This window comes from Streptomyces atratus, from assembly GCF_900119365.1.
Taxonomy (GTDB): Bacteria; Actinomycetota; Actinomycetes; order Streptomycetales; family Streptomycetaceae; genus Streptomyces; species Streptomyces atratus_B.
The window spans coordinates 230,687-286,057 of the sequence record NZ_FPJO01000005.1 but is presented as its reverse complement, the minus strand read 5'-3'; the positions used below and the strand labels follow the sequence as shown (position 1 = coordinate 286,057).

The following is a 55,371-nucleotide window of genomic DNA, read 5'->3' as shown; positions in this document are numbered from 1 at the left end:
GGGTTGCCCTTGAGGTCGGTCTTGACCAGCAGGTTGGTCATCGAGAAGTACATGAAGCCCTTGTGGCGGTCGATGGCCATGCCCTGGACGTGGCCGGACTGCCAGGCGCCGCCGTCGACCGACAGCGGCAGCCTGCCGGTATCGGCCGGGGCCGATATTGGTTCCGCGAGTGCCGTCGATGCCGTGGCGACAACTGCCGTACAGGCGAACGCTGCGACGATCGTGGCCAGCAGCCCGCCGAGGTGTCCCGTGTGCGTACGCATGATCCCTCCGCTGTCGTGGAGTCCGGATGATGCCGGTCGAGCGTGCACTGCGGACCAATGGCACATGAACTCACGAGTCCGGCAGCCGTCGACCGGAGTACCAGTTGACGACCGGTCAGCACAACGGGACACAACGGGAATACGGGCTGTATGCGGCGAGCGGGGAAGCGTGGGGCCGGCCCCCGCGTGTCAGCCGCTGACCGGGTGGCCGTCCTCCAGCTCCACCGCGCCACCACCGGATTCGAGCACGTCCAGCGCCGCCTTCACGCGCAGCGCGAGAGGTCCGAGCAGATAGCGGTCGATCTCCTCGGGTTCGACCAGCTTCCAGGACAGCAGCTCCTCCTCCTGGAGCCGGATTTCCTTCAACTGCGCCTCGTCCAGCACTCCGCCGTCGTACAGATACGCGGTGATCGGCGGTCGCTGCGGACCGCGTGCCCAGTCGACGGCGAGCAGTCGTCCGGGCCGCAGATCGAGACCGATCTCCTCGGCGGTCTCGCGTTGCGCGGCCTGCCGCGGGCCCTCGCCGTCGTCGGACTCGATCGTTCCGCCGGGCAGTGCCCAGCCCTTCCGGTAGTTCGGCTCGACGAGCAGCACCCGGCCCCGGTCGTCCCGGAACACGGTGGCCGCGGCGGCCAGCACCCGGGGGAGCCCGGCGATGTAGGAGGTGTAGTCAGTGGTGGTCACGCGGGCAGCGTAGTGGGAGGGGCGCAAGCGGAGCGACGACGGCTCTGGGCAGCGGGTATCCGCTGCGGATAGGGTCGGGGCGGCGCGACTGCCTGTTCGAAAGCAAGGGATACAAGGTGGCGGACGGAGCAGTGATGGAGACCGCACGCGTACTCGTCGCGGCGGACAAGTTCAAGGGCTCGCTCACGGCCGTACAGGTCGCGGAACGGGTGACGGCCGGGCTGCGGCGCGTCGTCCCCGACGTGCGGGTCGAGACCCTGCCCGTGGCGGACGGCGGCGACGGCACGGTGGCGGCGGCGGTGGCCGCCGGATTCGAGCGCCGCGAGGCGCGGGTGACCGGCCCGCTCGGGGACCCGGTGACCGCGGCGTACGCGGTGCGCGGCACCACGGCGGTGGTGGAGATGGCCGAGGCGTCGGGCCTCCAGCATCTGCCCGCAGGGGTGTTCGCCCCGCTCACGGCCACGACCTACGGCTCCGGTGAGCTGCTCGCCGCCGCGCTCGACGCGGGTGCCCGGACGATCGTGTTCGGCGTCGGCGGCAGCGCGACCACGGACGGCGGCGCGGGCATGCTGGCCGCGCTCGGTGCCCGCTTCCTGGACGCGGACGGCAAGCCCGTCGGTCCCGGTGGCGGCGGCCTCGCCGAGCTGGCGGAGGCGGACCTTTCCGGACTCGATCCGCGACTGGCCGAGGTGGACCTGATCCTCGCCAGCGACGTGGACAACCCGCTGACCGGCCCGAAGGGCGCCCCCGAGGTCTACGGCAGGCAGAAGGGCGCGACCGCGGACGACATCGCGACCCTCGACGCGGCGCTCGCCCACTACGCGTCCGTCCTCGGCCCGGAGCACGCCGCGCTGCCCGGAGCGGGAGCGGCGGGCGGCATCGGCTACGGGGCGCTGGTCGCCCTCGGTGCCCGCTTCCGCCCCGGCATCGAGGTCATGCTCGATGTCCTCGGCTTCGCCCCGGCGCTGGCGCGGGCCACCCTGGTGATCACCGGGGAGGGTTCGCTCGACGAGCAGACCCTCCACGGCAAGGCCCCGGCGGGAGTGGCGGCGGCGGCCCGCGCTGCGGGGATCGAGGTCGTGGCGGTCTGCGGCCGACTGGCCCTGCCGCCGGAGGCGCTGGCCGCGGCGGGCATCCGTCGCGCGTACGCCCTCGCGGAGCTGGAGCCGGACCCCGCGGTCTCGATGGCCCAGGCGGGACCGCTGCTGGAGCGGGCCTCCGAGGCGATCGCGCGCGACTTCCTGGTGTAGCCCGCGGTGCCTGGCCCATGGCGATCAGGCCTGTCCGGCGATCGAGGACACGACGGGGGCCGCGGGCGGGCCCCGGTTTCGGGAACGAGCGGGCAGGGGGCGGCTCCGCGCAGCGGAACCCACCCCTGCCCTACACCTCGGTCGTCCCGGTCAGCCAGGCCGGCCCACGGAGGGCGCCGCGTCCCGGCCGTCCCCTACGTCCCTCGCGTCACGTGCATCCCTCACGTCCCGGTCGTTGCCTGCATCCCCTGCATCCCCTGCATCCCCTGCATCCCGTGCATCCCGTGCATCCCGTGCATCCCGTGCATCCCGCGCATCCCGTGAGTCCCTCATGTCCCGGCGGTCACGCAGGGCACCCAGATCGACCGCATCCGCCTCCACGCCGCCCTCGCCGCTCAGCAGATCGGCCAGGCACCGGAGCTCCGAAGGCAGGTCCCGGCGCCAGGCCATCATCACGAACGGCGCGAGAATGATCATGCCGCCGTCCAGATGGGGCTTGACCGAAACGGTGACCGTCGTGCCCTTCCGGTTCGGGTTCAGCCGGAACTCCAGCTCCGGCGAGTGGCGGCCCAGTGGGGTCCACATGCCCGTACCGCGGAAGGCCAGGTACTCGACGGGGGTGCTCGCGGTGCACCGCAGGCGGTGCGCCCGCCGTCTGCCCGGGAACTTGCAGGTGTACTCGTCACCCAGTTCGGTGGCGATCGGGCCCTCTATCACCCGGTCTATGCTCGAGGACCACTCGGCCAGGTTCCGCGGATCCCGGAGGAACGAGAAGATCTCGTCGGCGGGGCGGGACACCTGGACATTCGCAGACACATGGGGCATGGCTCCACCTCTTACGGCGCCCATCCGCCGGAGTATCAGCGTCCGGTTGCCCTCGTCGCGGTGCCGTCGCCCATCAGCCTGCTTCGGATCGCCCGTCCGCGCACCCGTCGCACGACCGATGGAGTGATTCATGGGTCCTGTCGGGTCACCTTCTCGGAGAGCTGCGTACAGAGCCGCTTGATCTCGCGGTAGGTGCTGTTCCGCTCGGTGACGACCGCGGCCAGCAGCAGGGCGGTGAGCGCGGTGGAGCCGTTGAAGGCCTGGAGGGTGACCATGTTGGTGAGCAGGCCGTGTTGGGCGAAGGGACCCGCCATCCGTCCGGCGGCGAGGATCGTGAGCGTGGACACGCCCAGTGCGCAGCACGCGGCGCCTGCGCGCTCGAAGCGGAAGGCGGCCCAGATCAGGAACGGGAAGACGAGGAAGAGCAGCGAAGCTTCGGCGTCGGTCGCCAGCAGGGTGACGGCCAGGGTGCACACCCCCAGCGTGATGGCTTCCGCCCACCTGGCCGGGCCGATGCCCAACGGCCGGCGGAACCGGCGGACGACGAGCAGGAACGGTGTTACGACCATGACGCCCATGGCGTCGCCCGTCCACCAGACCGACCAGGTCGGCCAGAACTCCTCGGCGCGGATCGCGTCCGCGAGGACCAGGGTGCCGGTGCCCATGGTCGCGCTGATCAGCATGCCCGCCAGCGCCCCCAGGAAGACCAGCGCCAGCGCGTCACGCAGCCGGTCGAGCTCATTGCGGAAATCCGCGCGCCGCAGCAGCCAGTAGGAACAGAGCGGGGCGACCGTGTTTCCGGCGGCGATGACCAGCACGGGCAGTACGGAGGGCCCGATGGTGACGTTCGCCGCGAGGGCACCGAGCGCGATTCCGGGCCAGATCCGCAGCCCGAACACGAGCAGCGCCGCCACCGCGATCCCGGTCGGCGGCCACAGCGGGGTGACCTGACCGCGTACCAGCTGCTGGAGCAGCCCCAGACGGGCCGTCGCGTAATAGCAGACGGCCACCGCGAGGACCGTGAGGAGCTTGGCCGTCTGCTGCCGGAGCCGTGCGCTGTCCACCACCACAGCATCAGACACCACGCTGCCGCCCGTCGCCCGGGCGGGCGCGCCGACACCGCGCCGATGAAGACGGCGAACGGGGGTACGTCCCGGCCCCGCGCCACCGGCCGCACCGCACGGAACGCGTCAGGGCCTGCCCGGCGCACCGTCGTAGCGGACGACGAGCACGGCGGCGTCGTCGTCGTGACCGGTCAGGTCCGCCACCTCGATCACCCGCGCGGCCAGCTCGCCGGGATCGGCTCCGTCCGCCGCGCCGACCAGCTCCGACACCGCGGCGAGCCCCTCGTCGATCGGAAACGACGGCCCCTCCACGACCCCGTCGGTCAGCAGGACCAGGTACCCGGGCCGCCCCAGCCGCCGACGGGTCACGGGGTACCGCTGGCCGTGCAGTATGCCCAGAGGTACGCCACCGGCGTCGAGGGAGACGCCGGAGTCGCCGTCGTCCGTGCCCCACACGATCGGTACGTGTCCGGCCCGTGCCACGGCCAGCTCGCCGCTCTCCGGGACGACGCTCACCAGGCAGCAGGTCGTGAACAGGTCACCGCCCAGCGAGATCAGCAGATCGTTGGCGCAGGCCAGCACCTCGCCGGGGTCGACCGTGACACTGGCGAGCGCCCTGAGGCTGGCGCGGGCCTCACCCATGAAGGCGGCGGCCTCCACCCCGTGCCCCTGCACATCGCCGATGGCGATCCCGGCCACCCCGTCCCGCATCGTGAACGCGTCGTAGAAGTCACCGCCGACGGCCAGGCCGTCCTGCGAGGGGGCGTACCGGGCCTCGATCCGGAGGCCCGGGAAGTCGGGCAGCTCCGGGGGGAGCATGTGGCGCTGGAGGGCCAGGCCCAGCTCGGCCCGGGCGCGCTGGCGACTGATGTTCTCCAGGGCCTGATCGACAAGGCGCCCGAGGGTGAGGAGGAGTTCCTGGGCGTTGTCCTGTTCTCTGTGGTGTCGTTCTCTGTGGTGTCGGTGCATGGCGTCCCTGAGTGGTCCGGTGCGCCCCTTCTGAAACCTTAGCCTTCCGCCGCCGTCCGCAGGAGGGCCCGTGGCATGGGCACGGAGGCCCGTGCTGTGCGGTCGGGCGGTCTCCCAGCTCACCGAGCAGGGGCTCCTGGAGCGTCGTCAGGACACCGGCGACAAGCGGATCGCGCATTTGCACCCGACCCCCAGGGCCCGGCGTGAGCTGGCCGAGGTCCGGCACCTGGAGGGCGCGCACATCGCCCAGGCCCTCTGTTCCCTCACCGAGGGAGAGCTGGGCGCGCTCGGTGAGGCCGTCGGCGCGCTGACGTCGCTCACGCGCCATCTGCGCCCCGCACCCGCCGCCGAGCAGAGCCCGCGCTCCCCTCGTCCGGGATGCCCGCCGGGCTCAGGGCCGCGGTCGGTGCCCACACGGGCGGGCACCGACCACCGCACCGGGCCGCTACTGGATGAACCGGGGGAGCCACCTGGCCCGGTACCCGGGGTGGCCGGCGTGTTCAGCGGCCAGCTGCCGTACGGCGAACCCCAGCCCCACGGCCCGGCCGGACCCGAAGTCGTACTCGGGCCGGTCGGTGTCCAGATGGGCGATCTCCGCGTACTCGTTGAGGAGCACCCTGCTCGTCTCGATACGGCGCAGGGTGCGCGCGGGGTCCTGGAGGGCGATGTGCTGGTCGATACCGAGATTGCGCACGCTGAACGCGATGGCCCCCGAACGGTCGTGGACCTCGCCGGGTACATCGGCCGGACACCGCCAGCTGTCGCCGCCCGCCGCCTGCGCGATGCGTTCCTCCTCGGCGAGGCGTTCCCGAACGAAGCCGATCATGTCCGAGTTGTCTGTCATCGGGGTTCCGAGTCCTTCGTCATCATGGTCTCCGTCGGTCCAAAGCCGTTACGCGGTCGGCGAGTTGGCCACGAGCGGTGGACCCTGGTCCAGGTGCGGCAGCCTGTGCAACGATCCCCTCCTCGAAAGGGACCGGCGCACGGCCGGCCGGTCCGCGGCCGCCGGCCGGGAGCCGGCCGTGGACACGATCCAGGACGTGTCCGCAGACGGCGCTGTCTCATGGACCGGGCTCAAGAGCACCCAGTGTCGTGGACCGTACCGGAGCAGATCAAGCTCACGACGCCGCACCGGACGGAGATCGTGCGGGAGCCCGGAACCGGACACCTGCGCCCTGACCCGGTGGCCCGTTCCCTGATCGCGGCCGCCGTACGCGGAAGGACCCGGGTGCTGGGGAGCACCCGGGTCCTTCTCATGTGTCCTGCGTACCGCTACGGCAGCTGTGCCGTCCGTGCCTCGCGCCGGTTGTCGCGGAAGGTGTTCACCCGCCGGGCGGTCGCGAAGAGCGGGATGACCGCTCCCAGGACCACCTGAAGCGCACAGCCGGTCTGGAGGAGCAGCTGACCGCCGGGGGCGTCGAACGCCCACGCGGCGAGGAGTCCCATCGCGGCCACGATCCAGCTGAGCATCGCCACCGCGAGGACGCCCCGCGGCTTCGGGTACTCGACCCGGCTGACCATCAGCCACGCCACCCCGACGATCGCGAGCAGCGTCGGCACGAAGGGCAGCTCCAGGAGCACGATCGAGACGACCGTGAGCGCTCCGAAGGGGCTCGGCATGCCCTGGAACATGCCGTCCTTCATGGTCACGCACGAGAATCTCGCAAGCCTGAGCACCACCGCCAGCAGCACCACGATCGCCGCCAGCGCCGACACCCGCTGGTGCGCGTCGTCCGCGACCATGCCGTAGACCAGGACGAAGTACGCCGGGGCGAGCCCGAAGCTGATCAGGTCCGAGAGGTTGTCCAGCTCGGCACCCATCGGCGAGGAGCGCAGCTTGCGTGCCACGAGCCCGTCGAAGAGGTCGAAGACCGCCGCCAGGAGCATCAGGATCACGGCGGTGGCCGCGGAGTGCCGGGCCATGCCGCTCTCGTCGCTGCCCGTGAGGTGCGGGATGAGGATTCCGGTGGTGGTGAAGTACACCGCCATGAATCCGCACGTGGCGTTACCGAGAGTGAGGGTGTCCGCTATCGACAGCCGCAGAGAGAGCGGCATGTCCTCGCCGGTGTCCTCCTCGGACTCCGACTCGGGCACCCAGCCTGCTTGTGCATCAGGATCAATCACGGTCAATTCGAGTCACCCCCGCGGTGGTGGCCTGGCCGACCTCGACCGCGACATCGACACCTTCCGGAAGGTAGATGTCGACCCGCGAGCCGAAGCGGATCAGACCGATGCGCTCGCCCTGCTCCACCTTCGTGCCCTGCGGGATGTACGGGACGATGCGCCGGGCGACCGCACCCGCGATCTGCACCATCTCGATGTCGCCGAGCTCGGTGTCGAAGTGCCAGACAACGCGCTCGTTGTTCTCGCTCTCCTTGTTGAATGCCGGAACGAACCCACCGGGGATGTGCTCGACCGAGGTCACCGTGCCGGCCAGGGGCGCACGGTTGACGTGGACATTCAGCGGGCTCATGAAGATCGCGACGCGGGTGCGTCCGTCCTTCCACGGCATGATGCTCTGCACCACGCCGTCGGCCGGCGAAATGACCCGGCCCTGGGTGATCTCGCGCTCGGGGTCGCGGAAGAACCACAGCATGCCCGCCGCGAGCGCGGTGGTGGGCACGGCGACCGCGGCCCAGCGTCCGGACCTGCGGGCCCGGGTGAGGCTGAGCGCCGCGGTGGCGACGGTCGGGAGGAGCCACGGCGAAGCTCCGCGCGCAAGGCGGACCCCGCCGCGTGGTGCAGAGGTTTGGCTGTCGGGCATGGATGACCTTCGTAGCGGATGATGCCGCGCTGGCAACGGGGGACGGCGGCTTTTCCGGCGATGCTATCGGTTGCGAGCAACAACTGGGCAAGCCAGCAGTCGAGTCGGACGGCTTGAAGGCACCGGCCGAGGATGACAGGGTGTGATCTTCTTCGCGGCTAAATCGCCTCGAAAGGGACAATCACCCCTGGAACCGGTACTCCTCGAGGAGTCGGCGCCCGATGATCATTTTCTGGATCTCGGCGGTACCTTCGCCGATCAGCAGCATCGGGGCCTCCCGGTAGAGGCGCTCGATCTCGTACTCCTTGGAGAAGCCGTAACCGCCGTGGATGCGGAAGGCGTCCTCGACGACTTCCTTGCAGTATTCGGAGGCGAGGTACTTCGCCATCCCTGCCTCCAGGTCGTTTCGTTCCCCGGAGTCCTTTTTGCGTGCCGCATTTACCATCATCGCATGGGCGGCTTCGACCTTGGTGGCCATTTCGGCCAGCTTGAACTGGATCGCCTGGTGCTGGGCGATCGGCTTTCCGAAGGTCTGGCGCTGCTGGGCGTAGGAAACGCCCAGCTCGAATGCACGCTGTGCGACGCCGCAGCCACGCGCGGCCACATTTACCCGGCCGACCTCGACTCCGTCCATCATTTGGTAAAACCCTCGGCCGGTCGTGCCGCCCAGCACCCGATTGGCCGGAATTCGTAGTCCGTCCATGATGAGTTCGGTCGTATCGACGCCCTTGTAACCCATTTTGTCGATCTTGCCGGGAATGGTGAGACCGGGTCGGACCTCGCCGAAACCGGGCTCCTTCTCGACCAGGAATGTGGTCATCGACTTGTGCGGGGCGGTGCCCTCGGGGTGGCCTTCGTCACTCCGGCACAGAACGGCGACGAGCGAGGACGTGCCACCGTTCGTCAGCCACATCTTCTGGCCGTTGAGGACGTACTCCTCGCCGTCCCTGACGCCCTTGGAGGTGATCGCCGAGACGTCCGAGCCCAGCGCCGGCTCGGACATCGAGAACGCGCCCCGGACCTCGCCCAGCGCCATGCGCGGCAGGAACGTGTCCTTCTGCTCCTGGGTGCCGTGCTGCTTGAGCATGTACGCCACGATGAAGTGCGTATTGATGATTCCCGACACGCTCATCCAGCCGCGGGCGATTTCCTCCACGCACAGCGCGTATGTGAGAAGCGACTCACCCAGACCCCCGTACTCCTCGGGGATCATCAGCCCGAACAGGCCGAGCTCCTTGAGCCCCTCGACGATCTCGGTGGGGTACTCGTCACGGTGCTCCAGCTGGGTCGCGACCGGAATGATCTCCTTGTCGACGAAATCCCGGACCGTGGAGAGGATTTCCTGCTGGACGTCGTTGAGACCGGCGGTCTGGGCGAGTCGCGTCATGGCTACTTCTCCGCGTTCTTCTGGGAAGGCTGGTTCAGCTCGGGGCGGCCGGGCTGCTCGCCGCCGCGCTCCTTGATGTAGGTCTCGGTGGGGACCATCACCTTGCGGCGGAACACGCAGACCAGCGTGGAGTCCTGCTTGTACCCCCTGGTCTCCACATAAACGATTCCGCGGTCGTTCTTGGACTTTGACGGAGTCTTGTCCAGAACCGTCGTCTCGCCGTAGATCGTGTCGCCGTGGAAGGTCGGGGCGACATGCTTCAGCGACTCGACCTCCAGATTGGCGATCGCCTTTCCGGAGACGTCCGGGACGGACATTCCGAGCAGCAGCGAGTAGATGTAGTTGCCGACGACAACGTTCTTTCCGAAATCGGTCGTCCGCTCCGCATAGTTGCTGTCCATGTGCAACGGGTGATGATTCATGGTCAGCAGGCAGAAGAGGTGGTCGTCGTACTCGGTGACCGTCTTGCCGGGCCAGTGCTTGTAGACCGCACCGACCTCGAACTCCTCATATGTGCGTCCGAACTGCATGATCAGGCCTCCGGGGCTTCGAACTTGGAGGTGCGCTGCATGCCGGCCGCGCGGCCCTTGCCCGCGATGACGAGGGCCATCTTGCGGCTCGCTTCGTCGATCATCTCGTCGCCGAGCATCGCCGAGCCCTTCTTGCCGCCCTCCTCCGAGGTGCACCACTCGTACGCGTCGAGGATCAGCTCCGCGTGGTCGTAGTCCTCCTGCGAGGGCGAGAACACCTCATTGGCCGCGTCCACCTGGCCCGGGTGCAGCACCCACTTGCCGTCGAAGCCCAGCGCCGCCGCCCGGCCCGCGACCTCGCGGTACGCGTCCACGTCACGGATCTGCAGGAAGGGACCGTCGATCGCCTGGAGGTCGTGCGTACGGGCCGCCATCAGAATGCGCATCAGGATGTAGTGGTACGCGTCCGCGCCGTACCCGGGCGGCTGCTGACCGACGACCAGGGTCTTCATGTTGATCGACGCCATGAAGTCGGCCGGGCCGAAGATCAGAGTCTCCAGGCGGGGCGAGGCGGCGGCGATGTCGTCGATGTTCACCAGGCCCTTGGCGTTCTCGATCTGCGCCTCGATGCCGATCCTGCCGACCTCGAAGCCCATCGTCTTCTCGATCTGGGTGAGCAGCAGATCGAGGGCGACGACCTGCTGGGCGTCCTGGACCTTGGGCAGCATGATGCAGTCGAGGTTCTGGCCGGCGCCCTCGACGACCGTGATGACATCGCGGTACGTCCAGTGCGTGGTCCAGTCGTTGACCCGCACGACCCGGGTCTTGCCCGTCCAGTCACCGTTGTTCAGCGCGTCGACGATGGTGTGCCGGGCGCCCTCCTTGGCGAGCGGCGCACAGGCGTCCTCCAGGTCGAGGAAGACCTGGTCGGCGGCCAGGCCCTGGGCCTTCTCCAGGAACCGCGGGTTCGAGCCGGGCACTGCCAGGCACGAACGGCGCGGACGCAGGCGGTTGACGGCAGTCATGCGGGGACCTCCAGGGGGTCGAGCTTGTTCGCTTTCCGGATCTCGTCGACGATACGGCCGATGATCTCCGTGATACCGAAATCCTTCGGGGTGAATACGGCGGCGACACCGGCCCCGATCAGGGCCGACGCGTCGGCGGGCGGAATGATCCCGCCCGCGATGACCGGGATGTCGGCGGCGCCCGCCTCGCGCAGCCGGGTGAGCACGTCCGGTACGAGTTCGGCGTGCGAGCCGGACAGGATCGACAGACCGACGCAGTGCACGTCCTCGGCGAGGGCGGCCGAGACGATCTGTTCGGGGGTCAGCCTGATCCCCTGGTAGACGACCTCGAAGCCGGCGTCCCGGGCCCGTACGGCGATCTGCTCGGCGCCGTTGGAGTGCCCGTCCAGGCCCGGCTTGCCGACCAGCAGCCGCAGCCGTCCGGCACCCAGGTCGGCCGCGGTGCGGGCAACCTTCTCGCGGACCAGGGCCAGCGGGGTGCCCGCCTCGGCGGTCACCGCGACCGGGGCGGACGAGACGCCCGTCGGGGCCCGGAACTCGCCGAAGACATCGCGCAGCGCCCAGGACCACTCGCCGGTGGTGACACCCGCGCGGGCGCACTCCACGGTCGCTTCCATCATGTTGTCGGTGCCCGCGGCGGCCTTCTTCAGCGCCGCCAGCGCCTCCGTGGCGCGGGCCTCGTCGCGGTTGTCGCGCCAGTCGTGCAGGGCGGCGACGACCCGGGCCTCATTGGCGGGGTCGACCGTCATGATCGCCCCGTCGAGGTCCGCGGTGAGCGGGTTCGGCTCCGTCGTCTCGTAGATGTTGACGCCGACGATCCGCTCCTCGCCACCCTCGATCCGGGCCCGGCGGGCGGCGTGCGAGGCGACCAGCTCGGACTTCAGATAGCCGGACTCCACGGCCGCCATGGCGCCGCCCATCTGCTCGATCCGGTCGATCTCGGCGAGCGACTCGGCGACCAGTTCGTCCACCTTGGCCTCGATGACGTGGGACCCGGCGAAGATGTCCTCGTACTCCAGCAGATCGCTCTCGTGCGCGAGCACCTGCTGGATACGGAGCGACCACTGCTGGTCCCAGGGCCGGGGGAGCCCCAGCGCCTCGTTCCAGGCCGGCAGCTGGACGGCGCGGGCGCGGGCGTCCTTGGAGAGCGTGACGGCCAGCATCTCCAGGACGATGCGCTGGACGTTGTTCTCCGGCTGCGCTTCGGTCAGCCCGAGGGAGTTGACCTGGACGCCGTAGCGGAAGCGGCGCTGCTTGGCGTCGGTGATGCCGTACCGCTCGCGGGTGACCCGGTCCCAGATGCGGCCGAAGGCGCGCATCTTGCACATCTCCTCGATGAAGCGGACGCCCGCGTTCACGAAGAAGGAGATGCGGGCGACGACATCGCCGAACTTCTCTTCGGGAACCTGTCCCGAGTCACGGACGGCGTCGAGCACGGCGATCGCCGTCGACATGGCGTACGCGATCTCCTGGACCGGAGTGGCCCCCGCCTCCTGCAGGTGGTAGCTGCAGATGTTGATCGGGTTCCACTTCGGGATGCGGTTGACCGTGTACGTGATCATGTCGGTGGTCAGCCGCAGCGAGGGACCGGGCGGGAAGACGTGCGTCCCGCGCGAGAGGTACTCCTTGACGATGTCGTTCTGCGTGGTGCCCTGGAGCCTGGTGGGATCGGCGCCCTGTTCCTCCGCGACCACCTGGTAGAGCGCCAGCAGCCACATCGCGGTGGCGTTGATCGTCATCGAGGTGTTCATCTGCTCCAGGGGGATGTCCTGGAACAGCCGGCGCATGTCACCGAGGTGCGACACCGGCACGCCGACCCGGCCGACCTCGCCGCGGGCGAGGATGTGGTCGGGGTCGTACCCGGTCTGCGTCGGCAGGTCGAAGGCGACCGACAGGCCGGTCTGGCCCTTGGCGAGGTTGCGCCGGTAGAGCTCGTTGGACGCCTCGGCGGTCGAGTGACCGGCATACGTCCGCATGAGCCACGGGCGGTCCTTCTGACGCCCACTCATGTCAGGCGTCCCGGCTGTGCTTGTCGGTCCGTTCCGCTGACGCGTCACGGAACAGGTTGATGGCGTCGATGTGCTGCTCGCGCAGTTCCTCGTCGCGTATGCCCAGCCCCTCGCGCGGCGCCAGCGCCAGCACGCCGACCTTGCCCTGGTGGAGGTTGCGGTGGACGTCGTACGCGGCCTGGCCGGTCTCCTCCAGGGAGTAGACCTTCGACAGCGTGGGGTGGATCCTGCCCTTGGCGACCAGCCGGTTGGCCTCCCACGCCTCGCGGTAGTTGGCGAAGTGCGAGCCCACGATCCTCTTCAGCGACATCCACAGATAGCGGTTGTCGTACTCGTGGTTGTAGCCGGAGGTGGAGGCACAGGTGACGATCGTGCCGCCCTTGCGGGTCACGTACACCGAGGCGCCGAAGGTCTCGCGGCCCGGGTGCTCGAAGACGATGTCCACGTCCTCGCCGCCGGTGAGTTCACGGATGCGCTTGCCGAACCGCTTCCACTCGCGCGGGTCCTGGTTGTGCTCGTCCTTCCAGAACTTGTAGCCCTCGGCGGTGCGGTCGATGATCGCCTCGGCGCCCATCTTCCGGCAGATGTCGGCCTTCTGCTCGCTGGAGACGACGCAGATCGGGTTGGCGCCGCCGGCCAGGGCGAACTGCGTGGCGTACGAGCCGAGTCCTCCGCTGGCACCCCAGATCAGCACGTTGTCGCCCTGCTTCATGCCCGCGCCGTTGCGCGAGACGAGCTGGCGGTACGCGGTGGAGTTGACCAGGCCCGGGGCCGCGGCCTCCTCCCAGCTGAGGTGCTGCGGCTTCGGCATCAGCTGGTTGGACTTGACGAGCGCGATCTCGGCCAGGCCGCCGAAGTTGGTCTCGAAGCCCCAGATGCGCTGCTCGGGGTCGAGCATCGTGTCGTTGTGGCCGTCCGAGGACTCCAGTTCGACCGAGAGGCAGTGTGCGACGACCTCGTCGCCGGGGTGCCAGGCGTTGACGCCGGGACCGGTGCGCAGGACGACGCCCGCCAGGTCCGAGCCGATGACGTGGTACGGCAGGTCGTGGCGCTTGGTGAGCTCGCTGAGCTTTCCGTAGCGCTCCAGGAAGCCGAAGGTGGCCATCGGCTCGAAGATCGAGGTCCAGACCGAGTTGTAGTTCACCGAGCTCGCCATGACGGCGACCAGGGCCTCGCCCGGCCCGAGTTCGGGCACCGGGACCTCGTCGAGGTGCAGCGACTTGCGGGGGTCCTTGTCGCGAGTGGCGAGCCCGTGGAACATCTCGGTCTCGTCCTTGTGCACGGTCACCGCGCGGTACGACTCAGGAATGGACAGGGCCGCGAAGTCTGCGGCTGTGCTGTCCGGCGATTGGATCGCGTCCAGGATTTCCTTCACGGTGTGCCTCCGGCGGATGGGGGCGCTGCGGGATCGCTTGAGAGTCCCTGCGAGCAAGAGGGGAGCGGTGTGGTGTGGAGGTGGTGCCGTCGGTTCGGCTGTCAAAGCTTCGGCTTGCTCTGTGGAGCAGAAGGGTTCGCCTGTGACGCAGGCGTCCGGGCGCGCAGGCAAATCGCTTGCGGGGACAGCCGGCGTACGTGAGATCTCGGCACGCCGGCCGCCCGGACAACTTCAACGTATGGCACTCCGTGACACCTGGCAAGGCACTCGGTGCCAACAATTTCTCTCACTTGTCACCCGCCGGGCACCGATGAGCGGCGTGGGGGGTGTTTCACGGGGATATGCCCTGGAAATAACCGCGAATGATCGATCAGCGCGACCGGTACACATAGGGGGTCGTGGTGCTCAGGGCCACGAATCCGAGCCGCCGGAGGATCGGGCTGCTCATCTCGGAGGCATCGACCTGAAGGTGGCGGTAGCCGCGCTCCGCCGCGATCCGGGCGCGGAAGGCCACCAGGGCCCGGTAGACGCCCTTCCCGCGCCACGCCTCGACCGTTCCGCCGCCCCAGAGCCCCGCGAAGCCCGTGCCCGGGTACAGCTCCATCCGGGCCGAGCTCACCGGCTCGTCGCCCACCATGGCGAGGACGCCGACGAAGCCGTCCGGGTCCTCGGCCAGCCTGGCCAGCACCTGATGGCGCAGCCGCGACCAGTCCGAGCCGAACGCCCGCTCATGGGCACGGGCCATCAGCTCCACGTCGTCCGCGTCCCGCACGGTGCGCAGCCGCACACCGTCGGGCAGCTCCACCACCGTCGAGAGCTCCTCGACCGGGGCGACCAGCAGGGTCTCCGGCTCCTCCGCCTCGAAACCGGCGTCCAGGAGCCGGTGCGCCAGACCGGCCGGCCGGTCGTGCGCGTACAGCTTCCACTCGAACTCGCCGTGCCCGAGCGCCGCGTAGTGCGCCACCTGGGCCGCGATCACCGCGTCCGCCCGCGCGGGGTCCAGGTCCGGGGCCGACCAGACGATGCCGTTCCAGTCGTCGGCCGCGCCGACCTGCCGTACGACGTCGCCGGTGCGCTCGACCCGGACGCCGGGGCCGTCGGGGCGGGCGTGCTCGCGCATCTCGCGGTCGAAGAGGGCCAGCAGCGCTTCGTGGTCATGATTCATCCGCCCACCACAGCACCGGCATGGGGGCGCGGCAACCACGTTTCGGCGGGGGCGTGCCGGCCGGCACGCCCCCGGTCAGCGGTCCTGGAGCGCCTGCTGGATCGTCCGCATCACTTCGTCGAGCGGCGCGTCCGTCCGCGCCACGGCGACCAGCACCTCGCCCTGGGACGACACCGAGGCGGCCGGCTGCTTCGCGGGCTCGGCGCCGACGGCGCGGCCGGCCCCGATGCCGGTCCCGAAGGTGTCACGGACGATCGCGAAGGCATGGTCGAGCTGCGCCTCCACATCGCCCTCGCCGCCCGCCCGCAGCCAGCGGCGCAGCACATGGTTGTGCGCGGTGACGACGGCGGACGCCGCGACCTCCGCCAGCAGCGGGTCGTCGTTGCCGACATGGTGGTCGCGCTCGTCGAAGTGGCCCAGCAGATAGCGGGTGAACAGCCGCTCGTAGCGGGCCACCGAGGCGATCTCCGCCTCGCGCAGGGTGGGGACCTCGCGGGTCAGTTTGTAACGGGCCACGGAGACCGCGGGCTTCGCCGCGTACATCTTCATGACTTCCTTGATGCCGCGGCAGACGGTGTCGAGGGGGTGCTCGTGCGCCGGTGCGGCATTGAGGACGGCCTCGGCCCTGACGAGGGTGTCGTCGTGGTCCGGGAAGATCGCCTCTTCCTTGGAGCGGAAGTGGCGGAAGAAGGTTCGCCGGGCGACTCCGGCGGCACCCGCGATCTCGTCGACCGTCGTCGCCTCGTATCCCTTCGTGGCGAAGAGTTCCATCGCCGCGGCGGCCAGTTCACGGCGCATTTTGAGCCGTTGGGCGGCGGCGCGCGTGCCTGCGGCACTTTCCTGGGTGTCGGGCGCGGCGGAGACACGGGGGGACCTGGCGGGCTGGGACATGGTGTGAACGTACTGCATCAGGTCGGGGGAGTGCGCCCGCGGGGGCGGGCCGCCCGACGGATCGAGCAGCCCGCCCCAACCGGCACCTCTCTCAGCGCCGGGCATATTCGCGGAAGCCGCGCCCCGTCTTGCGGCCGAGGCAGCCGGCGGCCACCAGATGTTCGAGCAGTGGGGCCGGGGCCAGGCCCGGGTCGCGGAACTCGCCGTGCAGCACCTTCTCGATGGCCAGCGAGACATCGAGCCCGACGACGTCGAGCAACTCGAACGGGCCCATCGGGTAGCCGCCGCCCAGCTTCATCGCGGCGTCGATGTCGTCGAGCGTCGCGTAGTGCTCCCCGACCATCTTGATCGCGTTGTTGAGGTACGGGAACAGCAGCGCGTTCACGATGAAACCGGCCCGGTCCCCGCAGTCCACCGGGTGCTTTCGGACCCTGCCGCACACCTCGCGGACGGTGGCGTGGACGTCGTCGGCGGTGAGCACCGTACGGACCACCTCGACCAGCTTCATCGCCGGCGCCGGGTTGAAGAAGTGCATCCCGATCACGTCCTGCGGGCGCGCCGTGGCCCGCGCGATCGCCACGACCGGCAGCGACGAGGTGGTGGTGGCGAGGACGGCACCCGGCTTGCAGACCTTGTCCAGGGTCCCGAACAGCTGCTGCTTGACCGCCAGGTCCTCGGCGACGGCCTCCACCGCGAGATCGACATCGGCGAAGGCGTCCAGCGAACCGGCCGCGGTGATCCGGGCCAGGGCCCCGTCCCGCGCCTCGGCGGTCAGCCGCCCCTTGGCGACGGAGCGCTCCAGCGACTTGGCGATCCGGCCCTTCGCGGTGTCCGCCTTCTCCTGGCCGCGGGCGGCGAGCACCACGTCGTACCCGGCCTTGGCGAAGACCTCGGCGATCCCCGAGGCCATCGTCCCGGAACCCGCGACACCCACCGAACGCACCGTCCGCCCGGCCACCGCCGACCCGCCGTCCCCCGGGGCCGACGCGTCCGGCACCACGGTCTGGCTGCCGGCCTCCTCGTACGTGTAGAAGCCGCGGCCCGACTTGCGGCCGGTCAGCCCCGCCTCGCTCAGCTGCCGGAGCACCGGGGCCGGGGCGTGCAGCCGGTCGTGAGACTCGGCGTACATGGCCTCCAGGACGGTGCGGGCGGTGTCGATCCCGATCAGGTCGAGCAGGGCGAGCGGGCCCATCGGCAGGCCGCAGCCGAGCTTCATCGCCGCGTCGATGTCATCCCGGGAGGCGTAGTTGGCCTCGTACATCGCGGCGGCCTGGTTGAGGTACCCGAACAGCAGCCCGTCGGCGACGAAGCCCGGCCGGTCGCCGACCGCGACCGGTTCCTTGCCCAGGCTGCGGGCGAGCGCGGTGACGGCCTCGACGGCCGGCGGCGCGGTCAGCACCGAGGAGACCACCTCGACCAGCTTCATCGCCGGTGCCGGGTTGAAGAAGTGCAGACCGAGCACGCGCTCGGGGCGCAGCGATTCGGCGGCCAGCCGGGTCACCGACAGGGCGTTGGTGCCGGTCGCCAGGATCGCGGTGGGGGAGACGATCCCGTCGAGCTCCCGGAAGACCTGCTGCTTGATCTCGTACGACTCGGGCACGACCTCGATGACCAGCTCCGCCTCCGCGGCGGCCCGGAGGTCGGCGAAGGTACGGAACCGGGCGAGGACGTCGCCCCGCTCCTCCTCGGTGATCCGCTCGCGCCGCACGGCGCGGGCGGTCGAGGCCTCCAGGGCGGCGACGGCCTGCCGGGCGGCCGCGTCGCTGATGTCGATGCCGATGACCTCGTGGCCGGCGCGGGCCAGGACCTCGGCGATGCCGGTGCCCATGGTGCCGAGACCGACGACGGCAATGGTGCTGAGCGGGGTGTCCATCACGGGACTCCAGAGAATGAGTGACGACTGTGAGGAGGCACGGCGCGCGCTGAGAGGGAGAACCGGCGCGACACGTGCGGGAATTGCGTGTCGTGGTACTCGGGGCCGGGGCGTGATGAGCACGCCAGGACCCGGAAAGGGCGACGGACTCTGTCCCGGAGTCACGTCTGGCAAAACTGCCGAACCGACAAGCACTCCGGGTGGCTGCGTCACCAGGCCACCGGAGCAAGCGGGGATTGTGTCCCGCTCACATGAGATTAACTGCCCGGTAACGAGCGCGCCAGCCCCCCGTCGCTGTGCGCCGGGCCACATTCCCCCGCCCCTCGATACGTTCGGTCCTCGCCGATACGCTGACGGTCATGGATGAGGAGTTCCGGTCGCTGGCGGACCGGCTTGCTGACGAGGCCGACGCGGCGGGGGAGTCGGCGGCGTACCGCGCACTGCTCGCCACCGAGGACGGGGAGGAACTGGCCCGCGTCCTGGTGGAACGCGAACGCCCGCTCTGGGCCCGCGAGATGGCAGCCTTCCGGCTCGGCTGCGACGGGGACCGGCGGGCCTTCGAGGCGCTGGTCCTGCTGCTCAACCACCGCGACCCGGAGCGCTGCGTCTGTGCCGCCCACGCCCTGGTGCGCCTCGGCGACCCCCGCACCCCCCGGGCCGCCGCGGCGCTGGCGACCAACGCCCTGCGCACCGCGTACGCCCTGCACCCGGTGCGGCTGCTCACCGCGCTTCGGGCCCCGGAGTCCGTACCGGCGCTGATGAGCACCCTGGAACGGCTGCTCGCCCCGGGCGACCCGCACTGGCGGGTGGCGCTCGCCTGTGTGGAGGGGCTCGGGCAGCTGGGGGACGAGCGGGCCCGCCCGCTCCTGGCGGCCGCTCTGCCGCACCCCAGGCTCGGAGGCGCGGCCCGTGACGCGCTCGGCCGGCTGGACACGGCCTGAGGAAGCGCCCGGCCCGTCAGGCGGCGGGACCGCCGAGGGAGCGTACGTACCGCACCTCGGGCACCAGCGCGCCGTCCGCCTCGAAGGACTCCTCGGCGCCGTCGGGACAGAAGCCCGCGCGCTCGTAGAAGCGGCGGGCCCGGGCGTTCTCCTTCAGCACCCACAGCGCCAGGTCCGGGAAGCCGTCCGCCGCGGCGCGGGCGAGCACCTCCGCCGTCAGGGCGCGGCCCGCCCCGGTCCCGATCTGCTCGGGCGTCACATAGAGCGCGTACAGCTCGCCCCGCGCCGGCGGCCTGCCGTTCTCCCGGTACGGGCCGTAGCAGGCCCAGCCGATCACCCCGAGTCCCGGCCGTTCGGCCACCACGTTCACGATCGTGCTGCCCCCGGTGAAGGACGCGCGGCGCCGCTCCGCGTCCTCGGCGACGGTGAGGTCCATGTCGTCCAGGTAGGACCGCGACACCAGTCCCGCGTACGCCGCCTGCCAGCCGCGCACCCGGAGCCGAGTGACCGCCTCGCAGTCGTCGACGGTCATGTCCCGGACATGTATCCCGGTGGGTGTGGTCCGTGTCGTCATACGGGCCATCCTGGCGCATCCGCCAGGACAGCCCGTATGCGAGGCGGGCCGGGACGTCAGCCGCGGAAGCCGAGCAGCCCGTGCAGGACGGCGCCCCTGCTGCCGGAGGCCGCCCGCCGCGCCGACTTCGCGGCCGCCTCACCGGTCAGCGGCTGCGGGTCGGCGGACTTGGCGCACACCGCGTCCGCGTCGGCCAGGCTGCCCTTGCCGCGCGGGACGGTGCCCTTGGCGAGATAGTCCGCCAGGTAGGTGTCCAGGCAGTCGTTGCCGCTCAGCGTGATGCCGTGGTTGCCGCCGCCCTGCTCGACGACCAGGCTGGAGCCGCGCAGCCTGCGGTGCAGGGTGACGCCGCCCTCGTACGGTGTGGCCGCGTCGTCGGTGGCCTGGAAGAGCAGCACCGGCGGGAGCGCGCTGTTGGAGACGCGCACCGGATTGAGCGGCTCCACCGGCCAGTCGGCGCACGGGGCGTTGTACCAGTTGTTGTTCCAGGTGAAGAAGGGCGCCTTGGCGTGCACCCGGCGGCTGTCGCCGCGCCAGGTGTTCCACTGCCGGGGCCACTGGGCGTCGCGGCACTGCACGGCCGTGTAGACCGAGTACCCGTTGTCGCCCTCGGCGTCGACGGCGCCGAACCTCTTGTACGCCTTCACCAGCGCGTTCTGGTCGCCGTCGTTGGCGTACGCGGCGAACGCCTCGGCCAGATACGGCCAGTACCCGTTGTAGTAGCCGCCCGGCAGGAAGGCGTCCTCCAGCTCGCTCGGGCCGACCTTCCCGCCCGCGGGGTGTGCCTTGACGGCCGCACGCATCGCGTACCAGGCACTCTCGACCTCCGCCGGGTCGGTGCCGAGCCGGTACGTGGAGTCGTGCTTCGCCACCCAGGCGGCGAACGCCTTGTGACGGGCGTCGAAGGCGTAGTCCTGGCCGATGTTGTCGTCGTACCAGACACCGTCCGGGTCGACGTTCGAGTCGAGGACGAAGCGCCGCACCCGCTCCGGGAACAGCTTGGCGTACACCGCGCCGAGGTAGGTGCCGTACGAGTACCCGAAGTAGTTGAGCTGCCGGGCGCCGGTGGCCCGGCGGATCACGTCGAGGTCCTTCGCGGCGCTGACCGTGTCCATGTGGGGCAGCAGATCCGGGTACTTGCGCCCGCACGCCTCGGCGAACGAACGGGCCCGGTTCCGGTTGGCCTGCTCGGTGCCGGGCGAGTCCGGCACCGAGTCGGGGCGCAGCGGATCGAAGTACTTCGGTACGCAGTCCAGCACCGGCCGGCTCCTGCCGACGCCACGCGGGTCGAAGCCGATCACGTCGTACTGGGCGGCGACCGCCTTCGGCAGCGAGGACGCCACGAATCCGGCCATGGTCAGGCCGCTGCCCCCCGGGCCGCCCGGGTTGACGAGCAGGGGGCCCTGGAAGGTCTTCGCGGTGTGCGGGATGCGGGACAGAGCGAGGATGATCCGCCGGCCCGACGGATCGTCATGATCGAGCGGGGCACTGACCGATGAGCACTGCAGCCGCGGATAGGACTTGGTGCCGCAGTCGGTCCATTCGAGCTTCGCGGCGGCGGGCCGCGCGCCGTTGTCGGCGGTCGCCGGGGACGGTGCGGCGGTCACCAGACCGGCGACCGTCGCACCTACGGCGAACAGAATTCCTGAACGTTTCGTCATATGGCCTCCCGTGGTGGGGGAAACACGGCTGCGCGTGGCGCAGCCCCCGCCGCATGCTCCCCGCATTTGCGCCAGGAAGGACCTGTTGTGTCAAGAGTTGACCCGTTTGCCCGCGTTGGTTCCGTCGGGACCTCAGTGAAGGTTCCGGCAGATCAGAGCAGGGTCAGCTGGGTGGGCCCGGGGCCGTCGAGCGGTGCCCGCTGCCCCTTCCGCACGGGGAGCCGCCGGGCCGCGCCGCTGTTCCCGGTCGTGGCGGGGTTCTCGGCCGGATCGTCCCAGCGCATGGACGCCTCCGCGGTAGCAGTGGACAGAGAATGGAATACTTGTTCCCTTGATCGTTTCCTCCCCTTCGTCCCGGACCGGATTTTGAGCGGCGTGCCGGAGGTGGTTGGCTCAGCACACCCCCGAACAACCGAGTGCTGGAGGAACAGCCATGGCGCAGGTCGAGGCCACGACAGAGCGAGTCATCGCGGCGGACGCGGAGACGGTGTTCGACGCGCTGGCCGACTACAAGGAGGTCCGGGGCAAGGTGCTGCCCGGACACTTCAGCGAGTACGAGGTGCGTGAGGGAGGTGACGGCGAGGGCACCCTTGTCCACTGGAAGCTCCAGGCCACCAGCAAGCGGGTGCGCGACTGCCTGCTGGAGGTCACCGAGCCCACCGACGGTCAGCTCGTGGAGAAGGACCGCAACTCCTCGATGGTCACCACCTGGACCGTCACCCCGGCCGGCGAGGGCAGGTCGAAGGCCGTCGTCTCGACCGTCTGGAACGGTGCCGGAGGCATCGGCGGATTCTTCGAGAGGACCTTCGCGCCCAAGGGGCTCGGCCGGATCTACGACGAGCTGCTGCAGAACCTCGCCGCCGAGGTCGAGAAGTAGCCTGCTCCGCTCTTGACCGGCCTCACCGGTTCGGGTGGTTTTCCCGGCCCGCCCGGTGGCGCGCCGTAGTGGCTCTCACCGGGGGCTAAGCCCCCCGATTGCGCCGTCAGCGCCCCCCGTCGCGTTTGCCCTCCCTTCTTTCGCAATGGCAGAAATGGGCGGCGCAGATGCGACGAGGGGAGCGGCACGTGGTGGGTGGGATCACTCTGTTGGAGGAGGAGCCGGGCGGCACGGGGACCGCCCGGGCGGCCGCCGCACCGCCCCCGTCACGCCCTGCCGAGGCGGAACCGGCACACGCCGGGGCCCCCGCCCCGCCCGGTGCACCGGAGACCAGCCCCCGCGGCATCCGGCTGATCTTCCTCGGGCTGATGCTCGCGCTGCTGCTCGCGGCGCTCGACCAGATGATCGTCGCCACCGCGCTGCCGAAGATCGTCGGCGAACTGCACGGCCTGGAGAAGATGTCCTGGGCCGTCACCGCGTATCTGCTCGCCTCCACGATCGGACTGCCGATCTACGGAAAGCTCGGCGACCTCTTCGGCCGCAAGGGCGTCTTCCAGTTCGCCATCGTCGTCTTCGTCATCGGCTCCGCGCTCGCCGGCTGGTCCCGCACCATGGACGAGCTGATCGCCTTCCGCGCCGTCCAGGGCGTCGGCGGTGGCGGGCTGATGATCGGGGTCCAGGCGATCATCGCGGATGTCGTGCCGCCCCGGGAACGCGGCCGGTTCATGGGGCTCATCGGCGCCGCGTTCGGCCTCGCGTCCGTGGCGGGCCCACTGCTCGGCGGCTTCTTCACCGACCACGCCTCCTGGCGCTGGTGCTTCTACATCAACGTCCCCTTCGGCCTGGTCACGCTCGCCGTCATCACCGTCGTACTGAAACTCCCCAGGCCCACCGTCCGGCCCCGCCTCGATGTCCTCGGCGCGCTGCTGCTCGCGGCCGCCTCCACCTGCCTGGTGCTGCTGACCAGTTGGGGCGGTACGGAGTACGCGTGGGGATCGCGCACCATCCTGGGGCTGGGGGCCGGAGCCGCCGGAACGGCTCTGCTGTTCCTGGTCGTCGAGCACCGGGCGGCCGAACCCATCATTCCGCTGCGGCTGTTCCGGGACTCGATCTTCAATGTCACCGCGCTCGTCGGAGCGGTCGTCGGGGTGGGACTGTTCGGCGCCGCCAGTTATCTGCCGACCTTCCTCCAGATGGTCGACGGCGCCACGGCCACCGAATCCGGGCTGCTGATGCTCCCGATGATGGGCGGCATCGTCATCGCGTCCGTCGTCTCCGGCCAGCTGATCTCCCGCACCGGCCGCTACCGCATCCACCCGATCGTCGGCGGCGCGGTCTCGACGGTCGGGATGTGGCTGCTCTCCCGCCTCGAAACCGACACCCCACGCTTCGAGTACAGCATCGCGCAGGCCGTGCTCGGCGTCGGGATCGGGCTGATCATGCCGGTGCTGGTGCTCGCCGTGCAGAACTCCGTCCAGCCCGCCGACATCGGCTCCGCCACCAGTGCCAACAACTACTTCCGGCAGATCGGCGGCAGCGTCGGTGCCGCCGTTTTCGGAACGCTCTTCGCCGGCCGCCTCGCTGACGCGCTCGCCGTCCGCCTGCCGTCCGGCGCCGACCTGCCCGACCCCGAGTCGATCACCCCGCAGCTGGTCCATGCGATGGAGCCCGCGCTGCGCGACAGTTATGTCCAGGCGTACGCCGACGCGATGCCGCGGATCTTCCTCTACCTCGTGCCGGTGCTCGCGCTCGGCCTGTTCTTCGCCTTCTTCCTCAAGGAGAAACCGCTGGTGTCCCACCACAGCCCCGAAAGCGCCGCCGAGTCCGTGATCGTGCCGGCCGCCCGTACCACCACGACCACCGAGGCCGCCGTGCCGCCGCCCGTCTACCTGTCGGGCGTGCCGGTGTGCGGCAGCGTCCAGCACCCCGACGGTACGAAGGTGCCGCGCGCCGCCCTCACCCTCATCGACGTCCAGGGCCAGCAGGTCGGACGGGGCGCGAGCGGCGACGACGGGCGGTACGCGCTGAGCGTGCCCGGCGCCGGTTCGTACGTCCTCATCGCCGCGGCCGGCGGACACCAGCCGCAGGCTGTCAGCGTCACCGTCGGCGAACGGCCCGTCGAGCTCGATGTGGTGCTCGGCGGAGCCGGGCGTCTGGCCGGGACCGTTCTGACCGCCGACGGCATCCCGGTGCGCGATGCCGCCGTCACCCTCACCGATGTCCGCGGTGAGGTCGTCGCGTCCACCCGCAGTGGCCGCGAAGGCGGCTATGTGATCACGGAGTTGGTGGCGGGCGAGTACACTCTCGCCGCCAGCGCCCCCGCCTTCCGGCCCGCCGCGCTGCCGGTGAGCGTGCAGGCGGCCAGGGAGACCCGGCAGGACATCGAACTCGCCGGCGGCGCGGTGCTGCGCGGCATCGTACGGGCGACCGGCGGCCGGCCCGTCGAGGATGCCCGGGTCACCCTCCTGGACGCGGCGGGCAATGTGGTCGACACACTCACCACCGGGCCCGACGGGGCCTTCCGGTTCGTGGACCTGTCCACCGGCGAGTACACGGTGATCGCGGCCGGATACCCGCCGGTGGCCACCGTCCTCCAGGTCGCGGGCGGCGGACGCACCGAACGAGACCTCCAACTGGGGCACGAGGACTGATCGTTGGTGAGGCGGCGGGTGGTCCGCCGGGCCGGCCCGCCGCCGGACCGCTCGGCGCGGCCCGCCGTCGCCGCGGCGGTCGCGGCGCTGGTGGGGGAGCGCGGACGGGCCTTCGTCGTCGAGCCGACCCCGGCCTCCAAGGATGTGCTCCAGCAGGTGGCGCAGGCCCGGACGGCCCACCGGAGAAGCTGCGCCGGGTCCTGGCCCACGGGCTCAAGCCCGCGAGCGCCACGGAGGAGGAGGTGCGGCGACTGCTCCAGGAGGCCGGCCTCACCACGCTGGCCGGCGGTGCGACCGCCCTGGCCCAGACCGAGTTCCTGCCCGACGGGACCCGCGTCGAGCTGCCGTCACGCTGGTCCGTGCTGGCGCTCGCGGAGCATCGGGACGGAGACCGGCGGTAGTGCGGTGATCCTGATTCCGGCCCGGCAGGGGAGGAAGGCCGCGGCCGGTCAGCGGGTGGGCCCGCGCCGTCGTGCCGCGGCGGCCAGGGCCGGCCTGCTGTAGTCGGTGTCCGAGGGGTTGAGGGTGACCCCGGGCGGGACGATCCCGTCGATCCGGTCCAGGATCTCGTCGTCGAGAACGAGCTCGGCGGCGGCGAGCTGGTCGGTCAGCTGGTCGACGGTGCGGGGCCCGAGGATCACCGAGGTGACCGCCGGATGGGTCGCCGCGAACGCCAGCGCCAGATGCGTCAGCGAGACACCCGCGTCCCGTGCCACGGCCAGCAGCTCCTCGACGGCGTCGACCTTGCGGCGGTTGCCGGGCAGTTCGAGGTCGAACTTGTGGGCCACCGCGCGGCGGAAGGCGTTCAGTTCGATCGGCTCGCCGTGGCGGAACCGCCCCGTGAGCCAGCCGCTGTTGAGCGGGCTCCAGGTCAGCACGCCGAGTCCGTACTTCTGCGCGGTGGGCAGTACGTCGGCCTCGATGCCGCGTACGAACAGCGAGTACGGCGGCTGCTCGGTGTGGAAGGGGATGTGGTTGCGCCGGTCGGCGGCCCACTGGGCCTCGACGAGCTGCTCGGCGGCGAAGTCCGATGTGCCGATGGCCATGATCTTGCCCGCGCGCACCAGGTCGGACAGTACGGACAGCGTCTCGTCGATGCCGGTGGCCGGGTCGGGGCGGTGTACCTGGTAGAGGTCGATGCGGTCGGTGCCCAGCCGCCGGAGGCTGTCCTCGACGGCCCGGGTAAGCCAGCGCCGGGAGTTGCCGCGCCGGTTCGGATCGCCGTCCCCCATCCGGACCGGGAAGTGGCCCTTGGTCGCGAGCACGACCTCGTCCCGTCGGCCGTGGACTGCCTTGCCGATGATCTCCTCGGCCTCGCCGCCGGAGTACTGGTCTGCGGTGTCGATGAAGTTGATCCCGCCGTCCAGCGCCGTGCGGATCAGCCGGATCGCGTCGTCGTGGTCGCTGTTCCCCCAGGCGCCCAGGCGCAGGGTGCCCAGCGCGAACTTGCTTACGGAGATGCCGGTGCGGCCGAGAATCCGGTGCTGCATGACTGCTCCCTGATGTCGTTTCCCCGTGGAGAGGCGCAGAGTTGCTACCTCTTCGACGCCGTGAAGGTATTACATGCAACATTGGTGTTGCAAGTAATGGCTTTGATGGGGTACTGATGTAGCGTTTCGTCATGACGGTGCAGAAGCAGCAGACGAAACGGCCTCTCCGGGCGGACAGCGAACGGACGGTGCGGGCCATCCTGGAAGCGGCCGAGCGCGTCCTGGCCGCCAACCCGGCGGCGACCATGGAGCAGCTCGCCCGGGCCGCCGGGGTCGCCCGGACCACCGTCCACCGCCGGTTCGCCACCCGTGAGGCGCTCCTGGACGAACTCACCGACTGGGCCGCCCGCCAGTTCGCCGAGGCCGTCGACGCCGCCCGCCCGGACGCGGCCCCGCCGCTCGTCGCCCTCTACCAGATCACCGCCAACGTCCTGCGCGTGAAGACCGACTGGTCCTTCGCCATGAACCGCCCGGTCGAGGACAGTCACCCCGAGGCGGCCCGTATGCACGCCGAGGTCCGGGCCACCTGTGTCCGGCTCTTCTGCCGCGCCCAGGAGGCGGGCGTGCTCCGCCCCGGCATCGACCTCGACTGGACCCGGCGCGTCTACTACGCCCTCATCCACGAGGCGGCCAAGGAGGGAGCGGGGGGCGAGGACATCGACGCACTGGCCACCCGCGTCGTGGACACCCTGCTGCGTGGCGCCGGGGCTCCGGGCGGACTCGCGGGAGCATGATCGGCCCCGGCGGAAATCAAGGGCGAAGCGGCCGATTCCCTTGATGTCACCGGGAGTTACGGCGACGAGGTGTTCTCGCTGCGTTACATCCTCACGCACATGATCGAGGAGTACGCGCGCCACAACGGCGAGGCGGACCTGCTCCGGGAGCGTATCGACGGCGCCACCGGCGAGTGACCGGACCGCGCCCGGAGCCCTGCGGTGGCGGTCAGGCCGGGTCCGCCGCCGGTGTCCGCGCCTCGGCCCGCTCGCTGTAGCGATGGGCCCATGGCAGGGCCTCCTCCAGCTGGGCCGATACGCCGAGCAGAAGATCCTCGCGGCCCCATCCGGCCGTGAGCGAGACCCCGAGCGGCAGGCCCTGCGAACTCCAGCCCAGCGGAAGGCTGATGGCCGGGAAGCCGGTGGCGTTCGCCAGGACGGTGTTGCCCGTGAACGCGGTCATCGCGGCCAGCTCCGCCGCCGGGTCCGCGTCGTTGCGGAGCCGGCCGACCGGCGTCGGCGGGGTCGTCACGGTCGGGGTGATCACCACGTCCGCGTCCGCGTAGTCGAGTGTCCAGGCGCGGGCACGGGCCTGCACGACACCGATCGAGGCGGCCAGCTCGGCCGAGGTGAACTCCTGTGAGCAGGACCGGAGATGACGGACGATCGGACGCAGGGGCGCCCCGTCGAACGCCATGGTCCTGGACCCGACCAGTGCCGTGAACATCACCCGGAAACCCTCGGTGAGCTCGGGGTCCGGAGCCTGGTCCCGGGCGAACACCTCATGGCCCAGCCCGGCCAGCGTACGGGCGGTGAGTTCGGCGGCTGCGGCGACCTCGGGATCCACCGAGGAGCCCGAGACCGATCCCTGGGCGAGCGCGATCCGGAGCCGTGGCACGGGTGCGTCGCAGGCCCGCTCGTAGCTGTAGACCCGGGGCGGATGCACGGTGCCGACGCCGGTACGGGTGGTCAGCGCGTCCAGGAACGCGGCGGTGTCGCGCACGGTGCGGGCCAGCGGGCCCCGTACCGAGAGCCCCATCCCGTCGTTGCCGGCCGGGCCCGCGGTGACGAGCCCACGGCTGGGCTTGAGCCCGACCACCCCGCAGGCGCTCGCGGGGGAACGCACCGAACCGGCGGTGTCGCTGCCCTGCGCGATCGGCACCAGCAGTGCGCCGACCGCCGCGGCCGCGCCACCACTGCTGCCGGCCGCGCTGCGAGTCGGGTCGAAGGGGCTGCGGGCCGGGGCGGACACCTCGGGCTCGGTGTAGCAGGCCGCCCCGAACTCGGGAACGGTGGTCTTGCCGAGGCTGATCAGCCCGGCGTCGGCCATGACCTCGACGATCTCGTCGTCGTGCCCGGGAATCCAGTCGCGGAACAGCGCGGAGCCCAGTGTGGTGCGCACCCCCGCGGTGGCCTCCAGGTCCTTGATCGCGGTGGGTACGCCGAACAGGCGCGGCAGCCCGGTGCGGTCCGAGGAGCGCAGAACACGTTCGGCTTCGGCCGCCGCGGCGCGGGCCGGGCCGGCCGACACGGTGGTGAACGCCCCCACCCGGTCGCCGTCCCCGATCCGGGCCAGCAGATGGTCCACCACCTCGGTCGGGCTCGTTTCACCGCGCTCGTAGGCGGCGGCCAGTTGAAGGGCGGTGAGGTCGTGCAACTCCGGCATGGGCGCTCCCATTGCTGTTTCGTTACGCGTATCGATATGGTGCGGTCATGGTGGTCGAGAAGGCAAGCACTCCCAAGAACGGCCGTCCCCGGGCGGTGACGCTCGACGCGATCCTGGACGCGGCGACCGAGCTGGCCGACGACCAGGGGCTCGATGCCGTGAGCTTCCGGGCGCTGGCCGACCGGCTGGGCGTGTCACCGATGGCGATCCACCGCACGACGGGCGGCGTCGATGCGCTCCAGCACGCGCTGGTGTCCCGGATCGTCGGCGAGGTGACCCGGTCGGTGGACTGGCCGGAGGACTGGCGCGGTATCGTCCGGCTCTTCGCGGACACCCTCCACGACCTGCTCATGCGGCACCCCGTCATCCTGGAGGCGCACCGCCGCGCCTCGCTCGTCGGGCCCGGCGCCGACGACGTCGCGTACCGGGTCGTGGCGGCGCTGCGCGGCGCGGGGCTCGACGAGGAGGCCGCCGCGTACGCGTACGGCACCCTGCACGACTTCGTCACCGGCCATGTGGCGATCCGCCTCGGCCGCGGCGATCTGGAACTGCACCATCTCCCGCCGGAACGACGGGCCGCGTCGGTCTTCGCGGACCACCACGACTACGACCGCCGGTTCTCCTTCGGCCTCGACCTCGTCATCGGCGGGATCGCCGCCGCTGCCGCCACCCCCGCATCCCACGAGGAGCAGAGATGACCCCCTCCCCGCAGGACCTGCCGAAGACGCCGGAGACGGAACGGCCCGAGACCGACCTGCCCGAGACGCACCGCCTGACGGCCCCGGGCGGGCGCCGCATCGCGTACTGCTCGTACGGCGACCCCGCCGCCCCGCCCGTGATCGTGCTCCACGGCACCCCCGGCAGCCGCTACGAGGGCCTCGCGCTGCGGCAGGCGGCGACGGACGCGGGCCTGCATCTGGTCTTCCCGGACCGCCCGGGCTACGGCGAGACCGATCCCGTACCCGGTCGCGGCTTCCACCGCTGGAACGACGACTTCGTGGCCCTGCTCGACCACCTGGGCCACGAGCGGGCCACGCTCGTGGCGATCTCGGGCGGCGGCGGGTACGCGCTCTCGGCGGTCCAGAAGCACCCCGGGCGGGTCACGCGGCTGATCCTCGCGTGCGCCGCCGTCCCCGGAGCGCCCCGCTCGGTGTACGCGCGCCGGATCCCGCTGGTCAAGTGGCTGAACCGGATCGTCGTCTGGGCCCCGGCGATCGCCCGGCCGATGCTCGCCGGGAAGGGGATCTTCAAGAAGACGAGGCGTGAGCCGAACCTCGATGCCTGGCCCCGCTCCGACCGGCTGATCATGAGCACCCCCGCCTTCCGGGCCCTGTCCGAGGTGGACACCGCCGAGGGCCAGCGCCAGGGCGTGGACGCGGCCATCACCGACCTCGCCGGCTACTCCCGCCCGCTGCCGGACCCGCTGGGCTCGGTCTCCGTGCCGACCCTCTTCCTGCACGGCGAGGCGGACGGCAACGTCCCCGTCGAGGTGGCGCGCTGGGCGCACGCGCAGATCCCCGGCGCCGAGCTGCGCACCGTCCCCGACGGCGGTCATCTGTTCCTGCTCGCGGACCCGGAGCCGCTCCTGCGGGAACTGGCCTGAGCGGTGGGCCCGGTGGTGTGAGGATGGCCGTCATGACATGGACGGCACCTCGCATCGCACGTACGACGGCCGACGGCGACCAGCTGAACGTCCCGAGCACCGCGGACGAGCGGGTCATGCTGGCGGGCTGGCTCCAATGGCACCGGGAGACGCTGCTCACCAAGTGTGCCGGGCTGACCCCGGCACAGCTCGCCCGCACCGCCGCCGAGCCCTCCGGCCTCACCCTCCTCGGCCTGGTGCGGCACATGGCGGAGATCGAACGCTGGTGGTTCCGCCGGAGCTTCGCGGGTGAGCCGATCGGAGATGTCTTCACCGGTCCGGGCGACGGCGACGAGGGCATCGAGGGCGTCGACGCCGCGCACGCCGAGCGCGACTTCGCCGCCTATCGTGCCGAGATCGAGGCGTGCGAGGCCGCAGTGGCGGGGCGCGGCCTCGACGAGGCCTTCGTGTACGCCACCCGCGGCCGGACCGTCAGCCTGCGCTGGGTGTACCTGGTGATGATCCAGGAGTACGCCCGCCACAACGGCCACGCGGACCTGCTGCGCGAGCGCACCGACGGCGCCACGGGCGACTACCCCGCACCGCGATGACGGTGGCCGGCCCCCCACCGGGGGACCGGCCACTCTTCTTCCGCGAGGCGTACGGCGCCGCGCCTCAGCCGGTGTCCGCCTCGGGCGGATAGACGGCCGCGTGGGCCGACCGGAACAGCGCGTCGGCCTCCTGGCCGCTGAGCCCCTGCGCGCGTGCCCGGTCCAGCCACTCGACGAGCGACGTGCGCAAGGGGGAGCCGGCGGCCGCCTGGGGCGGGACGAGGGAGCGGGTGATGAAGGTGCCCGCCCCCTGCCGGACCTCGGCGAGGCCGGCGCGTTCCAGCTCGCGGTACGCCTTGAGGGTGGTGTTCGGGTTGACCTTGGTCTCGGCCGCGACCTGAGCGGCCGTGGGCAGCCGGTCACCCTTCTCCAGGGCGCCCATGCGCAGCGCCTGTTCGACCTGCCGCACGATCTGGAGATACGTCGCCACTCCGCTGCGCCGGTCGATACGGAACACGACCACTGCCTTCACCTCCCCTTCGACTGCCGAAACCCTGTGTACCTGCGGTGGCAGGTCCTAGAGGGGCCGACGGGACACCCGCCACAGGACGAACGCGGTGAGTACGGCGGTACCCGCGAGCAGGATGCCCGCCCCGGTCCACTGCATGGCCGGCATCTGGTCGAAGCCGAGGTACTCGTACACATTGTTGACGATGCCGTGCTCCTTGACGCACGCGTCGGAGGCCGCCTCGGTCTCCTCGGCGCACAGGCCCCAGCCGTAGAGATGGCCGTCGGCGGAACCGATCCAGCGGTCCACCTCGAACGATTCGTTCAGCCGCGAGGGCATGTCCGCGTCGAGCGGGTAGGTGATCGTGCGGGTCGGGGCGAGGTGGACGATCATCTCGTCCCAGAAGACCCCGACGGCCCCGGCGAAGACGAAGGTGATCGCCATGGACATCAGGACGCGGCGGACCAGCACACCGATGGTGATGCCCGCGGCGGTCATGAAGAGACAGAGCGCGGGGAGCACCGGGCCGGTGGCATCGAACATCGACCCGTCCGACCACTGGCTGGGGAACACCGAACGGTAGGGCTTCCACCACCAGGTGAACAGCGCCGAGAGCACCGCGGCGGTCACGAGCACCGCCGCGTAGATCCAGGCGAACTTCGTCGCCACCCAGCGGCGGCGTGACACGGACTGGGTGGTGACCAGCTGCGCGGTGCCCTGCTCCTGATCTCCCGCGATCAGCGGGGCGCCGACGAAGACGGCGAGGATCAGCGGCAGTCCGCCCAGCGCGCTGATGACGAGGCCCACACCGTCCGAGTCGAACGCCGGCTGCGCCAGTTCCTTCCCCGGCCAGCCCGCGGCGTCCAGGACGTCCTTCATGCGGCTGCGCTCGTAGACGATCCAGACCGAGCCGAGGACGGTCGCTGCGAGCAGGCTGAGCAGGGCGGCCCGGTGCTGGCGCACCACGAGCCAGCTCAGCCCGCGCAGCATGCGGGGCCCCGGGGCGCGCCCGGCGCGGGGGGCGTCGGTCAGGGGGGTGCTCATGAGGTGTGGCTCCCTTCGGCCTCGGTACGGGCACCGGGTGTGTACAACGGGGGCGCATCCGGCGAGCGGAGATGCGCCAGCAGCACCTCCTCCAGGCCGGGTTCGGAGACCACCCAGTCACCCGACAGGGGGCCGTTCTTCCGCACCAGCGCGTGGAACTGCCGGCCCTGGACGCGGCACTCGATCACGGTGTGCGGGGCCAGCGCGGTGGCCGGGTCCCCGTCCGCGGCGAGCCCGGTCACCAGCGCGTGGGCCGGGACGAGCGCGTCCGCGTCGCCCGCCATCCGGATCCTGCCGCCCGCGAGGACGAGCAGGTAGTCGCACATGTCCTCCAGCTCGGTGAGCATGTGGGAGGACATCACCACCGTGGTGCCGCGCTCGACGGCCTCCGACATCAGCAGGGTGCTCATGTCGTGGCGGGCCAGCGGGTCGAGGTCGGACATCGGCTCGTCGAGCAGCAGCAGATCGGGCCGCTTGCCGAAGGCCAGCGCGAACGCGACGCGGGTGCGCTGCCCGCCGGAGAGCGTGCCCACGCGGGCCTCCATCGGCACCTGGCCCGACCGCACGATCCGCTCCGCCGCGGCCATGTCCCAGCCGGGGTTGAGCTCGGCGCCCATGCGCAGCGTCTCGGCCACGGTGAACCGCTTGAACAGCGGCTTGTCCTGCCCGAGGAACGCGAACTTGGGCATCACCTCGGGGTCGCCCACGGGTACGCCGAAGACCCGGAGGTCACCTCCCGTGGGCTGCACCTGACGGGTCGCGATCCCCAGCAGGGTGCTCTTCCCGGCGCCGTTGGGGCCGACGAGACCGCAGATCCGGCCGGCCGGCAGCCGGAACGAGATGTCCTGCAGCGCCCAGCCGCGACCGTAGCGCTTACCCAGGCCGCGGGCCTCCAGGGCCCATGCGCCGGGCGCGCCGTCCGGAGTGAATGCGTCTGCCATGCACTTCGCCTCAATTCCATTAGTCAATTAATGGAATCATGGTCTGGGGTGGTGGAAAGTGTCAAGGCGCGCCGGACGGGCCCGCGCGGATGTCCGTGATGCGTCTGTTCGGGGCGTGCGTCGCACTCTCTTCGGAGGACTGGACCATTGAACGTCCCTGTGGCTCTGGCCTGGCGGTTCACGGGCGCGTACCGTGGCCCGGCATGAAGATCCTGATCAGCGCGGACATGGAAGGCGCCACCGGTGTGACCTGGCCGGCCGATGTGCTGCCGGGTACTCCCCAATGGGAGCGGTGCCGTGCCATGTTCACCTCCGACGTGAACGCGGCGGCGCTCGGCTTCTACGACGGCGGCGCCGACGAGGTCCTCGTCAACGAGGCCCACTGGTCCATGCGCAATCTCCTGCTGGAGCGGCTCGACGACCGGGTCCAGATGCTCACCGGCCGGCACAAGTCCCTCTCCATGGTCGAGGGCATCCAGCACGGCGACATCGACGCCATCGCCTTCGTCGGCTACCACACGGGCGCCGGCGCGGAGGGGGTCCTCGCCCACACGTATCTGGCGAACTCCATCACCGGGGTCTGGCTCAACGGCGCCCGCGCGAGCGAGGGACTGCTCAACGCACATGTCGTGGCCGAGTACGGGGTGCCCGTCGTCCTCGTCACCGGCGACGACCTGACCTGCGTGGACGCCGAGGGGTACGCCCCCCGGGCCCGCAAGGTCGCGGTCAAGGACTATGTGTCGCGGTACGCGGCGGTCTGCCGAACCCCGGCCCGTACCGCGGCGGACATCCGCGCCGCCGCGAAGGAGGCCACCGCGCTCGCCGTGCGCCACACACCGGTGGAGGGCGGCCCCTTCACCGTGGAGCTGGAGTTCGACGCCGAGCACCTGGCCCAGGCGGCCACCGTCGTCCCCGGCGTGGTGCCCAGCGGCGAACGGCGCGTCGCCTACACCAGCGCGACGATGTACGAAGGTATCCGCACGTTCAAGGCGGTGACGACGCTCGTGTCGTCCGCCGTGGAGGAGCAGTATGGCTGAGGCGACCGGTCCCCGGGAGAGCGTCGACCAGCAGGCGCTCGACGAATCGGTGACGTTCACCTCCGAACTGATCCGGATCGACACCACCAACCGCGGCGGCGGCGACTGCCGCGAACGCCCGGCCGCCGAGTACGTCGCCGAGCGGCTGGCCGCCGCCGGGCTGGAACCCACCCTGCTGGAGCGGACCCCCGGACGCACCAATGTGGTCGCCCGGATTCCCGGGACCGACCCGTCCGCCGACGCCCTGCTCGTCCACGGCCACCTCGACGTGGTCCCGGCCGAGGCGGCCGACTGGACCGTGCACCCCTTCTCCGGCGAGGTCCGCGACGGGGTCGTCTGGGGGCGCGGCGCCATCGACATGAAGAACATGGACGCGATGGTCCTGGCCGTCGTGCGCGCCTGGGCACGGGCCGGGGTCCGGCCCCGCCGCGACATCGTGATCGCGTACACCGCCGACGAGGAGGCCAGCGCCGACGACGGCTCCGGCTTCCTCGCCGACCGGCACGCCGGGCTCTTCGAAGGCTGTACGGAGGGCATCAGCGAATCCGGCGCCTTCACCTTCCACGCCGGACCGGACCTCCCGCTCTACCCGATCGCCGCGGGCGAGCGCGGCACCGCCTGGCTGAAGCTCACCGCGCACGGCAAGGCCGGCCACGGCTCCAAGGTCAACAAGAACAACGCGGTCAGCACGCTCGCCGAGGCCATCGCCCGGATCGGCAAGCACGAATGGCCCGTCCGGCTCACCCCGACGGTCCGCGCCGCGCTCACCGAACTCGCCGCCCTGCACGGCATCCACCCCGACCTCGACGCCCCCGGCTTCGACGTCGACGACCTGCTCGGCAAGCTCGGCCCCGCCGCCGAACTCGTCGCGCCGACCGTCCGCAACAGCTCCAACCCGACCATGCTGGAGGCCGGGTACAAGGTCAACGTGATCCCGGGCCACGCCACCGCCTTCGTCGACGGCCGAATGGTGCCCGGCGGCGAGGACGAGTTCCACGCCACCCTGGACCGGCTGACCGGCCCCGACGTCGACTGGGAGTTCCACCACCGCGAGGTCCCGCTCCAGGCCCCGGTCGACTCGCCGACCTTCGCCAAGCTGCGCGCCGCGATCGAACGCTTCGACCCGGCCGGCCACGTCGTGCCGTACTGCATGTCGGGCGGCACGGACGCCAAGCAGTTCTCCCGGCTCGGCATCACCGGCTACGGCTTCTCACCGCTGAAACTGCCCGTCGGCTTCGACTACCAGGCGCTGTTCCACGGCGTCGACGAACGCGTCCCCGTCGAGGCCCTGCACTTCGGCGTCCGCGTCCTCGACCACTATCTGCGTACTGCCTGACCGCAACAGGGGGAATCGATCATGCTGCCCACCGGGGCTTACGGAACCTGGCCGTCGCCGATCGACGCCGCGCTCGCCGCCTCCCACGACGGCCGCCCGGAGTACGCCGGCACCGTCGGCGACGAGGTGTGGTGGACGGAGCCGCGCCCCGCCGAGGCGGGCCGCCGCGCCCTGATCCGCCGCCGAGCGGACGGGAGCACCGACTGCGTGCTGCCCGCGCCGTGGAACGTACGGAGCCGGGTCATCGAGTACGGCGGAGTGCCCTGGGCCGGGACCGGGCGGGCCGAGGGCGGCCCGCTGATCGTCTTTGTCCACTTCGCCGACCAGCGGCTCTACGCCTACGCCCCGGACGGACCCGACGAGCCCCGGCCGCTCACCCCGGTCTCGGCCGTCGGCGGCGGGCTGCGCTGGGCCGACCCGCAGCTCCACCCCGACCGGGGCGAAGTGTGGTGCGTCCTGGAGGAGTTCACCGGCGAGGGCCCCACCGAGCTGCGCCGGGTGATCGCCGCCGTACCCCTGGACGGCTCGGCCGCCGACGACCGTTCGGCGGTACGTGAACTCACCGACGGAAACCACCGGTTCGTCACCGGGCCGAAGCTCTCGCCCGACGGGCGGCAGGCCGCATGGATCGCCTGGGACCACCCCCGGATGCCGTGGGACGGCACCGAGGTGATGCTCGCGGACGTCGCCGAGGACGGCACCTTCCACCACACCCGGTCCTTCGACGGCGGCCCCGAGGAGTCGGTGCCGCAGATCGAGTGGGGGACCGACGGGCAGCTCCTCTTCGCCAGTGACCGCAGCGGCTGGTGGAATCTGTACCGCGCCGATCCGCACCGGGGCGCGGTAGCGCTCTGCCCCCGCGAGCAGGAGTTCGCCGGACCGCTCTGGAAGATCGGACTCAGCTGGTTCCGGCCGCTGGACAACGGCCTGATCGCCACCATCCACGGCAAGGGCACCACCACGCTCGGCATCCTCGACCCGCAGACCGGCGAACTGGTCGACGTCGCCGGGCCCTGGACCGAATGGGCCGAGACGCTCGCCGTGCACGGCAGCCGGGTCGTAGGCGTCGCGGCGAGCCCGTACAGCGCGTTCGAGGTGGTGGAGCTGGACACCGCGACCGGCCGCACCCGTGTCATCGGGGCACCGCACCAGGACGCCGTCGACCCCGCGTACTACCCCCGGCCCGAGAACCGCACCTTCACCGGGCCCGACGGACGAGAGGTCCACGCCCACGTCTACCCGCCGCGCAGCCCCGACCGGTCCGGCCCCGAGGACGAACGGCCGCCCTACGTGGTCTGGGCGCACGGCGGCCCGACCGGCCACGCCGCGCTCGCACTCGACCTGGAGATCGCCTATTTCACCTCGCGCGGCATCGGCGTCGCCGAGGTGAACTACGGCGGCTCCACCGGCTACGGCAGGGCCTACCGCAACCGGCTGCGCGAGCAGTGGGGCGTCGTCGACGTCGAGGACTGCGCAACCGTCGCCGCGGCGCTGGCCGACGAGGGCACGGCCGACCGGCGGCGGCTGGCCGTCCGGGGCGGCAGCGCCGGCGGCTGGACCACCGCCGCCTCGCTGACCGGTACCGGCGTCTACGCCTGCGGGACGATCATCTACCCCGTCCTCGACCTGACCGGCTGGGGCTCCGGCGAGACCCATGACTTCGAGTCGCAGTACCTGGAGTCCCTGGTCGGCCCGCTCGCCGAGGTTCCCGAGCGCTACCGCGAACGCTCACCGGCCGGCCGCACCGACCGGCTGACCACCCCCTTCCTCCTGCTCCAGGGACTGGACGACCCGATCTGCCCGCCCGTCCAGTGCGAGCGGTTCCTGGCCGCGCTCGACGGACGCGGCGTCCCGCACGCGTATCTCACCTTCGAGGGCGAGGGGCACGGGTTCCGGCGGGCCGACACCATGATCCGCGCACTGGAGGCCGAACTCTCCCTGTACGCGCAGACCTTCGGGATCGACCGCACCGACGTGCCGCGGCTGGAGCTGAAGAAGTGACCCTCGTACCGCTGACCCGCCCGGCCCGGCTGCGCCCGGGAGCCAGGATCGCCGTCGTGTCACCGAGCGGCCCGGTGCCCGCCGACCGGCTGGAGGCGGGCCTGGACGTACTGCGCGGCTGGGGCCTGGAGCCCGTCGAGGCACCGCACGCGCGCGAGGTCCACCCCGAGCTGGACTACCTCGCCGGCACCGACGAGGCGCGGGCCAGGGATCTTCAGGAAGCCTGGTGCGATCCGGCCGTGGACGCGGTGATCTGCGCCCGCGGCGGATACGGCGTGCACCGGATGGTCGACCTGGTCGACTGGGGGGCGATGCGCGCGGCGGGGCCCAAGGTGTTCATCGGCTACAGCGACATCACCGTCCTCCACGAGGCGTTCGCGCAGCGCATGGGGCTCGCCACCCTGCACGGACCGATGGCCGGCACCGAGACCTTCCTCAAGGACCCGGACACCCAGGAGTCCCTGCGGGCCACCCTGTTCGAGCCCGACTCGGTACGGACCCTCGGCCTGCCGACCGCGCGGGTGCTGGTCCCCGGCCGGGCCCGCGGGATCACCTACGGCGGCTGTGTGAGCCTGCTCGCCGCCGAACTCGGCACCCCGCACGTCCGGACCTCGGCCCGGGGCGGGCTGCTGGTGATCGAGGACACCACCGAGGACCCGTACAGCATCGACCGCATCCTCACCCAGCTGCTGCGGGCCGGTGCGCTCGACGGCGTAGCCGGGGTGGCCTGCGGCTCCTGGGCGGGGTGTGGCCCGTACGAGGAGGTCCGGGCGGTGCTCGCCGACCGGCTCGGCCCGCTGGGCGTGCCCGTGGTGGAGGAGCTGGGCTTCGGGCACGGACCGACGGCGCTGACGATTCCACTCGGTGTGCCCGCCGTCCTGGACGCCCCGGCCGACGGCGGCCCCGCCACGCTTACTGTCGAGGTGCCCGCACTGAGCTGAACGGCGTTGAATCGTAAAGAAGTTGAGCATCGTTCAGGGAATGCCGTCCCGATCGTTGACAGCACTATGACACGTGTCACAGCATGAGCGCGGCTCATTACTTACCGGTCGGTAAGGCGCTCTCGGTGTGGAGGTCCTCGTGTCGCGTGCTGTTTCCCGCCCCCGGTCCGGCTATCGGACGTTCTCCCGGAAGTCGGCCGCCTATGTGGCCGGAGCCGCGCTCGCCGCACCGCTGGTCCTCACCGGTGCGGCACGGGCGACCGCGGCCGAGCAGTCCCCGTACACCGTCACCCCGCTGAAGTTCACCGTCCAGGCGGGCGGCCGCTCCTGCACCGTCGACGCCGATCTGTACCGCCCCGCCGGGGTCGACGCACAGCACCCGGCTCCCGCCGTACTCGCCGGGACCCGCGCCGCCGACGACGGCACCAAGGCCGACTACGTCACCCGGGACGGCAGCGGCGACCCCACGGTCGGCATGATCGGCGGATCGTACGGCGGTGCCGTCCAGATGGCCACCGCGGCCGTCGACCGGCGCGTCGACGCCCTCGTACCGCTGATCACCTGGAACGACCTGGCGTACGCGCTCGCCCCGAACAACGCCGGTACGCGCAAGGGTGTTTCGTCCGACACCGCCGGGGTCTTCAAGTGGCAGTGGACCAATGGCTTCTACCTGATGGGGGAGGGGCAGACGGTCCTGAACGCGAGCCTCGACCCGTCCCGGTTCAACAACCTCACCTGCCTCCACTTCGCGTCCCGGGCCTGCGACACCATCCGGCTGCTCAACTCCGGCTGCTACCCGGCCGACCGGACCGCCGCGATGCTCGCCCCGGACACCGCTCCTTCTCCCACTGCCAATCGTGGGCGAGGTCGTTAGGGTTGCCGGATGCCTGAAAGCGACTATCTGGCCGAGGGACGGCGCACGGCGATCCGCCCCTTCACGCAGGCCGATGCCGAGGAGTTCACCACCCGGGCGCGGGAGAGCCGGGACCTGCACCGTCCCTGGCTCTTCCCGCCCGACGACATCCGCGCGTACGCCGCCTACGCGGGCCGGCTGATCGAGGACCCCACGAGGGCGGGCTTCCTCGTCTGCGAACGCGGCGACGGGAGCGGACCCGCCGGCGGAATCGCGGGGTTCATCAACATCAACAACATTGTCGCCGGAGCCTTCCGCTGCGGTGCGCTCGGATACGGGGCCTTCGCCCACGCGGCAGGACGCGGCCTGATGGGCGAAGGTCTCGACCTCGTCCGGCGGTACGCCTTCGGGCCGCTCGGTCTGCACCGCCTCGAAGCCAACATCCAGCCCGGAAACGAGGGTTCACTGGCCCTCGTCCGCCGGGCCGGCTTCCGCCTCGAAGGCTTCTCACCGGACTTCCTCTTCATCGACGGAGCCTGGCGCGACCACGAGCGGTGGGCCGTCACCGCCGAGATGACCGGCGAGAACGTCTAGGAGGCCCCGGGCACGGGCCGGGCCCCGCCCACCGCCGCGGACACCACGGCGCCGGCCTCGGGCCCGGCCTGCACGACCGCGGTTCCGTCCGGCGCCCAGATGCCGGAGCCGCCCGATGTCCGGTCGTGCGTTCCGCTCGGGCCCGCCGAAGTGGCCAGCACCGCCCACACGCCATGGGTGAGAGCCGCCCGGCTCATGTGCCCGTCGCGGCGGACGGCCTGCTCGGGTCCGGGGCCGTAGAGAGTGCTCGCCACATAGGCGTCGATACCCAGCGCCGCGGTGTCGGCGGCGTGCTGGGGGACCGCGGCGTCGTAGCAGACCGCGAGCCCCAGCCGACGACCGTCGACCACCAGGACCTGCGGCTTCTCGCCGGGGGTGAACCGGTCGGACTCCGCGCCGTGCAGCCACATCTTGCCGTACACGCATCGCGCGCCCTGTCCCGTTACGGCCAGGGTGGCGAGGTACTCGCGCCCGTCCGCGGCGCGCACCGGCGCCCCGGCCAGCGCCGTCGCCCCGCCTCGCGGCAGGCCGCGACGAGCGGGCGCAGCCGGGGGTCGTCGGGGGACACGGCCTCGGCGGCGAGGTCGTGGCCGGTGAGTGAGAGCTCCGGGAAGACGACCAGCCGGGCCCCCGAACGCCGAACCGCCTCCGCGTGGGCCGCGGCGTTGGCGGCGACGTCGAGGGGGACGCAGGAGGGCTGGGCGACGGCGACGGCGAGCGGTACGGGCACGGGCACTCCGGATCAGCCGGTCGGCCGGTTTCCCGGGGCGGGCCCCCCAGGAAACCGCAGGTCACCGACGCGAACAGGGTCGCGACCAGCCTATCGGGCGGCCCCGTACCGGCTGCCGCCCGGACCGGTCCACTCCACCGGCCGACCCCGGGTTGAGCAAGTCTTTACCGATGGCCGATTCGCGATCCTTGCCGGGCCCACGAGCCGCTCCCACAAGGGATCGGGGGCGCGGCACCGCGTACAGGAAGCGGAAGGGCGCGGCCGAAAGTGACAGGGGCGCGCCTGCGCCCACGTAACGGTCGTGTTGACCGTACGCAATCCCAGGTGGACGCTCGTAATATAGATGTTAGTTACAACTGGTTCTGTCGGGCTTCGCCTCCGGCACACCGCCCGGATGGTGCGGGCGGCACCGTGCGTACGAGGCTTTCCCGGGTGGGACCGGATCGGGAGGACGCACATGTGTGGCATCACCGGCTGGGTCTCCTTCGACCGCGATCTGCGGGCGGCCGAGGAGGTCGCGAAACTGGACGCGATGACGCAGACCATGTCCTGCAGGGGACCCGACGACCGGGGGACCTGGACCGCCGCTCACGCCTCGCTGGGACACCGGCGGCTCGCGATCATCGACCTGCCCGGCGGGCGCCAGCCGATGACCGTCGACACACCGGAGGGGGCGGTCGCGCTCGTCTACTCCGGTGAGGCGTACAACTTCACCGAACTCCGCGACGAACTGACCGCTCGCGGGCACCGGTTCACCACCGACTCGGACACCGAGGTGGTGCTGCGCGGCTATCTGGAGTGGGGCGAGGCCCTCGCCGAGCGGCTCAACGGCATGTACGCCTTCGCGATCTGGGACGGCCGCCACGACCGGCTCGTCATGATCCGCGACCGGATGGGCGTCAAGCCCTTCTACTACTGGCCGACCTCCGACGGTGTGCTCTTCGGCTCGGAGCCCAAGGCCGTCCTCGCCAATCCGCTGGCCCGGCCCCGGGTGACCCTCGACGGGCTGCGGGAGCTCTTCACCGTGGTCAAGACCCCCGGCCACGCCGTGTGGGACGGCATGCACGAGGTGGAGCCCGGCACGGTCGTCACCGTGGACCGCGGCGGCCTGCGCCGGCATGTCTACTGGCGGCTGGAGACCCGCCCGCACACCGACGACCGCGACACCTCGATCGCCACCGTACGGTCGCTGCTCGACGACATCGTGCGCCGCCAACTGGTCTCCGACGTACCCCGCTGCGTCCTGCTCTCCGGCGGACTCGACTCGTCGGCCGTCACCGCGCTCGCCGCCCGGCAGCTCGCCGAGAGCGGCGAGAAGGTCCGCACCTTCGCCGTCGACTTCGTGGGACGCACCGAGAACTTCGTCGCCGACGAACTGCGCACCACCCCCGACACCCCGTTCGTGCACGACGTGGCCCAGCAGGCGGGCACGCTCCACCGGGACATCGTGCTCGACCCCGACACCCTCGCCGACCCGGAGGTACGGGCCCGGATGATCCGGGCCCGGGACCTGCCCATGGGCTTCGGCGACATGGACGCCTCGCTCTATCTGCTCTTCCGGGCCATCCGCGAGCACTCGACCGTCGCACTGTCCGGCGAATCCGCCGACGAGGTCTTCGGCGGCTACCTCCAGTTCTTCGACGAGCGGGCCCGCAGCGCCGACACCTTCCCCTGGCTGGTGCGGATGGCCGAGCACTTCGGCGAGGACTCGGACGTGCTCCGCGACGACCTCGGCCGCGCCCTCGACCTGGAGGGCTACGTCCGCCACAGCTACGAAGCCGCTGTCGCCGGCATCGAACGGCTCACCGGCGAGAGCGACTTCGAGTACCGCATGCGCAAGATCTGCCACCTCCACCTGACCCGGTTCGTGCGCGTCCTGCTCGACCGCAAGGACCGGGCGAGCATGGCGGTCGGCCTGGAGGTCCGGGTGCCGTTCTGCGACCACCGGCTCGTCGAGTACGTCTACAACGCGCCCTGGGCCCTCAAGTCCTTCGACGGAAGGGAGAAGAGCCTGCTGCGCGAGGCCACCGCCGATGTGCTGCCCCGGTCGGTGTACGACAGGACCAAGAGCCCCTACCCGTCGACTCAGGACCCCAAGTACGCCATGGCCCTGCAGGAGTACGCCCGCGAGCTGCTCGCCCGTCCGGACCACCGCGTGTTCGACCTCGTCGACCGCGACCGGCTCCGCAGGGCGGCCGACCACGAAGCGCCCCGGATCACCTCGGCGTCCCGCCGGGGCCTGGAACGCACCCTGGACCTCGCCACGTGGCTGGACCTGTACGAACCCGAGCTGATCCTCGGCTGAGCGGGCCGCCGACGGACCGTCGGGTGACGGTCAGCCCGATTCGAGCAGCACTCCCTCGTAGGCGAGCCACTGGGCGAAGGAGTGCAGCCCACGAGCCAGGCCCGTCGCGGGCGTCCAGCCGGGTGGCCGCACAGTGCCGGCCGGGGTGTGCCACCCGGGCTCGGCGTCCGGCACCGCCCGCACCGGCACGGGCCGTACGGCGCCGTGCACGGCCTGCGCCAGTTCGGCGGCCGTGCACGGTTTCTCGGCGGCGACCGCGATGTCGTGGTTCTCCGGCCGGGCACGCAGCACCGCCTCGATCGCGTCGGCGAGGTCGTTCACGTACACGGGCCCCACCTCGGCGTCCGGGTCGCCCTCGGCTGCGACCGGGTGGCTGCGCAGCGCATCCCACACCATGCGGCCGATCGGCGTGCGGCGTGTGCAGCCGGGGCCGTACAGCTCACCCACGCGCAGGCGGTACGGGGCCGGGGCACCCTGCGGATGGACCGTCACCTCCCGTTCGGCGCCCTGGAGCCGCGTCGGATCGATCACGGCGGCGGACCGCTCGTGCCGGTCGGCCGGCCTGCGCGCGAGGTGTTCGCCGAGCGGGGTCGCCGCCCCGCGCCAGACGAGGCCGCCCGGCCGTCGCGGGCGGGTGCGGTGCTCGGCCGCCGCTTCGAGCCCGGCCAGGAGCGCCCGCCGCGGCAAGGGCCGCGAGGCCGGTCCCGGCCATGAATATCAGGCCCCTCGGGGTTGGCCGCACTGTGAACACCTCTCGTCCGCCGTACCACTTCCACCCAGTGAACGGCAGGCGTTCGTGCCGTGTGGCGGTCCATTCCGGCCAGGCTGTTTCCGCCACGTCGAGAGGCGCTCACCGCGTCACACCCGCTACGCCGCCCCCGAGCCGCGCCTCCCCTTGTAATTGATCTTCATCGTGTCCATGTCCGTCGCCGTGGACCGCAGCGCGCCATGGCCGTATCCCCGCTCGTCGAGGTAGGTCTCCGCGCGGTCCTCGGCGATCGCACCCGCCATCTCCTCGCCGTCGTCGGCGTCGGAGACGACCACGTACCGGAAGCTGAAGTGCTTGAGCACACGGTCGTACGCGAGCGAGCCCTCCTCGGTGAACTCCATCGCGCTCAGGCCGTGTTCGTCCACCTCGGACAGCAGCCGGGCGCGGGCACCGTCCGTCAGGCCGTCCCAGGTGCCGCGCACGATCACTCGGTAGGTGTGCTGCGTGCTCATCGTGTTCCGCTCCGCGTTCCGTTCGTGCGGCCGCATCGTGCACCGCTCAAGAACTTTCGGGGCCAAGGCTACGGCGGTACGGAAGGGGCGCACCCGAATTTTCGGGTGCCCTCGTGGTCTTTGCCGAAGTCTGACGGCGACGGCCCTGGCCCGGGCGGTGTCCAGCGTGTTCCATGGTCATCGGGGGCGCCCGGACCTGCGGCGGCCCGTGCGAGGGAGCGAGGTTGCCTTGGCCACGACCGTACGACGTGCCGTACTGAATCTGCCCGCCGCGCCGCTGGGCCCGGAGAATCCGCTGCCCGCGCTGCGGCCGCTCGACGAGATGCATGTGCTCGGCGAACGCGACAGGGCCGCACTGCCACATGACATGGCACGCCAGATCGGCTATCGGCCACTGACCGCCGTGCTGCCGGTGCGCGTCCTCGACGGTTACGGGCGCGAGCGCACCCCCGCCGGACTCGACGCGATCGTCATCGAGAACGACCGGCTGCGGGCCACCGTCCTGCCCGGGCTCGGCGGCCGCATCCACTCCCTCCACCACAAGCCGACCGGCCGCGAACTCCTCTACCGCAACCCCGTTCTGCAGCCCGCCGACTTTGCGCTCAACGGGGCCTGGTTCTCCGGCGGCATCGAGTGGAACATCGGCGCCACCGGCCACACCACACTGTCCTGCGCCCCGCTCCACGCGGCCCGCGTCCCCGCGCCCGACGGGGGCGAGATGGTCCGCCTCTGGGAGTGGGAGCGGCTGCGCGACCTGCCGTTCCAGGTGGACCTGTGGCTGCCCGAGGAGTCCGACTTCCTGCACGTCGGCGTACGGATCCGCAATCCGCACGAGCACACCGCGCCCGTGTACTGGTGGTCCAACATCGCCGTGCCCGAAGGTGAACGCACCCGCGTCCTGGCCCCCGCCGACGAGGCATGGCACTTCGGGTACGAGCGGACCCTGACCCGGGTCCCGGTCCCCGTGTCCGGCTCCGTCGACCGTACGTACCCGCTGCACGGCGACTTCCCCGCCGACTACTTCTACGAGGTGCCCGACGGCGCCCGCCGCTGGATAGCCTCGCTCGACGAGGACGGCCGCGGGCTCGTCCAGACCTCGACCGATCTGCTGCGCGGCCGCAAGCTGTTCCTCTGGGGCAGCGGCGCGGGCGGGCGGCGCTGGCAGGAGTGGCTCACCGAGCCCGGCACCGTCGGGTACGCCGAGATCCAGGCCGGACTCGCCCGCACCCAGCTGGAGCACGTCCCCCTCGAACCGGGTGCCGAGTTCAGCTGGCTGGAGTCGTACGGGCCGCTGTCCGCCGACCCCCTCACCGTGCACGGCGAGGACTGGGCGGCGGCCCGCGCCGAGACCGAACAGCGGCTCGCCGAGGCGCTGCCGCGCACCGAGGTCGAGGCCGCCTACGCCGCGTGGCGCCCCTGCGCCGACACCGAACCCGGTGAGCCGCTCGCCACCGGCTCGGGCTGGGGCGCGCTGGAGGTCCGGCGGGGCAAGTACGAGCTTCCCGGCACCCCGTTCGCCGACTCCACCCTCGGTGAACAGCAGCGGCCCTGGCTGGAGTTGCTGGACCAGGGGACCTTCCCCGAACCGTGCCTGGCCGCCCCGCCCGGCCCCTCACTGGTCTCTCCGCACTGGCGCGACATGCTGGAGACGGCGTCCGCCGAACCCCTCACCGAGTACCACCTGGGCGTCGCCCAGTGGCATGCCGGTGACCGTGCCCAGGCGGTCCGCAGCTGGGAGCGCGGACTGGTGCTCGCCCCGTCCCGCTGGCCGCTGCTGCGGTGTCTCGCCGTCGCCGCCGAGGAGGGCCGCCAGCGGGACCGGGCCGCCGACCTCTACGCCGAGGCCTTCGAGGACCTGTGCGGGGAACGCCGCGACGACGGCGAGGCCTGGACGGCGGCCACGGCGGCGCTGGGCCGGGAGGCGATGGAGGCGCTGCTGACGGCCGGGCGCCCCGCAGCGGTCCGGGCCGTATGGGACGCCCTGCCTCCGGCGGTCCGGCAACGCGGCCGCTTCCGTCTCCTGGAGGCCCGGCTGCTGATCGCCGAGGGCGACCGGGCCGCCGCCCGGGCCGTCTTCGACGAGGGCTTCGAGGTCGCGGACCTGCGCGAGGGCACGGAGATCCTGGACGAGGTATGGGCCCGGCTCACGGACGAGCCGCTGCCCGACAGGTACAACTACCGCATGCGTCCGAGGAGTTGACGGGGCCGCCCTGGAACCTGTCCGGCCTTCACCGGCCGGACGGCAGGGTCCGGTCGACGTACTCGAAGACCGAGCCGTCCGGGTGCACGGCGATCAGATTGCGGCCGACCGGCGTCGGAACCGGACCCGCCAGGATCCGGGCACCGACGCGGGTGAGGGCGGCGTGCGCGTCGTCGGCGTCCTTGACCGCGATCGTCGCCGTCACCTTGCGCAGGATCTCCAGCTCCGACTCCGGGCCGCTCATCAGCAGGAAGCAGCTGATCGCGGCGACCGAGACCCCGCCGCGCTCGAAACGGAGCGCCGAACTGCCCGTGAGGTCCTCGTAGAAGGCCACCGCGGCCTCCAGGTCGTCGACGCAGATGCGGAGCGTGGTTCCCAGAATGTCCATGCGCACAAGGGTAGTTGGCGGCACATCGGCGCGTGATCGATTCGGGCAGGGGCGGCGCGCTCAGCCCCGGCAGAGCACCTCGCCGTGCGGGACCATGAACCAGGCGTCGTCCCGCGTGGCCCACTCGCGCCACGCGGCGGCGATCTCCGCCAGCTCCTCGGTGCTCGCACGGCCGCCGGCGACGGCCATCTCCGCGTACGCCGAGCCGACCGTGCGGTCCGCCCACAAGCCACCCCACCAGGCCCTGCTCTCCGGGGTGGCGAAACACCAGTTGGCGGCGGTCGGGGTGATGTCGGTGAAGCCGGCCCGGCGGGCCCAGGAGAGCAGCCGGCGGCCCGCGTCCGGCTCGCCGCCGTTGGCGCGGGCGACCCGGCGGTACAGGTCCAGCCAGTCGTCCAGGCCGGGAACCTCCGGGTACCAGGCCATCGCGGCGTAGTCGCTGTCGCGGGCCGCGACGACGCCGCCGGGGCGGCAGACGCGCCGCATCTCGCGCAGCGCCTGCACCGGGTCGCCCACGTGCTGGAGCACCTGGTGGGCGTGGACGACATCGAAGGAGTCGTCGGGAAAGTCCAGCGCGTGCACATCGGCGACGGCGAACTCGACGTTCTCCAGGCCGCGTTCGGCCGCGACCCCGGCGGCCCGGGACAGGATCTCCTCGGTGGTGTCGACGGCGGTCACCCGGCCGGGAGCGACCAGCGCGGCCAGATCCGCGGTGATGGTGCCCGGTCCGCAGCCGACGTCCAGCACGGTCAGGCCGGGGCGGAGCTCGTCGATCAGATAGGCCGCGGAGTTGGCGGCGGTGCGCCAGCGGTGCGAGCGCAGCACCGGCTCGTGGTGGCCGTGGGTGTAGACGGCGGTCTCCTTCGGCATGGCCGTACGTCCTCTCTCGGAACTCTCGGAACTCTCGGAACTCTCGGAACGCGACCGCAACGGCGGGCCGCGAAGCGCTGATCGGTCCCGTCACCGTACGCCTGGGTGCCGAAATATGAGATACGCGTCTTGATATATGAGCACGCTGCGCTCGCGCCCCGGCTCCGGTCCGGGGAGAGTGGACGCATGGCATCTGTCTCCGCAAGCGAACTCCTCGACCGTCACGGCGAGGCGCTCCGGCTCTTCACCGACCGGGTGCACGCGGTGCGCGAGGACCAGTGGTCCGCACCGACGCCGTGCACCGACTGGACCGTCCGTGACCTGGTCGCCCATCTCACCACCGAGCAGCTCTGGGTGGTGCCGCTGGTCGCCGGGGGCCGCACCGTCGCCGATGTCGGTGACGCCTTCGACGGCGATGTGCTGGGCGACGACCCCGTGACCGCTTGGGACCGGGCGGCGGACGCGGCGCGCGAGGCGTTCGAGGCGCCGGGCGCCCTGGAGCGGACGGCGAACCTGTCGTACGGGGACACCGCCGCCGACGCCTACTGCGCGCAGATGGTGGCCGACGCCGTGGTGCACGCCTGGGACCTGTCCCGGGCGATCGGCGCCGACGAGCGGCTGCCCGCCCGGCTGGTCGAGTTCGCGCGCCGCGAGGTCGGACCGTATGCGAAGGACCTCTCGCAGAGCGGCCTGTTCGCCGCGCCCGTCGAGACCGCGCCCGACGCCGGCCCGCAGACCCGGCTGCTCGCGCTGCTCGGCCGTCGCGCCTGAGGCCGCCCCCGGTCCGGCGGCATTGCCGGTCCAAATGCCACGCGATTAGTGTGTGTTCGACATTCCGGCCACGAGAGGCAGAAGTGAACGCACCGCACCTGGACGTGGCCGTGCACGAGCAGGCCGAGCTCGGCGAGGGCCCGACCTGGGACCCGGCCACCGGCCGGCTGATCTGGGTCGACATCGTCTCCGCGCGTGTGCACACCTACGACCCGGCCACCGGCCGCCGTACGGTGATGGCGACCGAACAGCACGTCGGTGCGGCCAAGCCGCGCGCCGGCGGCGGACTCGTGGTCAATCTGCGCGACGGCATCGGCCTGTACGACCCCGACGGCGCCTTCGGCTGGCTCGTCCACGACCCGGTGCCGGGCCGGCGCGGCAACGACGCGGCGGTCGCGCCGGACGGGGCACTGTGGGCGGGCACCATGCGCTACGACGGAGCCGCGGACGGAGGCAGCCTCACCCGTGTCGCGGCCGACGGTGCGGTGACCCCGGTGCTGCCCGTCGCGGCGTGCGCCAACGGCATCGGGTGGAGCCCGGACAGGCGGCTGATGTACTTCATCGACACGCCCACGCGCCGTATCGACGTCTTCGACTCCGACGGTGAGAACGCCGTGAACCGGCGCCCGTTCGCCACCGTCGAGGAGGGGGCGGGATTCCCCGACGGGCTGACGGTCGACGCCGAGGGGGCCGTCTGGGTCGCCCTGTGGGACGGCGCCGCGGTGCGCCGGTACACGCCCGACGGTGCCCTGGACCGGATCGTCGCACTGCCGGTGCGGCGCCCGACCGCCTGCGCCTTCGGCGGCGCCGACCTGCGCGACCTCTACATCTCGTCGGCCCGCACGGGGCTCGCCGCCCCGCACCCGCTCTCCGGTTCGCTGCTGGTGCTGCCGGACGCGGGGCGCGGAATACCCCAGGCGGCCTTCGCGGGCTGATCCCGCCTCACCCGCTGCCCCGCCGGCGGGCGCGGTCGGCCGAACCCTCGTATAAAGGGCCCTGAGTGCGAGACGACGCGACAGGGTGACGGGGCGGCGGCGAAGGAGGCCCGGATGGCGCGGCAGCGGACCGAGCGGACCGGACGGGGCTCCGTACGTGAGGACCGGGGACCCGTCCGGTACGGGCCGCCCGCCCCCGACGCCGGTCTTCCCGTGCTGCCCGAGCTGGCCGAGGTGCTCGCCTCGGCGGCGGGCCGCGGCGAACCCGAACCGACCGGTGGCGGCGACGCCCTGCGCGAGGCCGCGACCGCCTACTGGGAGCGGCGCGGACTGCGCGGCGGCCCGGAGCGCGTCGCCGCGGCACCGGGCGCCTCGCCGCTGCTGCTCGCACTGATCGCCGCGCACGGCGGCGACGTGCTCATGCCGCGCCCCTGCACCGCCACCTGGATCCCGCAGGCCCGGCTGCTCGGCAGACCCGCCTACCATGTGCCGACCCCGGCCGAGTGCGGTGGCGTGCCCGATCCGTACGCGCTCCTGGAGACCGTGCGAAGGGTGCGCGCCGAGGGCGGCAGGCCCCGGCTGCTGCTGATCTCCGTCGTCGACGACCCTACCGCCACCGTCGCCCCGCCGGAGCTGGTGCGCGAGGCGTGCGAGGCGGCGGTCGCCGAGGGGCTGCACGTCATCAGCGACGAGACCTGGCGCGACACCCTGCACCGGCCGCACGACACGGTCCTGCTCAGCCCGGCCGAGATGTGCCCCGACGACGTCACGGTCGTCTGCGATCTCGCCGGGGCGCTGACCCCGTCCGCCTGGCCGGTCGCGGTCGCCCGGTTCCCGGACACCGAACGGGCGGCGGCGCGCCACGCCCGTACGCTCGACATCCTCACCGCGCTCGGGGCGTTCGTCGCGGGGCCGGTCGCCCGGGCCGCCGCCCACGCGCTGCGCGAACCGGCTGCCGTGACGGACCGGGTCCGCCGGGCCGCCGCGCTCCAGGCGCGGGTCGCCGCCGCGGCCCACCGCGCGGTCCTGGCGTCGGGCGCGCTGGCCAGGCCCCCGCAGGCCGGCCGCCACCTCTACGCCGATCTCGGCCCGCTCAGATCCCGGCTGGCGAGCCGGGGTGTCACGGACTCGCTGGAGCTGGAGGAGTACCTGACGGAACGTCTCGGCGCCCCGACGCCGGGCGGCCACCGGTTCGGCGACGAATTGGGGGCGCTGCGCGTACGGCTGGGCACCGGGATGCTGCTCGGCTCGACCCCGGAGCAGCAACTGGAGTCCCTCACCGCTGTGGAGCCCCTGGAATTGCCGCATGTGGCAGAAGCACTGAGCATTTTCGGAACGGCATTCGACGAACTCCGATGAGGAACTGCGAGACGGGAGTCTCTCGATGACGGAACAGACCGAGCGCTCCCGTACCGGGGCCGCGCAGCCGCACCGCGTGACCCGCGGCCGGATCGTCGGACCGCGTCCGCTCGGCGAGGTCCGGGTCTGGCCCAAGAGCTTCGCCGACCGGCTCACCGCGCCGCTCCCGGGTGTCATGGGCATGCCCCGGTTGGCCCGTGAGCACGCCCTGCGGCCCAACGCGGAGGGACTGCGCGGCGTCCACAAGCTCCCCTACGCCCCCGAACCCCTCCCGGCCGTCCCCGAGGGCAGCACCTGTGTCACCTGGGCCGGGCACGCCAGCTGGATCATCCGCACCGGCGGGCTGACCGTCCTCACCGACCCCGTCTGGTCCCGGCGCATCCTCGGGACGCCGGCCAGGATCACCCCGGTCGGCGTCCGCTGGGAGGAGCTGCCGCCCGTGGACGCCGTCGTCATCAGCCACAACCACTACGACCACCTCGACGCCCCCACCCTGCGCAGACTGCCCAGGGACACCCCGCTCTTCGTCCCCGCCGGACTCGGCCGCTGGTGCCGCCGTCGCCGCTTCACCTGCGTCACCGAACTCGACTGGTGGGAATCGGCCGAGCTCGACGGGGTCCGCTTCGATTTCGTACCGGCCCACCACTGGTCCAAGCGCACCCTCACCGACACCTGCCGCTCCCTGTGGGGCGGCTGGATCATCGGCAGTGCCGGCCCCGACGGGCAGCGGATCCACTTCGCCGGGGACACCGGGTACGGGCACTGGTTCGGCGAGATCGGCAGCCGGTACCCCGGCATCGACCTGACCCTCCTGCCGATCGGGGCGTACGAACCGCGCTGGTGGCTCGGTGATGTGCACACCGACCCCGAGGAGGCCATGCAGGCCTACGAGGATCTCGGCGCCCGCGCGATGGCGCCGATGCACTGGGCCGCCTTCCTGCTCTCCGCAGAACCCGTACTCGAACCGCTGACCCGGCTGCGCACCGCCTGGCAGCGGGCCGGACACCCGCGGACACAGCTCTGGGACCTGCCGATCGGTGCCTCGCGCGTACTGGAGCCGGCGCCCCGCACGATCAGTGGCTGAACCGCGCCCGCGTCTTCCGCCACATCGCGGGTGCCGCGCTGATCAGCACCGTCAGACCCACCGCCGCGACCACCCCCTGCCACGGCTCGGGGAAGAGCGAACCGCCCAGGATGCCGATCAGCTGGTACGTCGCCGCCCACGCCAGACACGCCGGCACATCGCCGCGGGCGAACCGGCGCAGCGGCATCCGGCCCAGCAGACAGGCCAGCATCACCGGAATCCGCCCCGCGGGCACCAGCCGGGACAGCACCAGCACCACCGCACCGTGCTCGTCCAGCTTCTGCTGCGCCTGCGCCAGCCGTTCGGGAGCGGCCCGGTCGCGGATCGTCCGCAGCCACTTCGAACCGTTCTTCGACCGCACCCCGCGCCCGCCGAGCCAGTACAGACATATGTCACCGAGGAACGCCGCGGCCGAGGCCACCGCGAAGACGATCAGCAGCGCGAACGGTGACGACTGATGGAGCGCCACCACGGCGGCCGAACTGACCAGCGCACCCGTCGGCACCACCGGCACCAGCGCGCCCAGCGCCACCAGCAGGAACAGGGACGGATAGCCGACCGCCTGCTGCGTCGACTCCGGGGGCAGCTGCCCCACGAACTGCGGGATCACCTGGCGGCCTCCGGCCGCACATGCTCACCGTGGGACAGCCGGTGCACGGCCACCTCCGGCGCCAGCAGCGCCGCCTTGCGGACGAACTCGTCACCCGGTGAGTGGAACTCGTGCGGCCTGACCCCGTCCATGCCGATCGGCCAGTACGTGCCGAAGTGCACCGGCACCGCCGACCGGGGCGCCAGCCGGGCCAGCGCCTGCGCCGCCCGGCCCGCGTCGAGATGACTGTGGCCCAGGTACGGGCCCCAGCCGCCCACCGGCAACAGCGCCACGTCCACCGGACCGACCGCCTGCGCCATGTCGTCGAAGAGCCCCGTGTCACCGGCGAAGTACGTCCGCGCCTCGCCCTCGACCACGAAGCCGAGCGCGGGGGAGCGGTGCGGGCCCACCGGCAGCCGCCTGCCGTCGTGCATCGCCGGAACCACCCGTACCCGCACCTCGCCGGCCCGGACCTCGTCGCCCGGGGCCACCTCGGTGATCCGCAGCCCGCGCACCGAGCGCAGCACCCGCAGCCCCGGCACGGCGCGCACCGCACCCAGCGGCACGATCAGCCTGCTGCCGGGGGCGAGTCTGGACAGGGACGGCAGATGCAGATGGTCGGAGTGCAGATGCGAGACGAGCACGACATCGGCGACCGTCGCCTCGGGACCGGGCAGCTCACCGCGCCGGCGGCGCAGATGCGCGAAACGCCGCACGAACAGCGGATCGGTCAGCACCCGCACCCCGGAGTCCTCGATGGTGCAGGTGGCATGACCCCACCAGGTGACTTCCACCGGCACGCGCCGCCTCCTCGTTCCCGGGCTCCTCGGTTCCGGCCCCGCATCGAGCCTAAGCGCTGGGCCGGGGCAGGGGCGCACAGATGTTCCGTACCCGTCCTCCGCGCTCCCGCCGTCCCGGCACGCGCCTTCTTGCACGGGGGGCCGGAAGGTAGGGTCGCCGACACGAACTAGCACGGGGGGACGGCCATGGGGGACGTCACGGACGTACGGGTGGCGGCCATCGCCAGCCTCACACCGCTCGAGGAACTCGACAGCGATCCGTTCCTGGTGGACACCCGCAGCCAGCACGACATGTGTGCCCGCTGGGCCGCCGGCAAGGGATACGTCGTCACCCGGCAGCTGCGGCTCTACGGGCTGCGCCCCGACCACCACGCCCTGTGGACCGATGTCGAGAGCGGCGAGGTCGAGCTGTTCGTCGCCGCCAACGACCGGGTGCTGGCACGGGCACTCACCTCGGTGCCGGAGTTCGCCGCGGAGTGCGAGCGGCGCGGTGTGCGCCTGGAGATCGCGGGGCTGGACGAGCCGCCGTACAACGCCCGTACGAAGGCGAGCGTGCACCGCAGGCTCTCCATGCCGACCGCCGGCTACGACGGCTGCTGACCCGGCTCCCGGCCGCTGCGGCCGGGGCCCGCGGGCCCGCTGTGGAAAGCTGGGGGGCCAGGACCCGGAACGGCGGGTCCGGACGTGAGGTGGATCGGCGTGGGTGACGGGCGATGGCGAACAGCCGGAAGCGCCCTGATGCGAGTGGTCGTGGTGTGGGCGGTCTCGACGCTCACGATGCTGGTGCTCGCCGGGATTCTGCCTGACTTCCAGCTCCAGTCGGACGACGGCGACAGCATAACCAAGATCGCGTTCACCGCGGCCTGGGGCGCCGGCGCCTTCGGTCTGCTCTCCGCGCTGGTCTGGCCGGCCCTGGTGCGGGCCCTGCTCATCGTGCCCGCTCTGGTCCTCGGGCTGCTCGTCTTCTTCCTGAACGGCTCGCTGCTACTGGTCGCCCTGCGGCTCATCCCGGACGGGCGCGGCGCCGCCGACCCGGAGACGGCCGTCGTCGTCGCGGCCGTGATGTCCGCCGTAGCCTCGGCGACCTCCACCGCGCTCGCCGTCCGCGACGACAACGCCTACCGGCGCAGGCTCTCCCGGCTGGCCGTCCGCCGCCGACGGCGCAGCGGTGCGGACAACGGGCGCAGCGGGCCGCCGGGAACCGTCTTCATCCAGCTCGACGGCGTCGGCCACGACGTGCTCGCCCGCGCCGCCGACGAGGGCCTGATGCCGACCGTCGCGCAGTGGCTGGCGGACAAGGAGGGGCACCGGCTCACCCCGTGGCGCACCGACTGGTCCAGCCAGACCGGGGCCAGCCAGCTCGGCATCCTGCACGGCAGCAACCACGACGTCCCGGCCTTTCGCTGGTACGAGAAGGAGACCGGCGACGTCATGGTCTCCAGCAGGCCCGCGAGCGCCCTCGAACTCCAGCGCAGGGCCGTCGCGCGCACCCACAACGGAGGGCTGCTCACACTGGACGGCGCCAGCCGCGGCAACCTCTTCAGCGGCGGCGCCGACCAGCTGGCGCTCGTCCTGTCCATGGCGGCCCGGTTCGGCAAGGGCCGCCGCTCCAGGGCCGGGTACTTCGCGTACTTCTCCGACCCGGCCAACGCCGTACGCACCGCGGTGTCGTTCGTCGCCGAGGTCTGCCGCGAGATCGGCCAGTCGACCCGGGCACGGATGCGGAAGGTCACGCCCCGGATCAAGCGCGGCGGGCTGTACCCCTTCATCCGGGCCTTCGCGACCGTCGTCGAACGCGATGTGGTGGTCGCCGCCGTCATCGGGGACATGTTCGCCGGCCGCACCGCCGTCTACGCCGACCTGGTCGCCTACGACGAGGTGGCGCACCACTCCGGACCGAACAGCCGCGACGCGGAGAAGGTCCTCGCGCGCCTGGACCGCTCGCTGGCCCTGATCGTCAAGGTGGCCGAACACACCCCGCGCACCTACCGGATCGTGCTCCTCTCCGACCACGGCCAGAGCCCCGGGGAGACCTTCGCGGGGGCGTACGGGCTGACCCTCAAGGACCTGGTGCGGGCGGGCTGCGGGCTGCCCGTGCCCCGTCGGGCGCAGCGCACCCGCAGCGGTTCGGAGGCGCGCGACGC

The 55,371-nt window shown here is 71.7% G+C and carries 55 protein-coding genes and 3 pseudogenes (2 of these 58 only partly in view); 26 read left to right on the top strand and 32 right to left on the bottom strand.

What is annotated here, in order from left to right; all coding sequences use genetic code 11:
- Positions 1–263 carry the beginning of a hypothetical protein gene (locus BT364_RS12135; RefSeq protein WP_072485162.1) on the bottom strand. Its footprint begins 940 nt before the window's first position, so the window shows 263 of its 1,203 coding nt (coding positions 1–263); the start codon lies at positions 261–263; its stop codon lies beyond the left edge, outside the window.
- Between the two features lie 189 nt (positions 264–452).
- The gene (locus BT364_RS12130; protein ID WP_072485257.1) at positions 453–947 is read right to left on the bottom strand and encodes an NUDIX domain-containing protein; all 495 of its coding nucleotides are present in this window, start codon (positions 945–947) and stop codon (positions 453–455) included.
- A 134-nt stretch (positions 948–1,081) separates the two neighbouring features.
- On the opposite strand from BT364_RS12130, the gene BT364_RS12125 reads away from it, so the two are divergent.
- Positions 1,082–2,197 carry a glycerate kinase gene (locus BT364_RS12125; RefSeq protein WP_072485161.1) on the top strand — a complete coding sequence of 372 codons (1,116 nt, stop codon included), beginning with the start codon at positions 1,082–1,084 and terminating at the stop codon, positions 2,195–2,197.
- Between the two features lie 150 nt (positions 2,198–2,347).
- Here the strand turns inward: BT364_RS12125 and BT364_RS12120 are convergent, their stop codons facing one another.
- The 3 genes from BT364_RS12120 to BT364_RS12110 all read right to left on the bottom strand — a co-directional run bounded on the left by BT364_RS12120 (position 2,348) and on the right by BT364_RS12110 (position 5,055).
- Positions 2,348–3,022, bottom strand: a complete 675-nt coding sequence (locus BT364_RS12120; protein ID WP_072485160.1) for an SRPBCC family protein — start codon at positions 3,020–3,022, stop codon at positions 2,348–2,350.
- A gap of 128 nt (positions 3,023–3,150) precedes the next feature.
- Positions 3,151–4,089 (bottom strand): MASE1 domain-containing protein, encoded by a 939-nt coding sequence (locus tag BT364_RS12115; RefSeq protein WP_371268580.1) that lies wholly within the window; start codon positions 4,087–4,089, stop codon positions 3,151–3,153.
- Positions 4,090–4,212: 123 nt separating this feature from the next.
- Positions 4,213–5,055, bottom strand: coding sequence for a PP2C family protein-serine/threonine phosphatase (locus BT364_RS12110; RefSeq protein WP_072485159.1), 843 nt, complete (start codon positions 5,053–5,055; stop codon positions 4,213–4,215).
- A 109-nt stretch (positions 5,056–5,164) separates the two neighbouring features.
- Between BT364_RS12110 and BT364_RS42765 the strand changes: the two are divergent.
- Positions 5,165–5,392 (top strand): annotated as a pseudogene (locus BT364_RS42765) (MarR family transcriptional regulator); the annotation flags it as partial.
- A gap of 108 nt (positions 5,393–5,500) precedes the next feature.
- Here BT364_RS42765 and BT364_RS12105 read toward each other — a convergent pair.
- The 3 genes from BT364_RS12105 to BT364_RS12095 form a co-directional block, all read right to left on the bottom strand.
- Positions 5,501–5,899: a DUF6221 family protein gene (locus BT364_RS12105; RefSeq protein WP_072485158.1), complete on the bottom strand. Its 399-nt coding sequence runs from the start codon at positions 5,897–5,899 to the stop codon at positions 5,501–5,503.
- A gap of 428 nt (positions 5,900–6,327) precedes the next feature.
- Complete coding sequence (gene pssA, locus BT364_RS12100; protein WP_072485157.1) at positions 6,328–7,149, bottom strand: CDP-diacylglycerol--serine O-phosphatidyltransferase; 822 nt, start codon at positions 7,147–7,149, stop codon at positions 6,328–6,330.
- A gap of 22 nt (positions 7,150–7,171) precedes the next feature.
- The gene (locus BT364_RS12095) at positions 7,172–7,819 is read right to left on the bottom strand and encodes a phosphatidylserine decarboxylase (RefSeq protein ID WP_072485156.1); all 648 of its coding nucleotides are present in this window, start codon (positions 7,817–7,819) and stop codon (positions 7,172–7,174) included.
- A gap of 2 nt (positions 7,820–7,821) precedes the next feature.
- On the opposite strand from BT364_RS12095, the gene BT364_RS41455 reads away from it, so the two are divergent.
- On the top strand, positions 7,822–7,965 hold the full coding sequence (locus BT364_RS41455) for a hypothetical protein (RefSeq protein ID WP_177328096.1): 144 nt from the start codon (positions 7,822–7,824) through the stop codon (positions 7,963–7,965).
- A gap of 35 nt (positions 7,966–8,000) precedes the next feature.
- Here the strand turns inward: BT364_RS41455 and BT364_RS12090 are convergent, their stop codons facing one another.
- The 8 genes from BT364_RS12090 to BT364_RS12055 all read right to left on the bottom strand — a co-directional run bounded on the left by BT364_RS12090 (position 8,001) and on the right by BT364_RS12055 (position 18,014).
- Entirely contained in the window at positions 8,001–9,206 is a 1,206-nt protein-coding gene (locus BT364_RS12090) for an acyl-CoA dehydrogenase family protein (RefSeq protein WP_072485155.1), read from the bottom strand.
- Positions 9,207–9,208: 2 nt separating this feature from the next.
- A complete protein-coding gene (locus BT364_RS12085; protein ID WP_072485154.1) occupies positions 9,209–9,736 on the bottom strand; it encodes a MaoC family dehydratase in 528 nt (175 codons plus the stop codon).
- A gap of 2 nt (positions 9,737–9,738) precedes the next feature.
- Positions 9,739–10,701, bottom strand: a complete 963-nt coding sequence (locus BT364_RS12080) for an HpcH/HpaI aldolase/citrate lyase family protein (protein ID WP_072485153.1) — start codon at positions 10,699–10,701, stop codon at positions 9,739–9,741.
- Complete coding sequence (locus BT364_RS12075) at positions 10,698–12,710, bottom strand: protein meaA (protein ID WP_072485152.1); 2,013 nt, start codon at positions 12,708–12,710, stop codon at positions 10,698–10,700. The genes BT364_RS12080 and BT364_RS12075 overlap by 4 nt, the downstream gene beginning before the upstream one ends.
- 1 nt (position 12,711) lies before the next feature.
- Entirely contained in the window at positions 12,712–14,085 is a 1,374-nt protein-coding gene (gene ccrA / locus BT364_RS12070) for a crotonyl-CoA carboxylase/reductase (protein WP_072485151.1), read from the bottom strand.
- Between the two features lie 370 nt (positions 14,086–14,455).
- The gene (locus BT364_RS12065; protein WP_072485150.1) at positions 14,456–15,250 is read right to left on the bottom strand and encodes a GNAT family N-acetyltransferase; all 795 of its coding nucleotides are present in this window, start codon (positions 15,248–15,250) and stop codon (positions 14,456–14,458) included.
- A gap of 75 nt (positions 15,251–15,325) precedes the next feature.
- A complete protein-coding gene (locus BT364_RS12060; RefSeq protein WP_072485255.1) occupies positions 15,326–16,141 on the bottom strand; it encodes a TetR family transcriptional regulator in 816 nt (271 codons plus the stop codon).
- A gap of 91 nt (positions 16,142–16,232) precedes the next feature.
- The gene (locus BT364_RS12055; RefSeq protein WP_072485149.1) at positions 16,233–18,014 is read right to left on the bottom strand and encodes a 3-hydroxyacyl-CoA dehydrogenase family protein; all 1,782 of its coding nucleotides are present in this window, start codon (positions 18,012–18,014) and stop codon (positions 16,233–16,235) included.
- Positions 18,015–18,373: 359 nt separating this feature from the next.
- Between BT364_RS12055 and BT364_RS12050 the strand changes: the two genes are divergently transcribed.
- Positions 18,374–18,955: an adenylosuccinate lyase gene (locus BT364_RS12050; protein ID WP_072485148.1), complete on the top strand. Its 582-nt coding sequence runs from the start codon at positions 18,374–18,376 to the stop codon at positions 18,953–18,955.
- Positions 18,956–18,971: 16 nt separating this feature from the next.
- Here the strand turns inward: BT364_RS12050 and BT364_RS12045 are convergent, their stop codons facing one another.
- The 3 genes from BT364_RS12045 to BT364_RS42760 all read right to left on the bottom strand — a co-directional run bounded on the left by BT364_RS12045 (position 18,972) and on the right by BT364_RS42760 (position 21,474).
- Positions 18,972–19,529, bottom strand: a complete 558-nt coding sequence (locus BT364_RS12045; protein WP_107408209.1) for a GNAT family N-acetyltransferase — start codon at positions 19,527–19,529, stop codon at positions 18,972–18,974.
- A gap of 56 nt (positions 19,530–19,585) precedes the next feature.
- On the bottom strand, positions 19,586–21,190 hold the full coding sequence (locus tag BT364_RS12040; protein WP_072485146.1) for an alpha/beta hydrolase: 1,605 nt from the start codon (positions 21,188–21,190) through the stop codon (positions 19,586–19,588).
- A gap of 152 nt (positions 21,191–21,342) precedes the next feature.
- The gene (locus BT364_RS42760; RefSeq protein ID WP_256259713.1) at positions 21,343–21,474 is read right to left on the bottom strand and encodes a hypothetical protein; all 132 of its coding nucleotides are present in this window, start codon (positions 21,472–21,474) and stop codon (positions 21,343–21,345) included.
- 149 nt (positions 21,475–21,623) lie between these two features.
- Between BT364_RS42760 and BT364_RS12035 the strand changes: the two genes are divergently transcribed.
- From BT364_RS12035 to BT364_RS44125, 3 genes are all read left to right on the top strand, one after another.
- On the top strand, positions 21,624–22,067 hold the full coding sequence (locus BT364_RS12035) for an SRPBCC family protein (RefSeq protein WP_072485145.1): 444 nt from the start codon (positions 21,624–21,626) through the stop codon (positions 22,065–22,067).
- Between the two features lie 188 nt (positions 22,068–22,255).
- The gene (locus BT364_RS12030; protein ID WP_072485144.1) at positions 22,256–24,718 is read left to right on the top strand and encodes an MFS transporter; all 2,463 of its coding nucleotides are present in this window, start codon (positions 22,256–22,258) and stop codon (positions 24,716–24,718) included.
- Positions 24,719–24,960: 242 nt separating this feature from the next.
- Positions 24,961–25,119: a hypothetical protein gene (locus BT364_RS44125; protein WP_371268579.1), complete on the top strand. Its 159-nt coding sequence runs from the start codon at positions 24,961–24,963 to the stop codon at positions 25,117–25,119.
- Positions 25,120–25,167: 48 nt separating this feature from the next.
- On the opposite strand, the gene BT364_RS12025 is transcribed toward BT364_RS44125, so the two are convergent.
- On the bottom strand, positions 25,168–26,208 hold the full coding sequence (locus BT364_RS12025; RefSeq protein ID WP_072485143.1) for an aldo/keto reductase: 1,041 nt from the start codon (positions 26,206–26,208) through the stop codon (positions 25,168–25,170).
- Between the two features lie 131 nt (positions 26,209–26,339).
- Between BT364_RS12025 and BT364_RS12020 the strand changes: the two genes are divergently transcribed.
- Together BT364_RS12020 and BT364_RS12015 are read left to right on the top strand one after the other, a co-directional pair.
- Complete coding sequence (locus BT364_RS12020) at positions 26,340–26,942, top strand: TetR/AcrR family transcriptional regulator (protein WP_072485142.1); 603 nt, start codon at positions 26,340–26,342, stop codon at positions 26,940–26,942.
- 60 nt (positions 26,943–27,002) lie between these two features.
- Positions 27,003–27,119: pseudogene (locus tag BT364_RS12015) on the top strand (mycothiol transferase); the annotation flags it as partial.
- A 31-nt stretch (positions 27,120–27,150) separates the two neighbouring features.
- On the opposite strand, the gene BT364_RS12010 reads toward BT364_RS12015, so the two are convergent.
- Complete coding sequence (locus BT364_RS12010; protein WP_072485254.1) at positions 27,151–28,587, bottom strand: amidase; 1,437 nt, start codon at positions 28,585–28,587, stop codon at positions 27,151–27,153.
- Positions 28,588–28,634: 47 nt separating this feature from the next.
- Here BT364_RS12010 and BT364_RS12005 point away from each other — a divergent pair, with 47 nt between their 5' ends.
- The 3 genes from BT364_RS12005 to BT364_RS11995 are packed head-to-tail and all read left to right on the top strand — an operon-like array spanning position 28,635 to position 30,780.
- Entirely contained in the window at positions 28,635–29,285 is a 651-nt protein-coding gene (locus tag BT364_RS12005) for a TetR/AcrR family transcriptional regulator (protein WP_072485140.1), read from the top strand.
- On the top strand, positions 29,282–30,190 hold the full coding sequence (locus tag BT364_RS12000) for an alpha/beta fold hydrolase (RefSeq protein WP_079179414.1): 909 nt from the start codon (positions 29,282–29,284) through the stop codon (positions 30,188–30,190). The genes BT364_RS12005 and BT364_RS12000 overlap by 4 nt, the downstream gene beginning before the upstream one ends.
- A 32-nt stretch (positions 30,191–30,222) precedes the next feature.
- A complete protein-coding gene (locus BT364_RS11995; protein ID WP_072485252.1) occupies positions 30,223–30,780 on the top strand; it encodes a DinB family protein in 558 nt (185 codons plus the stop codon).
- A gap of 64 nt (positions 30,781–30,844) precedes the next feature.
- On the opposite strand, the gene BT364_RS11990 is transcribed toward BT364_RS11995, so the two are convergent.
- Genes BT364_RS11990 through BT364_RS11980 form a run of 3 tightly spaced genes read right to left on the bottom strand, consistent with a single transcriptional unit; the run spans position 30,845 to position 33,213 of the window.
- The gene (locus BT364_RS11990) at positions 30,845–31,252 is read right to left on the bottom strand and encodes a GntR family transcriptional regulator (RefSeq protein ID WP_072485139.1); all 408 of its coding nucleotides are present in this window, start codon (positions 31,250–31,252) and stop codon (positions 30,845–30,847) included.
- Positions 31,253–31,297: 45 nt separating this feature from the next.
- Positions 31,298–32,272 (bottom strand): ABC transporter permease subunit, encoded by a 975-nt coding sequence (locus tag BT364_RS11985; protein WP_072485138.1) that lies wholly within the window; start codon positions 32,270–32,272, stop codon positions 31,298–31,300.
- Complete coding sequence (locus tag BT364_RS11980; RefSeq protein WP_072485137.1) at positions 32,269–33,213, bottom strand: ABC transporter ATP-binding protein; 945 nt, start codon at positions 33,211–33,213, stop codon at positions 32,269–32,271. Before BT364_RS11980 ends, BT364_RS11985 begins: the two co-directional genes overlap by 4 nt.
- Positions 33,214–33,416: 203 nt before the next feature.
- Here BT364_RS11980 and BT364_RS11975 point away from each other — a divergent pair, with 203 nt between their 5' ends.
- From BT364_RS11975 to BT364_RS11950, 6 genes and pseudogenes are all read left to right on the top strand, one after another.
- Positions 33,417–34,250, top strand: coding sequence for a M55 family metallopeptidase (locus tag BT364_RS11975; protein ID WP_072485136.1), 834 nt, complete (start codon positions 33,417–33,419; stop codon positions 34,248–34,250).
- Positions 34,243–35,586: a M20/M25/M40 family metallo-hydrolase gene (locus tag BT364_RS11970; protein WP_072485135.1), complete on the top strand. Its 1,344-nt coding sequence runs from the start codon at positions 34,243–34,245 to the stop codon at positions 35,584–35,586. The genes BT364_RS11975 and BT364_RS11970 overlap by 8 nt, the downstream gene beginning before the upstream one ends.
- A gap of 21 nt (positions 35,587–35,607) precedes the next feature.
- Positions 35,608–37,587: a S9 family peptidase gene (locus BT364_RS11965; RefSeq protein WP_072485134.1), complete on the top strand. Its 1,980-nt coding sequence runs from the start codon at positions 35,608–35,610 to the stop codon at positions 37,585–37,587.
- Entirely contained in the window at positions 37,584–38,528 is a 945-nt protein-coding gene (locus BT364_RS11960; RefSeq protein ID WP_072485133.1) for a S66 peptidase family protein, read from the top strand. The genes BT364_RS11965 and BT364_RS11960 overlap by 4 nt, the downstream gene beginning before the upstream one ends.
- Before the next feature lie 127 nt (positions 38,529–38,655).
- Positions 38,656–39,381, top strand: a pseudogene (locus BT364_RS11955) (peptidase S15); the annotation flags it as partial.
- A 30-nt stretch (positions 39,382–39,411) separates the two neighbouring features.
- Positions 39,412–39,975, top strand: coding sequence for a GNAT family N-acetyltransferase (locus tag BT364_RS11950; protein ID WP_072485131.1), 564 nt, complete (start codon positions 39,412–39,414; stop codon positions 39,973–39,975).
- On the opposite strand, the gene BT364_RS11945 is transcribed toward BT364_RS11950, so the two are convergent.
- Positions 39,972–40,463 (bottom strand): carbon-nitrogen hydrolase family protein, encoded by a 492-nt coding sequence (locus tag BT364_RS11945; RefSeq protein ID WP_218172417.1) that lies wholly within the window; start codon positions 40,461–40,463, stop codon positions 39,972–39,974. The two genes, BT364_RS11950 and BT364_RS11945, sit on opposite strands and share 4 nt — an antisense overlap.
- The gene (locus BT364_RS42240; RefSeq protein ID WP_218172416.1) at positions 40,418–40,705 is read right to left on the bottom strand and encodes a nitrilase-related carbon-nitrogen hydrolase; all 288 of its coding nucleotides are present in this window, start codon (positions 40,703–40,705) and stop codon (positions 40,418–40,420) included. The genes BT364_RS11945 and BT364_RS42240 overlap by 46 nt, the downstream gene beginning before the upstream one ends.
- A gap of 457 nt (positions 40,706–41,162) precedes the next feature.
- Here BT364_RS42240 and asnB point away from each other — a divergent pair, with 457 nt between their 5' ends.
- On the top strand, positions 41,163–43,010 hold the full coding sequence (gene asnB / locus BT364_RS11940) for an asparagine synthase (glutamine-hydrolyzing) (protein WP_072485130.1): 1,848 nt from the start codon (positions 41,163–41,165) through the stop codon (positions 43,008–43,010).
- A 30-nt stretch (positions 43,011–43,040) separates the two neighbouring features.
- On the opposite strand, the gene BT364_RS11935 is transcribed toward asnB, so the two are convergent.
- Positions 43,041–43,697 carry an NAD-dependent epimerase/dehydratase family protein gene (locus tag BT364_RS11935; protein WP_072485129.1) on the bottom strand — a complete coding sequence of 219 codons (657 nt, stop codon included), beginning with the start codon at positions 43,695–43,697 and terminating at the stop codon, positions 43,041–43,043.
- A 180-nt stretch (positions 43,698–43,877) separates the two neighbouring features.
- A complete protein-coding gene (locus BT364_RS11930; RefSeq protein WP_072485251.1) occupies positions 43,878–44,231 on the bottom strand; it encodes a DUF6204 family protein in 354 nt (117 codons plus the stop codon).
- A gap of 229 nt (positions 44,232–44,460) precedes the next feature.
- Here BT364_RS11930 and BT364_RS11925 point away from each other — a divergent pair, with 229 nt between their 5' ends.
- Positions 44,461–46,431, top strand: coding sequence for a DUF5107 domain-containing protein (locus BT364_RS11925; protein WP_072485128.1), 1,971 nt, complete (start codon positions 44,461–44,463; stop codon positions 46,429–46,431).
- 28 nt (positions 46,432–46,459) lie between these two features.
- Here BT364_RS11925 and BT364_RS11920 read toward each other — a convergent pair whose 3' ends face one another.
- Together BT364_RS11920 and BT364_RS11915 are read right to left on the bottom strand one after the other, a co-directional pair.
- Entirely contained in the window at positions 46,460–46,819 is a 360-nt protein-coding gene (locus BT364_RS11920; RefSeq protein WP_072485127.1) for a VOC family protein, read from the bottom strand.
- 60 nt (positions 46,820–46,879) lie between these two features.
- Entirely contained in the window at positions 46,880–47,689 is an 810-nt protein-coding gene (locus BT364_RS11915; protein WP_072485126.1) for a class I SAM-dependent methyltransferase, read from the bottom strand.
- A gap of 186 nt (positions 47,690–47,875) precedes the next feature.
- Here BT364_RS11915 and BT364_RS11910 point away from each other — a divergent pair, with 186 nt between their 5' ends.
- The 4 genes from BT364_RS11910 (at position 47,876) to BT364_RS11895 (ending at position 51,838) form a co-directional block, all read left to right on the top strand.
- Positions 47,876–48,460, top strand: a complete 585-nt coding sequence (locus BT364_RS11910; protein ID WP_072485125.1) for a TIGR03086 family metal-binding protein — start codon at positions 47,876–47,878, stop codon at positions 48,458–48,460.
- An 83-nt stretch (positions 48,461–48,543) separates the two neighbouring features.
- A complete protein-coding gene (locus BT364_RS11905) occupies positions 48,544–49,395 on the top strand; it encodes an SMP-30/gluconolactonase/LRE family protein (protein ID WP_072485124.1) in 852 nt (283 codons plus the stop codon).
- Between the two features lie 114 nt (positions 49,396–49,509).
- Positions 49,510–50,754 carry an aminotransferase class I/II-fold pyridoxal phosphate-dependent enzyme gene (locus tag BT364_RS11900; protein WP_072485123.1) on the top strand — a complete coding sequence of 415 codons (1,245 nt, stop codon included), beginning with the start codon at positions 49,510–49,512 and terminating at the stop codon, positions 50,752–50,754.
- A gap of 25 nt (positions 50,755–50,779) precedes the next feature.
- A complete protein-coding gene (locus tag BT364_RS11895; RefSeq protein WP_072485122.1) occupies positions 50,780–51,838 on the top strand; it encodes an MBL fold metallo-hydrolase in 1,059 nt (352 codons plus the stop codon).
- Here the strand turns inward: BT364_RS11895 and BT364_RS11890 are convergent.
- The gene (locus BT364_RS11890) at positions 51,828–52,448 is read right to left on the bottom strand and encodes a DedA family protein (protein WP_072485121.1); all 621 of its coding nucleotides are present in this window, start codon (positions 52,446–52,448) and stop codon (positions 51,828–51,830) included. The two genes, BT364_RS11895 and BT364_RS11890, sit on opposite strands and share 11 nt — an antisense overlap.
- The gene (locus BT364_RS11885) at positions 52,445–53,227 is read right to left on the bottom strand and encodes an MBL fold metallo-hydrolase (protein WP_177328095.1); all 783 of its coding nucleotides are present in this window, start codon (positions 53,225–53,227) and stop codon (positions 52,445–52,447) included. Before BT364_RS11885 ends, BT364_RS11890 begins: the two co-directional genes overlap by 4 nt.
- A 186-nt stretch (positions 53,228–53,413) precedes the next feature.
- Here BT364_RS11885 and BT364_RS11880 point away from each other — a divergent pair, with 186 nt between their 5' ends.
- A complete protein-coding gene (locus BT364_RS11880) occupies positions 53,414–53,827 on the top strand; it encodes a hypothetical protein (RefSeq protein WP_072485120.1) in 414 nt (137 codons plus the stop codon).
- Positions 53,828–53,926: 99 nt separating this feature from the next.
- Positions 53,927–55,371: the 5' portion of a phage holin family protein gene (locus BT364_RS11875; RefSeq protein ID WP_177328094.1), read on the top strand. The gene runs 655 nt beyond the window's last position; only the first 1,445 of its 2,100 coding nucleotides appear in the window; it begins with the start codon at positions 53,927–53,929; the stop codon falls past the right edge of the window.

Excerpts from the sequence above, each read along its gene's own strand:
- BT364_RS12125 (WP_072485161.1), top strand. The coding sequence starts at position 1,082 with ATGGAGACCGCACGCGTACTCGTCGCGGCGGACAAGTTCAAGGGCTCG.
- BT364_RS12120 (WP_072485160.1), bottom strand. The coding sequence starts at position 3,022 with ATGCCCCATGTGTCTGCGAATGTCCAGGTGTCCCGCCCCGCCGACGAG.
- BT364_RS12110 (WP_072485159.1), bottom strand. The coding sequence starts at position 5,055 with ATGCACCGACACCACAGAGAACGACACCACAGAGAACAGGACAACGCC.
- BT364_RS12105 (WP_072485158.1), bottom strand. The coding sequence starts at position 5,899 with ATGACAGACAACTCGGACATGATCGGCTTCGTTCGGGAACGCCTCGCC.
- BT364_RS12095 (WP_072485156.1), bottom strand. The coding sequence starts at position 7,819 with ATGCCCGACAGCCAAACCTCTGCACCACGCGGCGGGGTCCGCCTTGCG.
- BT364_RS41455 (WP_177328096.1), top strand. The coding sequence starts at position 7,822 with ATGACCTTCGTAGCGGATGATGCCGCGCTGGCAACGGGGGACGGCGGC.
- BT364_RS12090 (WP_072485155.1), bottom strand. The coding sequence starts at position 9,206 with ATGACGCGACTCGCCCAGACCGCCGGTCTCAACGACGTCCAGCAGGAA.
- BT364_RS12085 (WP_072485154.1), bottom strand. The coding sequence starts at position 9,736 with ATGCAGTTCGGACGCACATATGAGGAGTTCGAGGTCGGTGCGGTCTAC.
- BT364_RS12080 (WP_072485153.1), bottom strand. The coding sequence starts at position 10,701 with ATGACTGCCGTCAACCGCCTGCGTCCGCGCCGTTCGTGCCTGGCAGTG.
- BT364_RS12075 (WP_072485152.1), bottom strand. The coding sequence starts at position 12,710 with ATGAGTGGGCGTCAGAAGGACCGCCCGTGGCTCATGCGGACGTATGCC.
- BT364_RS12065 (WP_072485150.1), bottom strand. The coding sequence starts at position 15,250 with ATGAATCATGACCACGAAGCGCTGCTGGCCCTCTTCGACCGCGAGATG.
- BT364_RS12060 (WP_072485255.1), bottom strand. The coding sequence starts at position 16,141 with ATGTCCCAGCCCGCCAGGTCCCCCCGTGTCTCCGCCGCGCCCGACACC.
- BT364_RS12055 (WP_072485149.1), bottom strand. The coding sequence starts at position 18,014 with ATGGACACCCCGCTCAGCACCATTGCCGTCGTCGGTCTCGGCACCATG.
- BT364_RS12050 (WP_072485148.1), top strand. The coding sequence starts at position 18,374 with ATGGATGAGGAGTTCCGGTCGCTGGCGGACCGGCTTGCTGACGAGGCC.
- BT364_RS12045 (WP_107408209.1), bottom strand. The coding sequence starts at position 19,529 with ATGACGACACGGACCACACCCACCGGGATACATGTCCGGGACATGACC.
- BT364_RS12040 (WP_072485146.1), bottom strand. The coding sequence starts at position 21,190 with ATGACGAAACGTTCAGGAATTCTGTTCGCCGTAGGTGCGACGGTCGCC.
- BT364_RS42760 (WP_256259713.1), bottom strand. The coding sequence starts at position 21,474 with ATGCGCTGGGACGATCCGGCCGAGAACCCCGCCACGACCGGGAACAGC.
- BT364_RS12035 (WP_072485145.1), top strand. The coding sequence starts at position 21,624 with ATGGCGCAGGTCGAGGCCACGACAGAGCGAGTCATCGCGGCGGACGCG.
- BT364_RS12025 (WP_072485143.1), bottom strand. The coding sequence starts at position 26,208 with ATGCAGCACCGGATTCTCGGCCGCACCGGCATCTCCGTAAGCAAGTTC.
- BT364_RS12020 (WP_072485142.1), top strand. The coding sequence starts at position 26,340 with ATGACGGTGCAGAAGCAGCAGACGAAACGGCCTCTCCGGGCGGACAGC.
- BT364_RS12010 (WP_072485254.1), bottom strand. The coding sequence starts at position 28,587 with ATGCCGGAGTTGCACGACCTCACCGCCCTTCAACTGGCCGCCGCCTAC.
- BT364_RS12005 (WP_072485140.1), top strand. The coding sequence starts at position 28,635 with ATGGTGGTCGAGAAGGCAAGCACTCCCAAGAACGGCCGTCCCCGGGCG.
- BT364_RS12000 (WP_079179414.1), top strand. The coding sequence starts at position 29,282 with ATGACCCCCTCCCCGCAGGACCTGCCGAAGACGCCGGAGACGGAACGG.
- BT364_RS11995 (WP_072485252.1), top strand. The coding sequence starts at position 30,223 with ATGACATGGACGGCACCTCGCATCGCACGTACGACGGCCGACGGCGAC.
- BT364_RS11985 (WP_072485138.1), bottom strand. The coding sequence starts at position 32,272 with ATGAGCACCCCCCTGACCGACGCCCCCCGCGCCGGGCGCGCCCCGGGG.
- BT364_RS11980 (WP_072485137.1), bottom strand. The coding sequence starts at position 33,213 with ATGGCAGACGCATTCACTCCGGACGGCGCGCCCGGCGCATGGGCCCTG.
- BT364_RS11975 (WP_072485136.1), top strand. The coding sequence starts at position 33,417 with ATGAAGATCCTGATCAGCGCGGACATGGAAGGCGCCACCGGTGTGACC.
- BT364_RS11970 (WP_072485135.1), top strand. The coding sequence starts at position 34,243 with ATGGCTGAGGCGACCGGTCCCCGGGAGAGCGTCGACCAGCAGGCGCTC.
- BT364_RS11965 (WP_072485134.1), top strand. The coding sequence starts at position 35,608 with ATGCTGCCCACCGGGGCTTACGGAACCTGGCCGTCGCCGATCGACGCC.
- BT364_RS11950 (WP_072485131.1), top strand. The coding sequence starts at position 39,412 with ATGCCTGAAAGCGACTATCTGGCCGAGGGACGGCGCACGGCGATCCGC.
- asnB (WP_072485130.1), top strand. The coding sequence starts at position 41,163 with ATGTGTGGCATCACCGGCTGGGTCTCCTTCGACCGCGATCTGCGGGCG.
- BT364_RS11930 (WP_072485251.1), bottom strand. The coding sequence starts at position 44,231 with ATGAGCACGCAGCACACCTACCGAGTGATCGTGCGCGGCACCTGGGAC.
- BT364_RS11920 (WP_072485127.1), bottom strand. The coding sequence starts at position 46,819 with ATGGACATTCTGGGAACCACGCTCCGCATCTGCGTCGACGACCTGGAG.
- BT364_RS11915 (WP_072485126.1), bottom strand. The coding sequence starts at position 47,689 with ATGCCGAAGGAGACCGCCGTCTACACCCACGGCCACCACGAGCCGGTG.
- BT364_RS11910 (WP_072485125.1), top strand. The coding sequence starts at position 47,876 with ATGGCATCTGTCTCCGCAAGCGAACTCCTCGACCGTCACGGCGAGGCG.
- BT364_RS11900 (WP_072485123.1), top strand. The coding sequence starts at position 49,510 with ATGGCGCGGCAGCGGACCGAGCGGACCGGACGGGGCTCCGTACGTGAG.
- BT364_RS11895 (WP_072485122.1), top strand. The coding sequence starts at position 50,780 with ATGACGGAACAGACCGAGCGCTCCCGTACCGGGGCCGCGCAGCCGCAC.
- BT364_RS11880 (WP_072485120.1), top strand. The coding sequence starts at position 53,414 with ATGGGGGACGTCACGGACGTACGGGTGGCGGCCATCGCCAGCCTCACA.